Here is a 51,363-nt window from a genome sequence, read left to right on the forward strand (position 1 = left end):
ATCAATGATGAGTTAACAGATCAGGAATTAACTGATTATATCAAACAGGTGTTGAATTATCAAAAATTGTTAAAGATAAAAGAAAAAGAAGTGGAACTAAAAGAGGTTGAACGAGAAAAGGACTTTAGTAAGGCCGCAGTGATTGCTAATGAAATTAATCACTTGCGTAAATTGTTATAAATTTCATTTTATTGTCTTTGATTTTTGGAAGGAGGGGGACATATGGCTGCTGAAAAATCAGCCCGTTCAAAAGAGGTTGAAAATGAATTAACCCTTGAACAAGTAAAAGACCAGTTAACTGAACTGGGTAAAAAAATCGGTGTCCTTGCCTATGATGATATTGCTGAGAAAATGGCTAATTTTGATGTGGATTCCGAGCACATGGATGAATTTTATGAGTCCTTAACTGAGCAAGGAATTGAATTAGTAGGCGATAGTGATGAGGAAGATCCAGATATTAAAAAATTGGCAAAAGAAGATGATGAAGAATTCGATTTAAACGATCTTAGTGTTCCTCCTGGAGTTAAGATAAATGATCCTGTCCGGATGTATCTGAAAGAGATTGGCCGTGTTGACTTACTATCTGCCGAAGAAGAAATCAAGCTTGCAAACCGAATTGAGGAAGGTGACGAAGAAGCAAAACGTCGTCTTGCCGAAGCCAATTTACGGCTTGTGGTTAGTATCGCAAAACGGTATGTTGGCCGTGGCATGTTGTTTCTTGATTTGATCCAGGAAGGGAATATGGGTCTCATTAAAGCAGTTGAAAAATTTGATTATCGTAAAGGCTTTAAATTTAGTACCTATGCCACTTGGTGGATTCGTCAAGCCATAACACGTGCTATTGCTGACCAAGCAAGAACAATACGGATTCCCGTTCATATGGTTGAAACCATTAATAAACTAATTCGAGTTCAGCGTCAACTCTTGCAAGATCTTGGCCGCGAACCAACACCGGAAGAAATCGGTGAAGATATGGATTTAACTCCTGATAAGGTACGAGAAATCCTAAAAATCGCTCAAGAACCAGTATCACTTGAGACTCCAATTGGTGAAGAAGATGATTCACACTTAGGTGATTTTATTGAAGACCAGGACGCAACATCACCTTCAGAACATGCTGCCTATGAATTATTAAAAGAGCAATTAGAAGATGTTCTCGATACTCTAACTGACCGAGAAGAAAATGTTCTTAGATTGCGCTTTGGATTGGATGATGGCCGGACCCGTACCCTTGAAGAGGTAGGAAAGGTATTCGGTGTTACTCGTGAACGTATCCGTCAAATTGAAGCAAAGGCCTTGCGGAAATTGCGTCATCCAAGCCGCAGCAAACGTTTAAAAGATTTCTTAGAATAACGGAATGTATTGCTAATAATAGTCTGCTTCTTTATTGAAGTAGACTATTTTTTTTGTTCCAAACATAATAGGAGCTAACTAATGAAAGCACTTTCTGTATTGTTATTTTACTGAATTATCTCTCATTTTGCAAATAGGCATTTGGGCTTTTAGTAGCTTCTTCAGTCATTTTACTTTCTTGCAAAAAGAAAAATGTTCATATTGTGTTTTCAAACAGCAGTAAATTGGTAATTCTCTTCCCATCCATCCACGATAAAGAAAATCACTTATTTATATTTCGATAATATAATATATTTTAAAATTTAAAAATGTTATGAATTATTTACATTTCCTTATATAATAAAAAAGAAAGCGTATACAATGGTGGTTTGGGGGGATGGGAATGAATTTTGACTTAACATCTGAACAACAAATGATTAAACAAATGATCCGGCAATTTGTAGATGAAGAAGTGGCACCAGGAGCCATAGAGCGCGATCGAACAAAGCGATTTCCTGTAGAGATATTTAAAAAGCTAAGTGATTTGGGGATGATGGGTCTACCTTTTCCAGAAAAATATGGCGGCAGCGGAGCGGATACAATCAGCTTTGCGATCGTCGTTGAAGAGTTAAGCAGGGGATGCGGCTCGACGGGGATAACCTACTCTGCTCATATTTCTCTAGGCGGTGCACCGCTCAATTTGTTTGGAACTGAGGAGCAAAAGCTTAAATATTTAACCCCGATTTGTACAGGAGAATCATTGGGGGCATTTGGTCTAACAGAACCTAATGCCGGCTCAGACGCAGGGGGAACAAGGACATCGGCCAAAGAAGCAAATGGCGAATTTATTATAAATGGAAATAAGTGCTTTATTACCAATGCCAGTTATGCGCACCATTTAGCTTTAACAGCTGTAACTGGCGGGAAGAATGGACAAAAGGAGATTAGTGCCATTATAGTTCCTACAAACTCTGAGGGGTTTACCATCATTGATAATTATGAAAAGATGGGTTTGAATGCCTCTAATACAACAGAGCTGGTGCTAGAAAATGTAAAAGTACCTGTTGATCACCTTCTGGGGAAGCGTGGAGAGGGCTTTAGGCAATTTTTAATCACGTTGGATGGTGGACGTATCGGGATTGGTGCAATGGCTGTAGGTATCGCTCAAGGTGCCTATGAGAGAGCATTAGCCTATGCGAAGGAAAGAAAACAATTTGGCAAATCCATTTCCTCCTTTCAGGCTGTTCAATTTAAGCTTGCCGATATGGCAATGAAAATTGAACTAGCACGAAATCTGGTCTATAAGGCCGCTTGGTTAAAAGACCAAGGGAGGCCGTTTTCCAAGGAAGCTGCCATGTGTAAGTTATACGCATCCGAAATGTGTATGGAAGTCACAGACCAAGCCGTTCAAATCCATGGTGGTTACGGTTATATGAAGGAGTATCAGGTAGAAAGAATGATGCGTGACGCAAAGCTCCTAGAGATCGGTGAGGGGACATCGGAAGTACAAAGAATCGTTATATCCCGCCTTATCGGCTGCTAATAAATGAATAGAAAGAAGAGAGACTGAAGAAATAATTTATTATTTTCTCTGTCTCTTTTTTCATTATTATGAAGATTATAGTGATAAAATAAGTTTAGGGCTTTTCCTTCTGTTATTTTTCAAGTAAAATAGTAATTGTTTGTAAACTATTTATTTTTAACAAGCGTTCGTACATAAGGGAGGTAAGATCATGAAACGGAATCCGGTAATTCCTTACATTCTTGTCATGGTTTTTGGGATTGTATTAGTGTTTATCCTTTCTTTTAAAGGACTAGGAGACATGAAAGAAATGGCAAAGGATAAAGGGAAAGGCGGCGAGACAACAGAGGTTGCAGCTTCAAAGCCAGAAGATATTTATAAGCAAACCTGTATTGCTTGCCACGGGGATCAGTATCAAGGGGTAGTAGGTCCTACATTAAAAGGTGTTGGCAGTAAGTATTCTAAAGCAGAGATTGTTAACATTATTACAAAAGGTAAAGGTAACATGCCGTCAGGTCTTGTTCCTCAAGAACAAGCTGAAGCAATGGCAGAATGGGTATCTAAAATTAAATAATAAAAGAAGTCCTTTGCATAAGTGAAGGACTTTTTTTATACTAAAACGAAGAGCGGAAGCGCCTTGAAGAGGGAAAAAAGTAGTTCATTTTTTCCTAGGGGCTGCAGCTGGACAATTCTCTAAGTTCAATGAATAGATAATATAAATTTTAGTAAAAGTGGTGGAATTTTGAATACAGATAAGTTATCAGTTCGATTAACGACAGTCGCAAAGTATGTAATAGATGGGGCACGGATGGCGGATATTGGGTCCGATCATGCGTATTTACCATGTTACTTAGCTAAAAATTTAAAAATTTCGTTTGCTATCGCTGGGGAAGTTGCTCAAGGGCCATTTCAATCTACTGAGAAAAACGTCTTGGCAGAAGGACTAGTAGATACAATTGCCGTTCGTATGGGGGATGGGCTTGAGGTTATTGAGCCTGGTGAGGTTGATTGTATTACCATTGCTGGGATGGGTGGGGCACTTATCTCCAGTATCTTGGACAATGGGAAAGACAAGCTAGATTCAGTGCAGCGCCTCATATTACAGCCTAATATTAGCGCAATTTCGATTCGAACATGGCTTTTAGCAAACAACTGGGAATTAATTGCAGAAGAAATTATTGAGGAAGACTCGAAGATCTACGAGATCCTAGTAGCGGAAAGGGGAGACCCTCTTAAGCCGTACCAGATAAAGAGAGATGAGGGGCTTTTGTTAGGGCCGTTCCTACTAAAACAAAAGAATGAGATTTTTAAAAAGAAGTGGACAGCCGAAATGAATAACTGGCAGCGGATTTCAAAAGCATTGGAAGGAGCTTCGGAAACGGTCGAAACAATCGAAAAAAGACAAGAGTTGACCGATAAAATAAAACTTGTAGAGGGGGTCCTTAAATAATGAAAAATCCGAATGGTCATGAAATCATCCAACTTTTTGAGCAATTTTCTCCAAAAGGATTGGCAATGGAAGGCGATAAAATCGGCTTACAAATTGGGCGATTAAATAAAAAGGTTGAACGGGTAATGATTGCACTTGATGTTCTCGAGCAGGTTATTGACGAAGCAATTGAAAAAGATGTTCAGCTTATAATCGCACATCATCCTATCATCTATCGTCCACTTAAAAACCTGTTGACAGATACAACCCAGGGCAAAATGATCGAAAAGTTATTAAAACATGATATAGCTGTTTATGCAGCCCATACAAACTTGGATGTAGCTAAAGGCGGGGTTAATGACCTTTTGGCAGAAGCTTTAGAGCTTGAGGATGCAGAGGTCTTGGTTCCTACGGTTAATACAAAGCTTAAGAAATTAGTGGTCTTTGTTCCTTCTAGTCATGAAGAGGAAATTAGACAAGTGCTGGGAAATGCAGGGGCAGGTTTTATCGGAAACTACAGCCATTGTTCTTTTTCAGCAAATGGAACAGGGAGATTTTTACCAGGTGAACATACAGATCCCTTTCTGGGCAAACCAGGTCAGTTAGAAGAAGTGGATGAAGTGAGACTAGAAACGATTGTGCCTGAACCAATTTTAAAGAAAACGATCACCGCCATGATCAAGGCACATCCTTATGAAGAAGTAGCTTATGATGTATACCCAGTAGAGAATAGAGGGGAAGCACTCGGTCTCGGCAGAATCGGAAAAGTGAAAGAAATGACATTAGCTGAATTTGCCGAAAAGGTAAAATCGTCCTTAGGCGTTTCGACTGTACGGGTGGTTGGCGATTTATCAGCCAATGTAAAAAAAGTTGCCGTATTAGGCGGTGATGGCAATAAATATTTTATGAGTGCCAAGTATAAAGGGGCAGATGTGTATGTTACAGGGGATATCTATTATCATACCGCACATGATGCGATGATGCAGGGCTTAAATATGATTGACCCGGGACATAATGTTGAAAAAGTGATGAAAAAAGGGCTGACCAAAGTACTCCAAAAGATGTGCCAAGAGTCTGGTTACAACGTTGACATTTTCCCTTCAGAAGAAAATACAGATCCCTTTCAGTTTGTTTAATCACACATTAAAAGAACCGGTCTTATGGGACACGGTTCTTTTAAGTTGAAAATTGTCCAGCTCCAGCGCCTTGATCAGGAAAAAATGAACTACTTTTTTCCCTGTTCAAGGCGCTGGAGCTTTTCTTATTATTTTTCTGTACTTTTTACTCGAGGTAATATTTTGCTTAATTGAACTTGTTTACGGCGTTCCCAGGTTGCTTCATTAGTTGGATCAAATTGCTCAAGGAAAGAGATGACCTCTTTGGTAATTGGTGTTGGTGTTGAGGCACCGGATGTGACCGCCACTGTCTTAGCGCCCTTTATCCAATCAAGTTCTAATTCGGTTATATCGGCAATACGATATGCTTTTGTTCCAGCAATTTCCTCTGAAACCTGGGCCAGTCGATTCGAGTTATTACTTTTTGGGTCTCCAACCACGATTGTAACGTCTGCTTCTGTTGCTTGACCGGCTACCGCTTCCTGCCTGATTTGTGTAGCATGGCAAATTTCGTTATAGACTGCAACATGCGGATATTTTTCCTTTACTTTTTTCATCGTATCCGCAACATCCCACTGACTCATAGTTGTTTGGTTCGTCACAATCAGTTTGTCACTTTGAACGGTTAATGCTTCAACATCGTTAGGAGTTTCGACTAAATGAACCATACCTGGAGCAACCCCGACAGCACCTTCAGGCTCTGGATGCCCCTTTTTACCGATATAAATAACTTGATACCCTTGTTTGGTTTTCTCCTCAATCAAATCATGTGTTTTTGTTACATCAGGACATGTTGCATCAATTGTTACTAAGCCTTTCTTCTTCGCAAGCTCACGTACCTCTGGTGAAATGCCGTGGGCGGTAAAAATAACCGTTCCAGATTCCACTTTATCAAGAATATCAATACGATTTTTTCCATCAAGAGTAATGATTCCTTCTTCTGCAAAGGCATCTGTGACATGTTTATTATGAACAATCATCCCTAAAATGTAGATAGGACGAGGTAATGATTTATCTAAAGCGGCATTTCTCGCAATGACCATGGCATCGACAACTCCATAGCAATAACCGCGTGGTGATATTTTAATGATTTGCATATATAAAGTCCTCCTAAATGAACTTTTCGTTTAGTTAATTACCAAAAGATGTTTTCACTGGCTTTTAGGCTTTTCTGCTAGTCTATGTATTTATTATATAAAACTAATAGATATAATACAAAGATACATTTTTCCTGTGAAAATTATCTGAAAAATAAAAGAATGCTGGGTTTCAGCATTCAGAAATTTTATATATACATTTTCGGAATTGAACTTCCCTTTTGGTGCTGTTGAGAACGTGACTTTTGATTGGACTTCCGCTCGACAGACTTATTTGAATTTACAGATTTCGAACTTTCGCTGCTGGAAGATTCCTCTACAGTTGAATCTGACTTTGGATTCTTACTGGATGAGTCACTGCTCTTAGTAGCATTTTTAAAGCCTCGATAAAGCTTCCACATCGCAGGTATATTTTTTACCATTGGACCGTATTGTTGGATCATGGGTCCAATGGTTTGTGCTGTCTTTAACACTTGCTGGGTATTGTTTAAAATCCCATTTAATCCCCCAGGAGTGCTTAGGGATTGCATTAAGCCGCCACCGCTTCCTGCTGCTCTGCCCATTCCCATAAGTCCGCCTGGTGTACCTGTCTGAGTACCTTTACCGAGAAGTTTCGAGAGTATTCCTCCTCCCGCTCTACCCATCTGACCGGATCCGGGCCCCATTCTGGCTCCCATCATTGAGTTCCCTCCGCCAAAAGGTCCTGCTTGAGGCCTCATCATCGGATTTCTTCCGAAAGAAGGCTGGCCCCCCGGCCCCATCATCGGACCACCTCCACCGAACATTTGCTGCCCCATTCCACCGTTAAAGGGCATTCTTGGTCTTGGCTGCATTCTACGACCTCCTTTCTTACATGACTTCATACATTAAAGTATGCATAAAACCAATTTTGGTTTAGGTTTACACACAAGGAAAAAACTAATTTCGTTTTAAAATTTGCCTTATTAGTAAAAGCTGAGAATAAAATGATAAGTTAACTGGTTATTTAGGTGAAATTTTACTATAATAACATGATGGACATAGAGAAGGAAGCGTACCTTAAGGAAATACTACTCCATAATAGATTAATTAGACTAGGAGCTATTTTATGAAATCAAATCAATTTGAGCGATTTAAGTTTCAGCCTTTTATTATAGAAGCACTGAATCAATTTGGTTTTTATGAGCCAACAGAAATTCAGGAACGGATGATCCCATTAGTATTAAAAGGGGAGAGTGCCATTGGTCAGTCCCAAACGGGAACAGGTAAAACATTTGCTTATGTTTTGCCGATTTTAGAAGGGATTGATCCAGCGCGTCAAGAAGTTCAAGCAGTAATAACGGCGCCAACCAGAGAATTAGCCTCACAAATTTATCACCAGATTTTGAAGGTTACTGAACATTGCAGTCCTGATAAGCAAATTATGACTAGATGTTATATAGGGGGGACAGATAAGCTGCGGACCATTGAAAAACTTAAGGTTCAGCCGCAAATTGTTGTCGGCACCCCTGGTAGAATTAAAGATCTTATGGTGGAGCAGGCCCTATTTATCCATACATCCAACATCCTTGTGGTTGACGAGGCTGACATGATGTTAGATATGGGATTCATTGAAGATGTTGATCAAGTTGCAGCAAAAATGCCTGAGAAACTGCAAATGATGGTTTTTTCTGCTACCATTCCTGAAAAGTTAAAACCATTTTTAAAAAAATATATGGAGAATCCAAAGACCATTCAGATTGAATCAAAGAGAAAAGCGGCAGCGAATTTAGAGCATTATCTGTTGCCATCAAGGCATCGCAATAAAAAACAGCTTGTACATGATGCACTGCTTGCCTACAATCCATATCTTGCGATTGTTTTTACCAATACAAAAAAGATGGCGGAAGAAGTTGCCTATTTCTTAAATGAAAAGGGCCTAAAAGTGGGTCGGGTCCATGGTGACTTAAATCCTCGTGAACGAAAAAAGATGATGAAACAAATACAGGACTTGGAGTATCAGTATATTGTTGCGACCGATCTTGCTTCAAGAGGGATCGATATTGAAGGTGTCAGCCATGTCATTAATTATGAACTTCCGACAGATTTGGATTTTTATATTCACAGGGTAGGAAGAACGGCGCGGGCAGGTAATTCCGGTATTGCCCTAACGATATATGAGAGCTCTGATGAGGATGCTTTGAACAGGTTGGAAAAAATGGGCATCCAATTTAAACATGTTGACTTCAAAAATGAGGAAATCGTAGAAATTGACGAAAGAAATAAAAGGAAGACACGTGTAAGGAAAGAAGATGAAGCGGATCGAACCGCTAAATCGATGGTCAAAAAACCACAAAGGGTAAAACCAGGATACAAAAAGAAGATGCAGTGGGAAATGGATAAAATAAAAAAACGGCAGCGAAAGATAGAGAAAAGAAAGAAATAATCATATAAAGGGAGAGAACAGGGATGTTGAAAATCGGCTCACATGTTTCAATGAGTGGAAAAGATATGCTGCTTGCAGCCAGCGCTGAAGCTGTATCCTATGGTGCCAATACTTTTATGATTTATACGGGTGCACCGCAAAATACCAGAAGAAAGAAAATAGAAGATCTGAACATTGAAGCAGGAAGACGACATATGGAAATGAACGGGATCACTGAAATCATTGTTCATGCTCCATATATCATTAATATTGGAAACACAACAAATCCGGATACATTTGAATTAGGTGTAAGATTCTTGCGCAGTGAAATTGAAAGAACAGAGGCACTTGGAGCAAAGCAGATTGTTCTCCATCCGGGTGCCCATGTTGGTGCTGGAACAGAACTGGGTATCAAAAAAATCATTGAGGGTTTGAATGAAGTATTGACCGGTAAGGAACAGGTTCAAATTGCCTTAGAAACAATGGCCGGAAAAGGTTCTGAATGCGGGAAATCATTTGAGGAACTGGCGATGATTATCGATGGGGTCAACTTTAATGATAAATTGTCTGTTTGTTTTGATACTTGTCATACACATGATGCCGGCTATAACATTGTAGAAGACTTTGATGGTGTCTTAAATGAATTTGATAAAATTATCGGCATAGATAAGCTTAAAGTACTTCATATCAATGACAGTAAAAATTCAATTGGGATGAGAAAAGACCGCCACGAAAACATCGGATTTGGTCATATTGGATTTAAAGCACTAAATTATGTGGTTCATCATCCGCAATTACAGGACGTTCCTAAGATATTAGAGACTCCCTTCGTTGGTGAAGACAAAAATAATAAAAAACCGCCTTATAAATTTGAAATCAACATGCTCAGGGAGCAAGTGTTTAATGAGAAATTATTAGATGAAATTATGCAAGGATAAGAAAAAAGCTGTGCTCCGGCACAGCTTTTTATTGCTTTGTGAATTGAATTAACAAATTATTAACTTCTCGTGCCGTTTCAGGTCCAGCAGCCTTAGCAATTTGCTTTACCAATTGCGCACGCTGTGTATTATCAAAAATATTAATATTTTTCCCTCTTAAGTATTCGGCGATCTTGATGGCTTGCCCGCGGCTAACTGTTATATTAAATTGATTTGCATACTTTACAAGCTCTTCTGCTGTGATAGTGTTAATTTTATGATTAATGATGCTTTCAAATATTTTCACCCTCATCACTCCTCCATGCTAATGTATGAAGAACGGGATAGAGTGTGACAATGGATTATAAAGGGGTTTGTGTCAAGTTACTAACCCTTTACAATTGGAAAGTCCTATTGTATACTACTTGAAGTTAAATCGGAATGATTCTTATAATTAAAAGTGAGAGTGTGAACCATGCAAGCAATAATTGAAATAAAACATCTTTCATACCGTTATGAAAAAGAGAGTGTGCTTGAAGATATTAGTATTACAATCCCTGATGGATCTTTTTTGGCCATTGTCGGACCAAATGGTTCAGGTAAATCTACCTTGTTAAAATTAGTATTAGGTTTATTAAGGCTGCAAAGAGGGGACATATTTTTATTTGGCCAGGAAATAAGTAAATTTAAAGACTGGCAAAAAATTGGTTATGTTTCTCAAAAGGCAAATTCCTTTAATACAGGATTTCCGGCCACTGTTTTTGAAGTTGTTTCAAGCGGATTAACCAAAAAGTTAGGGCTGTTTACCTTTTTTAAAAAAGAACATAAGGAGAAGGTAATCGAAGCACTCGAGGCAGTAGGGATGGCGGAGTTTAGTCAGAGAAATATTGGCGAACTGTCCGGTGGCCAGCAGCAAAGAGTATTTATTGCCCGCGCACTTGTAAGCGAACCGAATCTTTTGATTTTGGATGAACCGACCGTTGGGGTGGATGCGGAAAATGTACATTCGTTCTACGAGATGCTAGGCGACTTAAATACCAGCAGGGGGATCACGCTGTTATTGGTTACCCATGATATCGGCACCATATCCGATAAGGTGACACATGTCGCTTGTTTAAATAAACATTTGCATTTTCATGGTGATACAGAAGAATTTGAACAAGTTAGCAACAAGGGATTGTCTAAGGTTTATGGTCATGATGTTCACGTGCTGGCCCATAACCATGAACATGGAGGCGTTAAAAATTGATTGAAGGTATTTTTCATTATGAGTTTTTACAAAATGCGTTCTTAACTGGGCTTTTGATTGGAATTCTAGCCCCATTGCTAGGTGTGTTTATCGTTGTCAGAAGGCTATCGTTAATCGCTGATGCATTAAGCCATGTTACCTTGGCTGGTATAGCTGCGAGTCTTTTAATTGAGAATAAACTTACCATGATGGCAGGATTGAACCCTCTTTATATGGGGATGGTTTTTTCTGTTGGCGGATCATTGTTTATTGAAAAGCTTAGAGGAGTTTATAAGCAGTATCAGGAGTTAGCGATTCCCATCATTATGTCAGGCGGAATTGGGCTTGGGGTTATTTTTATTTCGCTTGCCAATGGATTTAATACGGACTTATATAGTTATTTATTTGGCAGTGTCTCAGCTGTTAGCCGAATCGATTTATGGGTTATATTGGCTATAAGTTTGATTGTTATCTTAATCATTATTTTTTTATATAAAGAACTATTTTTACTTTCTTTTGATGAGGAACATGCCAAAGCCTCAGGAATACCTGCGAAAAGTATTCATTTTATCTTTATTGTCATGGTCGCACTTGTGATTGCTGCATCCATGAGAATTGTTGGGATTTTGTTGGTTTCCTCGCTAATGACACTACCAGTTGCGGCAAGTATTCGAATAGCAAAAGGGTTCAAGCAAACGATCTTCTTTTCTATTCTCTTTGGTGAACTCTCTGTATTAGGCGGGCTTTTTACTGCCTATTATCTTGATCTTGCTCCCGGGGGTACGATTGTTATGCTTGCCGTTCTAATTTTAATAATGGCAATCTTTTATAAAAAAATGACCAGTGGATTAGGAGGAGGAGCTAAGTGAATGTAAACGAAGCCATACAGCACCTAAAGGATAATGGATTTAAGCAAACAGGAAAAAGAGAAGATATGCTTCAATTATTCGCAGATCATGATAAATATTTAACCGCTAAAGATGTACTCGATTTATTAAAAGATGATTATCCAGGATTGAGTTTCGATACCATTTACCGTAATCTTTCTCTATTTGTCGAAATGGGCATATTAGAAATGACCGAGTTATCAGGGGAAAAACATTTTCGCTTTACCTGTTCCAGAAACCACCATCATCATCATTTTATCTGTTTAGACTGTGGAAAAACAAAAGAAATTGATACTTGTCCCATGGATGGTTTAAGTGAAAATCTTAAGGGATATGATATTTCAGGGCATAAATTTGAAATATATGGACGGTGTCCTGATTGCCTTTAAAAAACAGCTTGTGGATTACACAAGCTGTTTTTTACGTAATGGTTCCTGTTTCTTTAACCAAGTTTCGACCCACTCATGTGCCTCACGCCAATTCTTCACACGTATGACGCCTTCTGGCAGGGGATCCTGATTATAGGGGGTGTCAAAAAGAATGACTGGAATCTGGCACTCTTCATGAATCATCACGGCATTATCATGTTTATCCTCAAAGAAAATGTCGACTTTTTGCTTCTTGGCGGTTTCCACTTTATCGTGTGAACCAATTAACTCAATATGGTGAAATGTTAGCCCATGCTGGAAAAACCATTCCTCCGTCACATCCAGTAAATGAGGTCCACGTGCACTAATGAAAAATAATTCATGTTTATGTTTCCATTTATTTAACACATCAATGGCACCAACTGCAGGCGGTGACCCTTCGTAAATAATCGGTTCATTTTCCGTAAACCACTTAGCAAATTCCTTTTCGGGCACATTAACAAATGGGGTCAATTCGTACTGATTTACATCCTCATATAAAATATTTAGGTTAAAGGCTTTATTGATAAAAGGAAGCAGGGAGGTGGGAGAGGTTACGGTGCCATCTATATCTATACCAAATCTTTTCATTACATCTTCACCCTCGTCTAAAGTTCTCTTTCTATTTTACCAAAGACAGGCCAACAATAAAGGATTATTTTGAAAAGTACCATTTCCGGTATTTCAAATAAATAACTATTGGAGACAAACATTGACATACTAAAAACCGTCAAGTAGTTCACACTAATAAATGCTCCTATAACTGAAAGTGAGGGATTAGGATGGCAGATGAAAGAGACACGAAAGTGCAAGAAGCTCTTCGAGGACCAATAATTGGAGAAGATATTCCCAATTCTCCTTCTGCATATAGGGAAGAAACAGCTTCAGAAGTTGCTGTACCAATTAGGCCTTCTTATTCCCTGAAAAAGTCAGAGAATACTCCTGAGATTGGTGCATCAGTACCTATTCGTTCTTCTCAATACAAGGAAGAAACTGCAGCTGAAATTGCTGCACCAGTTCCTGTTACACTGCGGAAAAATCAAAATGATACACAGCAGCAACAACAGAAAGCTGGCGCTGGAGCCACAGCCGGCACTGGGATGGGTGTCCTTGCCTTAGCGTTATCGATTTTATCACTGTTTGTAATGCCTATACTATTTGGTGCCGCAGGTATTGTGTTAGGATTCGTAGCAAGGAGAAAAGGTGCCGAGGGCCTTGGGGCGTGGGCAATTGGTATTGGAGCGATATCAATTGTGGTCGGTATCTTTATTCTTCCGTTCTTTTAACAGTTCTGCAAAGGAGCAAATAAAGAAACCCGGTTTAAAATACCGGGTTTCTTCATGTTTTATGAGAGAAGAAAGTATAAAGTTTTTAACTTTGAGAATTGGCTAGCTCCAGCGCCTAGCCCCTNNGCTTGCGCTTTTCTTATTTTGTTTTTGACATTTCTTCTTCTTCTGCCTTTTTACGGAAATACTCTTCAGCGACTTGGTCAATTTCCTTTTTCAACTCTTCGACCATTTGTGCCTCTGGAACCTTGCGGACAATCTCACCTTTTCTAAACAATAATCCTTCTCCACGGGCACCGGCGATGCCGATATCTGCTTCACGGGCTTCCCCAGGACCGTTTACCGCGCAGCCTAATACTGAAACCTTAATGGGCGCTTTTATTGTTGAAATATATTCCTCTACTTCATTTGCGATGCTGATAAGGTCAATTTCAATTCTTCCACAGGTGGGGCATGAAATTAATGTTGCTGCATTGGAAGAGAGACCAAATACTTTTAAAAGCTCGCGGGCAACTTTTACTTCCTCAACAGGGTCGGCGCTTAAAGAAATACGTAGTGTATTTCCAATTCCTTTACTGATAATTGCACCTAAACCAGCCGCACTTTTCACTGTTCCGGAGAAAAGTGTCCCAGATTCAGTTATTCCTAAGTGCAGTGGATAATCGAAAGCACGGGCAGCTTTTTCATACGCCTCGATGGCTAAATTAACATCAGATGCCTTCATAGAAACAATAATATCATGGAAATCTAAGTCCTCGAGAATTTTAATATGGTGCAGGGCACTTTCTACCATCCCATCAGCTGTTGGGTAACCATATTTTTCAAGGATTTTCTTTTCAAGTGAACCTGCATTTACGCCGATTCGAATCGGGATTCCACGTTCCTTGGCTGCTTTTACTACCGCTTCAACCTTTTCACGTTTACCAATATTCCCTGGATTAATCCGAATCTTATCAGCACCGCCCTCAATAGCCTTAAGTGCTAATTTATAATCAAAATGAATATCGACTACAAGTGGGATATTAATTCTTTTCTTAATTTCTGAAATAGCATTTGCAGCGCGTTCATCTGGACATGCTACTCGGACTATTTGACAGCCCGCTTCTTCCAATCTTTTTATCTCTGCAACGGTCGCCTCTACATCGTGCGTTTTCGTTGTAGTCATACTTTGAATAATGATTTCATTGCTCCCGCCAATGGTTAAATTTCCTACTTTAATTGGCCGGGTTTTGGTGCGATGTATGATTTCACTCACGTGTAATTCGCTCTCCTTCAAATGTGGATTCGAATTTTAATAAATCCGATCTATTGCCGTGTTAACGGTCCGTACTTGAATGTACTCACAAACAATAATCATTGAATGTGATAACCTGATTCGAGGTTCATCTTATTTTATCAGCCATGTGCTATTTTTGACAAGATTAACGACATATCCTCTTTATTTTGAGTAATCTGGAAAATGATATGTGGAACCTATTTGAATTTTTTCAGGGGACTTACCTCCATTTAATGTTTGAAAGTCCTCGATTAAGTCAGCAATGGATACAGGTAGTGATTTATTAATTTTATGCTCCACAATGGAAATCACTGTATCGCCTGGTTTTACCTCGGCATCGAATGAAGGCGTGTCTGTTTCGGCAGGTGCGGGGGTTCTTTGCTCAACTTTTGCGTCTACAGGTTGAGTGGTCGAGGCTGGAAGAGTGCCAACGGTTAGGTCGTAATAAATAACATATATGACTAAAATAGAAAAGAGAATACCGAATATCTTTTTCATGGGACAAGCCTCCAGAAAGAATGTTTGTACATTCGTATGCTTGTCCACACTTAATTAGAACAAAAAAACGCCCATTGACGGGCGTTTAGTTTGAATTTTTAGGCTTCGGAACTTCCTTAATTGCAAGGTATAACACAATGATGACTACAAACCAATTAATTAGGAAGCTGTTAGGAACTACAGTTTGAATAGCAGTCATAATGGTGAAAAATAAGGTTGGCAATGTTTCACTGTATGCTGCCATTCTCCATAATTGCCGGTAATTAAGCTTACGATTTCCTTTTAAAGCAAGGCCGATAAAGGCTAGAACTGATATCTCAATGAAACTAGCTGCGCTTGAGAAAATATAAATGAACAGCGATACAACGGGAATAATAATCCCTTTCATTCCACCAATAGTATCAACAAAATTTAGCAGGTCGTTATTGGTAATATGTATATCATTCATCATGGAATATGGATAGGTCTCAACGTTGCCGCCGGAGGACAATGCAAACTCATCCTTCAATAATGCGAAAGCATTTCCTTCATCCGCTACGTCATCTCCAGATATTGCACCAGTAGGATCAATAATAATGGTAAAGTTGTCCTTATCGATCGTAACCGGCACATCTGTTTTGGCTGTAAGCTGTCCATTTTTAATGGAGAAAGAAGGAGCTTCGTCTTTTATAATCGTTTTTGCAGCGTCAATTCCCTCTATGAGCGCGGTACTAAAATAAATAATGGATGGCAGGATGGAGATAAATGTTAAGAAAAACACATATAAAATTGTTTTTCCTATACCCTGAAAACGAAATAGGGCAATATCCCTTGGGGAATAAATACTTTTATAAAATTGTTTGAAAATATTCATAAATAACCACCTTAAAAGAAACATGATAAAAAGACACACTTTCTATTGTAGCCTGTGTTATTAATATATACAAGAATGTAGAGGTATCGAAACTATTTTGATATTAATACGTATAGAAGGATAAGAAGAAAAAGAAGGATGAGAATAAATGGAAGTAGTTTATTGGATTATTATAAGTATTTTATTTGTTGTAGCCTTTGTTGGATTGGTTTACCCTATTATTCCGAGTGTGTTATTTTTGCTGGCGGGATTTCTTTTGTATGGTGTATTTTTTTCATTTGAACCTTTTAGTTGGTTGTTTTGGCTTATTCAGGGATTATTTGTCGTGTTATTGTTTGCAGCGGATTATGTAGCGAACCTAATTGGGATAAAAAAGTATGGGGGCTCGAAGGCCGGGGTTTGGGGAAGTACGATTGGTATTATAGCAGGGCCGTTTGTGATTCCTATATTCGGAATTTTAATTGGACCGTTTATTGGTGCCATTGCAGCAGAGTTAATCGTTAATAAAAGAAGCTTAAGCGAGAGTGTGAAAGTAGGAGTCGGATCGGTAATCGGGTTTATAAGCAGTGTTATCACAAAAACCATTATTCAAGTCATTATGGTTGGCTATTTTTTTATGGTAGTTCTATAAAGGAGGGAAGCCACTTGGTTACCCAGGTGGCTTGTCAAGTGCGCTTTAAGCTTTTAATTAATCCCGCAAATTTCAAACGGACAGTTTTGGCAATCAACTTCCGTTTTTAAATAAGCTAAGTTCTTTATCGTGAATTTTTGATTATCATATAGAATGATATCCTTTTCACGGAGTTCTTTTAAGGCACGTTGAATGACCTCTCTTGTGCCATAGGTTAAGTTGGCCAGTTCCTGATGAGTTAAAGGCAAATCAATTAATACACCGTTTTCAGTTTTAACCCCGTAAGAATTACAAAGCCGGATGAGGATGGAATATAAACCACCTTTTTTGCCATTCATAATTAAGTCCTGACATTTCATTTGAGCCTTTAAATATCCTGTGCTTAACCATGCAACTAAAGCATTCATAGCTTCAGGGTCTGTTAAAATAAATTCTTCAAATAGTTCTTTTTTAATAAATAGAACTTCACAGTCAGTTAGTGCCTTAGCAAAAAACTGATACTTAGGATTGTCTTTAAAAAGCTGGTACTCCACGATTATTTCCCTGCCATTTAAGACCTTTAAAATAAATTCCTTACCGCGTAAATGAACCCTTCCTAATGCAATACTGCCTTTAAGGATTAAGTATATATATTCTACCGGATCTTTTTCGTGAAAAAGGGCTGAACCAGCTTTTACCTTCTGGATTGGCTCGTTTTTTTGGAAAAATTGTACCATTAAACTATATATCGAAATGCTTGTGGTTTGCATATTTGTCACTCCTTTTACCTCTACAAGTTGATTAAAATCCATTATAAATAGCATGTCAATAAGGCTTTATTGATGATAAGGTAGTCCTTTTGTTCAGATATGACAAAAATCGTTGACAGGATGCCTTTTTGTTGAATCATGACAATTTTTCGAAAAATAGCTAGGTAATGGATTACCGCCCTTTTTTAATGGTATGGCTGTGTTAAATTTGAGTGTTGATTTCCGCTCCAGGCGCGAGCGGTTCGCGGGTGGTCCGGGGAGCCTCCTCGGCGCTATGCGCCTGTGGGGTCTCCCCAGCCCCGTACTCTCGCAGGAGTCTGCGCGCCTTCCGCTCCGATCAACATGTTAAAAATCACAATAATCTTACACAGCCATTGGTATAAAAATCTGTAAAAGGGAAATTGTATTTATGTTGGGTATAAGCATTTTATTTGAAAGGAAAAACCAATTTTGGTATCTTTTAAGTAACGCTTTAGAATTATTCTTATAAGTAATAGGTTATAATCGCCTAAAGCCCATAACAAATACTATGTACATAGGAGGAATTTATCATGGCATTTGAATTACCAAAATTACCTTATGCAGAGGATGCACTAGAACCACACATCGACAAAGAAACAATGAATATTCACCACACTAGACACCACAACACATATGTTACAAACTTAAATAATGCATTAGCAGGAAATGAAGAATTACTTTCTAAATCAGTTGAAGAAGTAATTTCGAATTTGGATGCGGTTCCAGAAGCTGCACGTACAGCTGTGCGCAATAATGGTGGTGGTCATGCTAACCACTCTTTATTCTGGCAAATCCTTTCTCCAAATGGCGGTGGTGCCCCAACTGGTGAATTGGCTGACGCAATCACTAGCAAATTTGGCAGCTTCGATAATTTCAAAGAAGAGTTTGCAAAAGCAGCAACTACACGGTTCGGCTCTGGCTGGGCTTGGTTATCTGTAAACAATGGTGAATTAGAAGTTTCTAGTACTCCAAATCAAGATTCTCCATTAATGGAAGGTAAAACTCCAATTCTTGGACTTGATGTTTGGGAGCATGCTTACTATCTAAAATATCAAAACAAACGTCCTGATTACATTTCTTCGTTCTGGAATGTTGTTAACTGGGATGAAGTTTCAAAGCGTTATAACGCAGCGAAGTAATGAATGAAAAAAAGGCAGCATTTAGCTGTCTTTTTTTCATTCATTTTAATTTGTATAAGAACCTAGTAGTTGATAAAGACTACCCTTATGACAAAGGGGAGTTTTTTTTATGGCAAAAAAATTTAAGCTTTTAGGCGACGTGGAATTAACAAAGGATTTATCACTTTTGCTGATCATTGGAGGTTTGTATTCATTGAGTGTTGCTTTATCCAACACATTTGTGAATATTTATCTTTGGAAGCAAACAGGACAGTATTCCGATATTGCCCTATATAACCTCTCAATAGTCGTATTGCAGCCGTTAACGTTTATTTTGGCGGGGCGGTGGGCGAAAAAAATCGATCGAGTGATTGTGCTGCGAATTGGTGTAATCGCTTTAGCGTTGTTTTATCTTGCTGTACTGATTACGGGCACAAATGCTTCTACTTATTTACTTTTATTAGGCGGCCTGCTTGGAATTGGTTATGGCTTCTATTGGTTAGCCTATAATGTGTTAACTTTTGAAATTACCGAACCAGAGACAAGAGATTTTTTTAATGGATTTTTAGGGATATTATCTTCTGCAGGCGGCATGATTGGACCAATCGCAGCAGGTATTATCATTACAAAATTTGAAGAATTTACCGGATATACGTTCGTTTTTGGTTTATCACTTGCATTATTCGGGTTAGCGGTGTTTATGAGTTTTTCATTAAAACCAAGGCCTGCTTCCGGAAAATACTGCTTTACACGAATTATTGAGGAAAGGAAACAAAACGAAAATTGGCGTTTTGTGACAAATGCTCATTTTGTTCAGGGGTTACGAGAGGGTACTTTTGCTTTTGTCATCTCTGTTTTTGTTTATATTTCGACAGGAAGTGAAATGTCTTTAGGTACGTTTGGCCTAATCAATTCTGGAATTTCCTTTGTTGCTTACTATTTTGCGTCAAGATTAATTAAGAAAAATCATCGAAAAAAAGCCATTTTAATTGGCGGGATTATCCTTTATGCTTCAGTCCTGTTGATTATTTGGGATTTGAACTTTGTAAAATTATTATTATATGGAGGGATGATTGCAATAGCGTACCCACTATTGTTAGTCCCTTATAGTTCAACTACATATGATGTAATTGGGTCTGGGTGGAAAGCTGCAGAAATGAGGATTGAGTATATTGTTGTTCGGGAAATCTACCTCAATCTCGGCAGGATTATATCTGTCCTAGCTTTCCTAGCGGCTGTTACATGGTTTAACGAAGAAGAAAGTATTCCGATTTTATTATTGTTTTTAGGTGCGGGTCATTTATTAATCTATTTGTTTATGAGAAGAGTTCAATTACCTGCAGCATAAAGCGGTGAGTTTAATCTCATCGTTTTTTTTTGTACAATCACCGAAAAGTGGCGTGGTACTAAAAAAGGAAACAATTTGGTCTAGGTTTTTTAACAAAATTGGTAAGGGTTATTCATAGAAAAATAGAACATTATCCTTTAAAATAAAGAAAGTTATGTAAGCCTTCGAGTAAAGGAAGTGTAGATTGACCTTGAATCTTAAAAAGAAAAAGAAAAAGACACATGTCCCGTTTCGTTTAAATATGGTGTTTTTTGTTGTATTTATCCTTTTCTCTGTTCTCATACTTCGTCTTGGAGAACTGCAAATTGTCTTTGGAGATGATTTTAAACGGGAAATTGAACGAACTGAGGATATTACCGTCAATACCCCTGTACCAAGGGGGAAAATGTATGATCGTAATGGTAAGACAATTGTTGATAATAGTCCGCTAAATGCGATTACTTATACAAAAAGTCAAAATGTTACGCAGAAGGAAATGTTGGACACAGCAGCTAAATTAGCTAAGCTTATCTCAATGGATACCTCAAAAATTCCAATCCGTGACAAAAAGGATTTTTGGATAACCAATCATCCGAAAGAAGCCAAAGCGAAAATTACCAAAAAAGAATGGGCAGCTTATAATCAGAAAAAAATAGACGATAAGAAAATTTATCAATTACAGCTGGACCGGGTTACTGATGAGGAAATAAATAGTTTTAAACCAGAAGAGCTTGAGACGCTTGCCATTTATAGGCAATTCAATAGTGGTTATTCCTTAACACCTCAAATTGTTAAAAATAAAAATGTTACCCCGGATGAATTTGCTATCGTAAGTGAAAATCTAGAAAATCTGCCAGGCGTCGATACAACTACAGATTGGAAACGAGAATATGCTTTTGGTGACACCCTAAAATCTATATTAGGGGATGTCACTTCCTCCGAAGCAGGTATCCCTAAGGAGCAGTTAGATAAATATCTTGCACAGGGTTACAGTAGAAATGACCGCGTAGGGAAAAGTTATCTAGAATTAAAATATGAAAATGTTCTTCATGGTCAAAAGGCAAAAGTGAAAACCGTAACTGACAAAGCCGGAAAAATCCTTTCTACTGAAGTTGTTTCAGAAGGGAAGCGCGGCGATGATTTAGTTTTAACCATTGATATGGACCTTCAAAAGCAGGTTGAAAAAATTGTAGAAGAAGAAATGTGGTCTGCTAAAAGTAAACCTAATACGGGTGTTATGGACCGTGCCTTTGTTGTTGTCATGAATCCTAATACAGGTGAGATATTGTCGATGGCCGGAAAACTAATTGGTAAGGACAGTAATGGAAAGACAGTAATGAAGGACTATGCTAGTGGTAATTTTACGAGCTCTTACAACGTGGGGTCGGCAGTAAAAGGGGCTACCATTTTAACTGGATATCAAACTGGTGCGATTAAACCGGGCTCATACCAACTAGATGAACCGTTAGTGATTAAAAATACTCCTATAAAGAAATCATGGAAAACCTTTGGTTCCATTAATGATCTACGAGCCTTACAAGTTTCTTCCAACGTTTATATGTGGAAGACCGTTATTGCAATGGCAGGTGGAAAATATGTTCCAAATGGTACATTAAATATGGAAACTGCAAAGACCTTTAACACCATGCGGCAGTCATTTAGCCAATTTGGTCTTGGGACACGGACAGGAATTGACCTGCCAAATGAAATGAGCGGTTTTCCAGGTACTGAGAATATTCCGGGTAAACTTCTTGACTTTGCCATTGGTCAGTATGATACCTATACTCCAATGCAGCTGGCACAGTATGTATCCACAATTGCCAATGGCGGTAATCGTGTTCAGCCGCATATTGTAAAGGAAATTCGTGAGCCGGTAATGGAAAATAATGAGTTAGGACCGATTGTTGAAGAAATTGAACCAAAAGTATTAAATCGTATTGATATGAAGGATGCTTGGATTAAACGTGTCCAAGAAGGGTTCCGAATGGTTATGCAGGTGGGCGATGGTACAGCAACTAGTTACTTTAGGAGTGCACCATACCACCCCGCTGGGAAAACCGGAACAGCACAGGCATTTTATGATGGATCAGATAAAACAAAACGTGGTACAGAGGTCTGGAACTTAAGTCTTGTCAGCTATGCACCATCTGATAATCCAGAAGTAGCTGTGGCTGTAGTTGTGCCATGGGCCTATTCAGGCAGCAGTGGTCCAAGTATAAACAACCTAATTGGCCGCAGAGTTTTGGATGCCTATTTTGACTTAAAGAAAACACGTCAAACAACAGAGGGTATTACAGGGACAGAACAGCAGGCAAACCAAACTTCAGTTGATACCGCTCAAAACAGCCAAACTGGTCAATAATTTAATACTCATTAAACCACCTGTTCAAATCGAACCAGGTGGTTTTTTTATTTTTTCCGAATTTACAATATCTATACATAGATTTACAAAACCTTTACATACGATTAAAACCCCGTTTACACTCAGGATTTATGCTTGTATATGTAAGTGAAAACAACGAAAATCTATAAACTGTTCGTTTAATTGAATAACTGGGTAAGTGCAGGTCTCGCATTTACCCTCTTATGACGTATCTAGGGGTGTTGCTGCAATGGAAAAGATCATACCTGCAAAGGAAAGATTGTTAAAGTCTGAGAAAAGTTGGATGAATGGAGAAGTTCGCGGAAAGTTTCTTGTAATTTTATGCGCTGTGATTATGATTTCTGCTACCATATCCATTACCATCTTTCTTGGTACAAAAGGTTTACAATCATTTACTCAGAATAGTGTTAGTTTTATAGAGTTCATAACCAGTATTCACTGGAATCCTACCAATAAAGCTAATCCAGAATATGGGGCATTACCGTTTATCTTTGGATCTTTTGCCGTTACTTTTTTATCGGCAATTGTTGCTGCACCATTAGGAATTGGCGGGGCAATATTCATGACAGAGATTGCACCTTCATGGGGAAGGAAAATATTACAACCGATCATTGAGCTTTTAGTTGGAATTCCATCCGTTGTGTATGGATTCATCGGCCTAACAGTATTAGTTCCTTTTGTCAGGGAACATGTTGGCGGACTAGGATTTAGTTTGCTTTCAGGGACAATTGTGTTATCGATTATGATTTTACCAACAATTACGACCATTGCGACAGATGCGATGAGTTCATTGCCAAAGAATTTAAGAGAAGGCTCTTATGCTCTAGGAGCAACCCGCTGGCAAACTATACGCAAGGTCCTCATTCCTGCAGCATTGCCAACTCTACTGACTGCTGTGGTTTTAGGTATGGCGCGGGCATTTGGAGAAGCATTAGCCGTTCAAATGGTAATCGGAAACGTTCGAGATTTACCAACAAGCCTTTTGGATGCTTCTGCAACTTTAACAACAATTATTACCTTGAACATGGGACATACCACTTACGGAAGTGTTGAAAATAACACACTTTGGTCCATGGGACTCATTTTATTAGTCATGTCGTTTGCGTTTATTCTCCTGATCCGTTATCTATCATCGAGGAGGAAGCTGTAATGAATAGTAAAACTGCTGACCGTTTAGCCACAGGAGTATTTGTGGCGATTGCTATTATTATCATTTCTATTTTGGTTGGACTATTTTCATATATTTTAGTGAATGGACTTAAACATGTATCACTCGAATTTTTAACCACGCCTTCAAGTAATGTACGAGCGGGCGGAGGGATTCGCGATCAATTATTTAATTCCTTTTACGTTCTATTTATAACAATGTTAATTACAGTTCCGCTTGGTATAGGCGGTGGAATATATATGGCTGAATATGCTAAGCCCGGAAAAGTAACGGATATAATCCGTTCTTGTATTGAAGTACTTGCTTCCCTCCCATCCATTGTCATCGGAATGTTTGGTTTATTAATGTTCGTTAATTTAACTGGCTGGGGTTATACGATTTTGGGTGGTGCCTTAGCATTAACGGTGTTTAATCTTCCAGTGCTGGTGCGGGTGAGTGAGGACGCCATTCGTGCAGTGCCTCGTGATTTAAAAGAGGCAAGTCTTGCGTTAGGGATTACACATTGGCACACAATTAAAACCGTTATTTTACCAAGCGCATTTCCATCGATTTTAACTGGTGCGATTCTAGCAGCAGGAAGGGTATTTGGTGAAGCGGCAGCATTGTTATTTACTGCCGGTCTATCAACACCAAGGCTAGATTATGCAAACTGGAATCCCTTTTCTGATCAATCGCCCCTAAATATTTTTCGTCCTGCAGAAACACTTGCTGTACACATATGGTCGGTCAATACACAGGGGCTAATCCCTGACGTTGAAGAAGTCTCAAATGGATCTGCAGCCGTACTGGTTATTTCAGTCTTACTATTTAACCTTTTAGCTAGATGGATAGGAAGCATAATTCATAAAAAAATCACTGCAACAAAATAAAGGGCAGGTGAAAACGGATGGTTACTACTTTATTGGAAAAAGAAACGATAGAACAAACATTTCAATCAACCGTCCCATTTCAAATGGAGAATATTTTAAAAGTAAATAATTTAGAAATATTTTATGGGGAAAAACGTGCCGTAAATGGTATCTCAATGGATATAGAGAAAAATGCTGTAACTGCATTAATTGGTCCGTCTGGTTGTGGTAAGTCAACGTTTTTACGCAGTATCAATCGGATGAATGATTTAATTCCTGGGGCAAGGGCTGAGGGAGAAATTCTTTATGAAGATCTAAATATCTTATCGGGGCAAATAAATGTGGTCGCATTGAGAAAGGAAATTGGTATGGTATTTCAAAAGCCAAATCCATTTCCAAAATCAATCTATGAAAATATTACTCATGCTTTGAAGTTTAGTGGCATTAAGAAGAAAAGCCTGCTTGATGATCTCGTACAGGAAAGTCTTGAAAAAGCAGCACTGTGGGACGAAGTAAAGGACCGACTCTATAAATCTGCACTTTCACTATCAGGCGGACAGCAACAGCGTCTTTGCATAGCTAGGACTATTGCGATGAAGCCGGCGGTTATGCTCCTAGATGAGCCATCGTCAGCATTAGACCCCATATCCAATGCAAAGGTGGAAGAATTAATCGTTGATTTGAAAAAGGATTATTCCATCATTATTGTTACCCATAATATGCAGCAGGCTTCCCGTATTTCTGATAAGACAGCCTTCTTTTTAAATGGAGATTTAATTGAATATGATTCTACTGGAAAAATCTTTACCAATCCTTCCGTAAAAAAGACCGAAGAATATATTTCAGGAAGATTCGGATAAGGGGGCGACGTCATGGCAATTTCAACATTAACAAGACAAATATTTGATATAAAAGATTTAAATTTATGGTATGGAGACCATCATGCCTTAAAAGATATAAATTTTCCCATTAATAAAAAAGAAGTGACAGCGATTATAGGGCCATCAGGATGTGGTAAGTCAACCTTTATTAAAACACTTAACTTAATGATTAATATGATTCCAAATGTCAAAATGACAGGCGAAATTAATCTAAATGGTAAAAACATACTCGATGAGAAAGTGGACCTTGTTGACCTTCGCAAACATGTGGGGATGGTCTTCCAAAAGGGAAACCCTTTTCCACAGTCTATTTATGATAATATAGCCTACGGACCAAGAATTCATGGGATTAAAAAGAAGGTACATCTTGATGAAATTGTCACAAAATCATTAATGGACGTAGCATTATGGGATGAAGTGAAGGACCGATTACATGCACCTGCTTTAGGGTTATCTGGTGGGCAGCAGCAAAGATTATGTATCGCCAGGGCTTTAGCGACCAAACCTGAGGTATTACTGATGGATGAACCAACCTCTGCATTAGATCCAATCTCCACTTTGAAGATAGAAGAATTGATCTTAGAGCTAAAAGAGAAATATACAATCGTTATTGTTACTCACAACATGCAGCAGGCATCACGGGTGTCAGATAAAACAGCCTTCTTCTTAATGGGAGAGCTTATTGAATTAGATGCTACTGCTGCCATATTTTCAAACCCTGCGGACTCACGTACGGAAGGGTATATTACCGGAAGATTCGGATGATGGGGTGGACAGAATGAGTACAAGGTCTAATTTTGATCATAATTTAATGCAATTAAATGAAATGTTATTATCCATGGCTAAAAAAGCGGAAATGGCGATTAAAGATGCTATGCTCTCTTTAGTCAATCAAGACCTCGATAAGGCAAAGGCTGTTCTAATCGGGGATAATGAAATTAATAAATTGGAACAAGAAATAAATGATAAAGCGTTATTATTAATTGCAAGAGAATCACCTGTAGCTACAGACCTTAGAAAAATAAGTGCTGCATTAAAGGTATCATCAGAAATTGAAAGATTGGCTGATATTGCCGTAAATATCGCCAAATCCACCATACACATAGGTAATGAAAAGCATATTAAGGAGATTATTGATATACCAAATATGATGGGAATCGCTTTGGAGATGGTTTCTGAGTCGATTGAAGCTTTTACCACTGAGGATGTTTCTCTGGCACAAGAATGTGCAAAAAAAGATGACCAGGTGGATCAAATGTTTGGCCAGTTAATCCAAGAATTAATGGGATATATTCCGCAAAATCTAAATTCAACCAACCAAATTATTCAGTTAGCATTTGTTTGTAGAAATGTTGAAAGAATCGCCGACCATTCAACGAATATTGCCGAGAATGTTATTTATCTTGTTACAGGAAAACGAATAAACTTAAATGCTTAAAAAAAGAGGAGGCTGCCTAATTGTGCAGCCTTCTCTTTTACTTTATAGATAATACTGTCGAAAAGATAATCATATCCAGTTTAGAAATTTGTTGATACATGTAAAAAACAATGTTTAATTAGTACCTAAAAAAATTTAATTATCGTAAACAAAGCTTGCTATATAGGATAACCAAAATACGACAAAATGCGTTTATTGTATGCTTTCTAATCTGGTGATACCATTAAATTATAAATTATTAAGAATTATTTTGTGATGATTGCATATATTGATTGTTTACAGAATGGAGGAAAAAAATGATTGAGGAAATTATCAAACTAAGAGGAGATGGATTATCATTTCGTAAAATCGCCTCAGAATTGAATACGACAGTTGGTAAAGTTCAGTACCGCTGGAATAAATGGATTGAAGAAAGTAATAATGAAATAACGAATGAACTTAATAGGCAATCTACTAAGGATTCAAATTCCTCAGATGACTCTATTTCACCAGAATTAATTCCACTAAAGGGAGAGCTAAAGGCAAGGCTTATTACACCTCGCAAAATAATTCTTTTCTGGGACATTTCCGAATTACCGAAAAAAATCATTGAACGGTTTTTTAATCGAAAGTTTGAAGAACTTGTCACTGTTACTAGAATTTATGACGTAACGAATATTTTGTTTAATGGTAAAAATGCTCTCCATTATAATGAAATAACCGTCCCTTACCAAAGTGGACACTGGTTTATTAAAGGATTGTCAGAAAATCGGAGCTATGTTGCTGAATTAGGTGTACACCTCTCTGACAATCAATTTTTTCCGCTTTATCGTTCGAATTGTATTCAAATGCCTTCACCTGAAATACTAAGCGGTAATACTTTTCAGCAGGAATTATTGCAATTCCACCGATATGAAGAAGAATCTCCTAAATGGGTTGAGCAAGTGAGTACTTACAGTTATTATGTGAAATCGAACAACTTGGGGGAGCACAATGGATAAACGACAGCCAGGACCAGTTGACTTAGATGTAAAAAGCCAAGCTCCTTGGAAGTTAAAAATATTAATTCTTTCCTGGGAATTCCCGCCTAATATTGTTGGAGGACTATCAAGACATGTAGTTGGATTATCAACTCATTTGGCGGAAAATGGACATGAAGTTCATGTCCTAACAGCAGGGAAAACTAGTCTTCCAACATTTGAAATGGTGCATGGAATAAATGTCCACCGTGTAAGGCCAATTAATGCGAATGACGATCATTTTCTGTCGTGGATTGCCGGCTTAAATTTAGCAATGGCCTTTAAGGCAGAACAACTAGCAGAAGAAGTAGACTTCGATATTATTCATGCTCATGATTGGCTTGTCGGAGCAGCAGCGATTTCCCTAAAGGAATCATTAGGAATTCCACTATTAACCACAATCCATGCGACAGAGCATGGAAGAAATAATGGAATCTATACCGAGATCCAGCAGTTCATCCATGAAAAAGAACAGCAATTAATTTTAGAGTCTGACCAAATTATTGTCTGCAGCGAATATATGAAGGAAGAACTAAAAAAGGTTTTTACCCTGCATGTTGAGAGGATGGCTGTCATTCCAAATGGAATTGAACCATTGACAGTAAATCGGCAAATTGCAGAGGTAATGCCAGTACTAAAGGATAAAAAATATATCTTTTCAATTGGAAGGATAGTTGAAGAAAAAGGATTTGAAACGATAATCGAGGCAGCAGCGATTGCAAAAGAAAAAAAGAAACAAGACTTCGTTTTTGTCATTGCCGGAAAAGGGCCGATGCAGAAGGAGTATCAAAAACAGGTTTCAGAGCTTGGTTTGGAGGACCATGTGACCTTTATTGGCTTCGTAACGGACGAACAAAGAAATGCCTTAATTCAAGGCTGTGAGCTAGCTGTGATACCAAGCCTTTACGAACCATTCGGAATTGTTGTATTAGAAACAATGGTTCTCGGAAAACCAACCATAGTCTCTAATATTGGTGGAATGAAAGGAATTATTAAGCATCTCCAAACGGGGATGTTGATGGTCCCAGGAAATCCACAAAGTCTTATCGAACAAATTGAGTTTTTATTCAATCAACCAGAGAAAGCGAAAGAGATTGGCAGCAGGGGTAAGCAAATTGTTCAACGTCTATATGGCTGGAAACGAATCGCTGCAGAAACAGTTAGAATTATGGTAGATACGTTATTAAGCCAACGAGTAAATGAGACGGAGCAACAGTCAGTGCCAAAAAATGAAAAATAAGGTGTGCATGATGATGAATTTAACTACTGAACTGCAAAAAGGGAAAATTGCCCCTAATCTTGAATTAGCGATGGACTCACTTCATTTAATTCCGGGAATTTGGGTTAATGGGAAATACTTTTGGCTCCAAGACACCATGGAAAAAGTGATTTACGATGAAGAGTTAGTGATCAAAGTAAAGCAAGAACAAATACATTCTAAAATTTGTCTATCAAATGTTTCTGTAAACAATCACAGTCATAAAACGAAACAGATTCATTTTTTAGCAATGCACCATTTTTTAAATGTTGGACAAGACAACTTAACATTCCTGTCACCAGTTGAAAATCATATTATTCATCATGCGAAAACACAGGTTTACCTTGTGAATGGACACTGTAATCATGCAAGTATGAAAGAATACACAGCTGTGCCTCTGCGGAACGCCTATACGGACCGGATTTGGAGTTCCATTGAAAAAGGAACCTTAAAATATCAACCAATGGCAAAAGGACCTGCAGCTAGTATATTTAAGATGACAACGTCTATTGGACCACATCAAACTAGAAAAATGGACACTTGGACGATAAGTGGTACAAGCAAAAACGAACTGATTTTATTAGAAAAAGCACTTCTTAAAAAACACACTAGCATTTCCTAATGAAAAATGATATTATAGAAAAGTCGTATGAACGAACAGCTTAATCGTTTGGAGGGAAATTGACATGCGTGTAAATATTACGCTAGCTTGCACTGAGTGTGGAGATCGTAACTATATTTCAACAAAAAATAAACGTAACAACCCAGATCGTCTTGAGCTTAAGAAATATTGCCCAAGAGAAAAGCGTACAACAGCACATCGTGAAACAAAATAAGCAGTGGGGCTTCCTGCTGCTTTTTTTGTTGCCATCAAATAGTAAGGAGAGCCAATTTTATGACTGATAAGAATAAGATACGTAAACAGGTTAAAGAAACCCTTTCAACGCTGTCAAGACCCCTTTATGAGGATTATTCCTATAAGATCGCCAGAACTTTATTTGCTGATGATGATTGGAAGAAGGCAAAGATCATCGGAATTTATGTTTCAAGACAGCCTGAAGTAGATACATATCAAATCATTCGAAAAGCTTGGGAACAAGGGAAACAAGTAGTTATACCAAGATGCAGTCCAACTGACAAAAGGTTATCATTTAGGACACTTACGGAATTTTCCCAGCTTGAATCGGTCTATTATGGGTTATTAGAACCAATAGAAGAACTGACTGCCGAAATTAATGCCGAAATGATTGATTTAATAATTGTACCGGGCCTCGGATATACTAGGTCAGGCTATCGGTTAGGATTTGGCGGCGGATACTATGATCGTTTCTTAGCTAATTATTCCGGTAAAACTCTATCGCTAGCCTTTAATCAACAAATCATTTCTCATCTTCCAATTGAAAATCATGATATTCCTGTTTCTAAAATTATTACAAATGGTGAGGTCATCATAACGAAATGCTAGAAGACTTGTTTATAAATCTTGTGATAATAATTGGGGCAATGGCTGGATATTTTCAAAAATCCCTTACATTAACCGGTGCTTTTGCAGCTATGCTGGTTGGAATTTCTGTTTATGCCGGTATGGGTTTAAATGGACTTGCATTGCTTGGTGCTTTTTTTGTATCTTCCAACTTTTGGTCAAAACATAAAAGAAATGTAAAAAAGACTATGGAAGAAAAATTGGCAAAAGGAGCAACAAGAGATTGGCTTCAGGTCCTAGCGAACGGAGGGGCTGCGGCTCTTTTTAGTCTCCTTTATTTATTTCAGCCTGAACGGGCTTGGTTGATCGGGTTTATGGTTTGTTTAGCGAGCGCCAATTCTGATACATGGGCATCGGAAATTGGCAGTTTAAGCAAGAAGAACCCTATATACATACGAACATTTAAACGAATTGAAAGAGGAACTTCAGGTGCAATCAGTGGTTTAGGCAGTGCAGCGGCTGCCGCCGGCTCTTTCTTCATCTCCATTCTAGGTTATTTTCTTTTCCAATTAGATATCTATTTAATGTTGATTGTATTTTTATTTGGCTTTATCGGAAATGTCATTGATACGTTATTTGGGGCATTTTACCAACAAGTTTATCTATGTGGACATTGTGGAATTACTACTGAAAAGAAGAGCCATTGTCAAATGCCCACAACTCGAATAAAAGGACTCACCTTAGTGGATAATGATATGGTAAATTTTCTTTCGGGTTTTATAGCTTCATTGTTATCAATCGTAATTTTAAGACTTTTTTGATAAAATTCTAAATTGTATTCATATAATATTTACACTGTATCAATGGATAAAACAAAATGGGAGGAATGTAGATGTTAAGACGTGTTAATCGGGTTGTACTTATTGGAACAGGTTTCGTTGGGTCAAGCTATGCGTTTGCCCTTTTAAATCAAGGCATTACGGAAGAGTTAGTATTAGTTGATTTAAATAAAGAGAAGGCGGAAGGGGACGCCATGGACTTAAATCATGGAATGCCTTTTGCCCCATCTAGGACGAAAATTTGGTATGGGGATTACAAGGATTGCGGTGTAGCGGATCTAGTCGTTATTACGGCTGGGGCGAATCAAAAACCAGGAGAGACTAGACTCGACCTAGTCGAAAAAAATACCAAAATTTTTAAAGGTATAGTTGATCAAATTATGGACAGCGGCTTTAATGGAATATTTTTAGTTGCCACTAATCCAGTGGATATTTTAACATATGCTGTCTGGAAATTCTCTGGTCTCCCAAGAGGGCGCGTTATTGGCTCAGGAACGATTTTAGATACGGCCCGTTTCCGTTATTTACTGGGTGAACATTTTGACGTTGATACTAGGAATGTACATGCGTATATTATTGGAGAACATGGGGATACCGAACTTCCTGTTTGGAGCCATGCTGATATCGCTGGAACAACCATTTCTGAATGGACTAAAAATAAAGCCGACTTTAATCCGGATGATTTAAATCAAATTTTCTTAAATGTACGCGATGCCGCCTATCACATCATTGAACGCAAAGGTGCTACATATTACGGAATTGCCATGGGGTTAGTCCGCTTAACAAAAGCCATTTTACGAAATGAAAACTCCGTACTAACAGTTTCCGCCTACTTGGACGGGGAATATGGTCACAATGATATCTATATCGGTGTTCCTGCTGTTGTTAATCGAAATGGAGTCAGGGAAATTGTTGAACTTGATCTTAATGAGGAAGAAAAAGCAAAGTTTACAAATTCTGTTCAAGTATTAAAAAAGACAATGGAACCTGTGTTTAAGAATTTTTAAATGTTAATTATAAAAGAGACGAATTTCTTATTCGTTTCTTTTCTTTATGAATAATGGATAAATCTTTTGCATCTATCACAGAATAGTAAGTAGGAGGGATGATGATGTCTCGTCTATTAACATCGATTTTTATGATAGGTTCAATTGGTTATGTTGTGTTCCGCTACAGGTATAGAATTATCAATGCCCTGATCGGGACAGGCTGGATGCGAAGGCTTGCTGTAGGCTCTATCATGAGCTTCCCTGGGGTAAGACAAAAATTAATGTCATCCGTTTTTGGAGGACCATCTGCTAGGTGAAAACCACAGATGGTTTTCTGTTTTTTGTCCAATTTTTAAAATTTATTTTGTCAGTGGTTTAGAGCCATTGTTGATCGTTCTTTTCGTTTATAATGAAAGGAACGGAGGGAAATGAATACAGATTAATACTTAGACCATGTTTAGCTTTAGGTGTAAATTTGTACTGGCAATGGCCATAACTATCCATATACTTTTAGCTTAAATAGAAAGTAGGGGAGAAATGAATAATAAAGAAGGTTACATCTTTTGGAGGGTGGCATATTCTTTCATTTCTGATCAGGGTTATCGGGTTATTCAATTATTTGAAAATCAAAAAGAACTGTGGCTTGAAAAGTTAGAAAATAAAAAAGCTCCTATTATTCGCATGCTGCTCCATGATTTAAATTGGAGTAATGCCATGCAGAGAGATATTGAATTTACAGCTTCAAACGGGGAAAGAGTGCGTAAACAAATCAGTAAGAGAGAACTTAATGTACTGAATATTTATGTCAGTCAGTTTCCGCCGGTGGATGAGTATGAATATCGTCTTGCAAAACCTTTTGTATTTCCACAAGAAAATAAAACGACCGTTACTTCTATTATTTTGGCAAACGGGAAACATGAATCAGGATTTAGAAACATTTCCGAAAATCTTGGTTCAAATATTCATTTTGAATTCCAGGATGATTATTCAGAACAAGAGGTAGAGGAATTAAAGAAGTCGGCATTAAATCTTAACGTTAAAAAGGTTAGAGCCGAACAAGAGATTCTTTTTAATGGAAAGCCTTTGCTTACATATGTTTTTATCGTCAGTCAACTTGCTGTTTTCCTTTGGATGGAAATTCACGGGGGAAGCACTAATACATCCACATTAATAAAGTATGGTGCCAAAGTAAACGCCCTGATCTATCAAGGTGAGTGGTGGAGATTGATTACACCCATTTTTCTGCATAGTGGCTTTTTACATTTAGTAATGAATACACTAGCATTATATTTTTTAGGTTTAACAGTTGAACGAATATTTGGCAATATTCGGTTCCTTTTTATTTATCTATTTGCTGGTGTTACTGGTTTTATTTCAAGTTTTCTTTTTAGTCCAATCGTATCAGTTGGGGCAAGTGGGGCTATTTATGGCTGTTTTGGTGCATTATTATATTTTGGTACGATTTATCCCAAATTATTCTCTCGGACAATAGGATTAAATTTAATTGTTGTACTCGGAATAAACCTTGTATTTAGCTTTACGTCTTCAGGAATCGATAACTATGGTCATCTAGGTGGATTAGCAGGAGGATTTTTAGCTGCAGGAATGATGCACTTTCCAAAAAATAAAAAATGGGTATTACAACTTTTATTCTTCTTCTTGTCAGTAACAATTGTTGGCGGATCATTGTTTTATGGATACCATTCAACTTCAAGTACAGTCTATGAGGATTCGGTTGTAATGTTGGCACAAGAGTATGTGAATAAAGGAAATTATAAAGATGCATATAAGTTATTAAAAGATTTTGAACAGAAAACCAGTAATCCGACAGAAAAAACATATTTAATTTTAGGCTTTGTTGAATACAAACAAAACCAATTATCAGATGCAAAAACACATCTGCATAAAGCTATTGAATATGATTCCAAATTATCGACAGCATACTATTATTTAGCTATCATAAATTTCAATGAGAATAATTTTAAACAAGCCAAACAGAATGCAGAAAAAGCTGTGAAGCTGAATCCAAGTGACCGGGACTTTTCAAAGTTGCTTAATTACATTAATCAAACACAATCCACAGGAAAAGAAGGATAGCTTCGAGAGCGTTCGTGAGGTATACTTTTATTTAGTATAAGAATATACTCTCCATTCAAAATGAAGGAGGCAGGGGTCTCTAGATGAAGACAATCTATGATATTCAGCAATTTTTGAAACAATTTGGAACCATTATTTATGTTGGTGATCGAATTGGTGACCTTGAGCTAATGGAAGCAGAGTTAAAAGACTTATATCATGCACAATTAATTGAACCAAGAGAATATCAGTCTGCTTTGTTATTATTAAGACATGAAATCCAGATTCAAAAAGAAAAAAGTAACCAAAGGTAGGGGAATTTACGTTGACAGATAAATGGATAGCAGGTATCGACCTCGGCGGCACAACTACTAAAATAGCCTTTATTACAAACTCCGGTGATATTGTACATAAGTGGGAAATCATAACAGATAATTCGAATGAAGGTCAAAATATTACTTCCAATATTGCTAAGGCAATTGATGAGAAGTTGTCTCAGATTGGTGAAACCAAAGAAAAGTTAATGGGGATTGGTATGGGGGCACCTGGACCTGTTGACTATGAGTCAGGGATTATCTTAAATGTCGTAAATTTAGGCTGGAAGGATAACTACCCACTCAAGGATAGCCTGGAAGAAGCAACTTCACTTCCTGCAGCTGTTGAAAACGATGCAAACTGTGCGGCCTTAGGGGAAATGTGGAGCGGTGCCGGGAATGGGGCAAAAGATCTCGTCTGTGTTACACTAGGGACTGGTGTCGGCGGCGGGGTTATTGCAAATGGAAATATTATCCAGGGTATTAACGGTGCAGCTGGTGAGATTGGCCATATCACAGTCATTCCATCTGGCGGAGCGCCTTGTAATTGCGGAAAAACAGGATGTCTTGAAACCGTTGCCTCTGCTACTGGGATTGTTCGGTTAGCTGAGGAGGCCGTTAAAAACAGCAGCTCATCAAGTAAATTAGGAGAACTGTTTAGGATCACTGCTAAGGATGTTTTTGATGCAGCCCGCGATAACGATCAATTGGCACAAAAGGTATTAAATGAAGTATCCTTCCATTTAGGATTAGCTTTAGCAAATATCGGCAACACACTAAATCCTGATAAAATTGTTTTAGGTGGAGGCGTATCGAAAGCAGGGAATATTTTACTAGATTCAGTAAAAGAGAACTTCGAGAAATTTGCCTTCCCTGCAGTTAGAAATTCTACTGAAATAGATATTGCCACATTAGGAAATGATGCAGGTGTTTTAGGTGCCGCCTGGTTAATAAAAAATAAATTAAATCAATAATCATTTAAAAACCCGTAGAATTACGGGTTTTTATCATTTTTTGATGAAGATTTACATATATTCTTTATGATGGGAGGAGAGTATATGGAGATAAGTGTACGACCTGAGGATACTCTATCATATTTAAGCAAGTTATTTAAAATCCCACTCCAGCTAATATTGGATTCCAACTCACACGTAAATCCAATGGATATGAAACCAGCAGATAAAATTCATTTACCTGGATATGTTTCAGTTCCCTATACTATAAAAGAGGGAGATACGTTTGAAAAAATTTCTGTATTAAGAGGAATAGAGCTGGAATCCCTCTTTCTACTAAATCAAACCATAGATCCAATCCAACTGGTTATTGGTGAGCAGGTTTTTGTCCCCGAAAAAATAGTCGTTCCCCTTGTACAAGAAAAAACCCCGTTAGATTATAATAGACTGGCAAAATTAATGAAAAATCTTAAGAGGGTTTATCCCTTTATGGAAGTAACAAACATTGGTACGAGTGTTTTAGGTAACCCTATTCATGAAATCAGGATTGGAAAGGGAGATAAGAAAATACATATGAATGCTTCCTTCCATGCCAATGAATGGATTACTACAATGGTCCTCATGAGTTTACTAAACCAGTATTTGGTATCAATCACAAATAATCAACCCGTTAGAGGGAGGAAGGCATTAGCTCTTTATGAGAACGTTGAGTTATCCCTTGTACCAATGGTTAATCCTGATGGAGTAGATTTGGTGTTAAACGGGCCGCCTGCTCATTTACGAGAAGATCTTATAAAAATTAATGAAGGCAGTGATGACTTTATCCATTGGAAAGCAAATATAAGAGGCATCGATTTAAATAACCAATTTCCAGCTAACTGGGAGCTATGCAGGAAAAATAAGAAGCCACAGGCACCTGCCTCGCGAGACTTTCCAGGAGACGATCCATTAACAGAACCTGAGGCAGCCGCTATGGCGGATTTAGCCCATAAAAATGACTTTGACCTCATTCTTGCCTTTCATACCCAAGGAGAGGAATTTTATTGGGGGTATGAAGGACTTGAACCTGCTGAGTCTGAATTACTTGCGAAAGAATTTGAAAAAGTGAGTGGGTACCGTGCGATCCGCTATGTAAACAGTCATGCAGGATATAAGGATTGGTTTATTCAGGAATTTCATAGGCCTGGGTTTACTCTAGAGCTGGGGAAGGGAATTAATCCGTTACCGCTTTCTCAATTTCCAGAAATACTTAAACATGCTGAAGGAATATTTTTTGCTGCATTAGCTTATTAAATTTTCCGGGTTTCTTACTTGTAATATCACCCTACTGTTATTAAAATAGAGTGGAACTAGCATGAGAAAATTTAGATAATGATGGGGCCTTAAAGACCGTCCACTGACAACCATCGATTAAAAAAGCCGGGCAATCTACGGCTTTTTTTCCTATTTAAGTTAGGTGGATCATGTTTGAAAATATTTTTGTTAATCAACCGTCGTAACCATGATAGGGATAGGAGGAGACGACTTGATTCATTTGAACAAATTAAACCAAGCGAACAGTACACTTATTTTGCTAATCTTTATTTTGTCGTCTCTCTTCTTAGGTGCGTGTGCCGTTAAGGATCAGTCTAAACAAAAAATTCCTCATAATAATGAAAAGACAAAGGTACCTGCTGCATCACTCAGTGCCGAATGGAAACTGCCAATAACGATTCCTGCAGGTCAGGGTGAATTTTATAAAGTAGCAGGCTGGTATACTAACCAACAAATTTTCTATGTAACCAACTTAAACCAAACCTCCAATCTATTTCTTTATAATCTGTTAACAGGAAAAAGTAAGTTGATTTATAAAACTGAGAATCCGATTGTCAATGTCCAAATAAGCCCATCAAAGAAATATCTATTAGTTCATACCTCACCGTCCTCCTATGAGGGAGTGGTTACGATCATTGATGCTAAAGGGACTGAACTTTTAAAAAAGACATTTCCGTCCTATGATCTAGGGTTTGAGTGGAATCCTTATAATGAGTCAAAGGTTCTGGTTACAAAATTCGCAGAAGACTGGAGCTTTCAATTACTTATCCTAGATTCGAGGGATGATAGTACAACTGAACTCAATCTTCCGCAGCCATTTATTAAATGGATCAGGAAGGATGAAATTGCCTACCTGAACTGGAATCAAACTAGTCCCTCATTAGTTGCCCCGCTAATATTTAAACAATTAGGAAGTGAAGGGGACAAGACTGTTTTTTCTAATTTAATTCAATTTGCAGCCTATCGTAATCTGCTCATGACAGTTACTGTAAATAAAGGGGACTCATCTATTGCCGACTATTCATTCTATGACAAAGAGAAGAAAAGGCTGTTTAGCTTTTCTATACCACATTTAACCAAGTTTTCAGATTGGCTGGTTCCTTTTTATGATTATAGCGAACAGAAGAAACAATTTCTCACCTTCAGACCGCTAGAGAGTGGTGAAATGGATACATATACAGATGGATTCCAACTTATTAGCTATGACCTAAAGAAGGGCAGCAGTAAACTGATTCTAGGAGGCTTGGACAATGTCCCTATTTCGATTTCACCATCAGGGGACACAGCTCTGATAGGGAATAACTATGAAAAGATGATTGATTTAAACAAAAAGAAAAGCTATGAATTAATGAAGGAATGATAATCAAAAGGTCATTCTTTTTTCCTTTGTTGATTGATATGGTAAAATCACAAAGGAATATTAAAAATGTGAAAGTGATGGTGATACTCTAATGGCAATTGTAGATGTAACAGTTATACCGATTGGGACTGAAACGCCAAGTGTAAGTAAATGTGTAGCTAGTGTTCAAAAGGTATTAAGAAGCTATGAAGCGGAAGGGAAAATTAATTTCCAATTAACACCGATGAATACGATTATTGAAGGAGAATTGCCAGTTCTTTTTGAAGTCATCCAGGCCATGCATGAGGTTCCTTTCTCTGAAGGCATTAAGCGGGTTGCGACTACAATTCGAATTGATGATCGCAGAGATGTGAAGCGAAGCATGGATTATAAGGTTGAACGGGTTAATAGCCTGTTGAAAGAAAATGAGGATAAATAAGAAATGCAAAAAAGACTGTCAGAGGACAGTCTTTTGCTTTAATTATTCAGATTAGTGTGTTCCAGTTGGAAAACCGGATTCAATTATAGTCATCACTGTGAACCAGCCGAAAACTAGGAATGAAGCAACACCCCAAAAAGCGGCCAGGAAGTTCTTATTTTTTAGTGAGCTATAACCGGCATAGGCTGCAAGGATTGTTACAAGAGCAAAAATAATCACTAAACCCATTTTTAGTTCCCCCTTTTTCGTAAAAGCCATTTCCAAAAATTATGTAACTATATTATATACATTCGTTTCCTATTTTATATTTTTTTCACCAATTTGTCGAGGGCAAATATACAGCACTAATAATAGCACGCTTTCTCTCCTATGTTCTTTAGTGTAAAATAAACCTGATGTATTTATGTATGGGAGGTACAAATTTATGAAATGGCAACAAATCCCTTTAGGGCCCCTGCAAACGAATTGCTACATTGTTGAAAATCCTGATAAAACATGTTTAATTATTGACCCGGGCGAGGAAGGGAAAAAATTAATTCACTTATTGAGTCAAAGAAAATTAAAGCCAATTGCTATTCTTTTAACTCACGCTCATTTTGATCATATTGGGGCAATAGATGTTGTCAGGGAAACTTATAAAATTCCTGTTTATATTCACAAAAAGGAAGAAAAATGGCTTGAAGATCCTAGGTTAAATGGTTCGCAATTATTTATGCAAATTGAACCGATCGTGGTGAATCCAGCCGATCATATTATACATAATGAGGGGAACATGAAGATAGGCGAATTTTCGTTCCATGTTTTCCATACTCCTGGTCATTCACCTGGCAGTGTTTCTTATTACTTTGAAGAAAATGATGTTGTTATTTCCGGTGATGCTTTATTTCAGGGGGGAATCGGCCGTACTGATTTACCTGGGGGGAATTCCGGGCAGCTATTGAAAAGTATCCATGACAAGTTGCTTAGTTTGCCGGAAGAAACCTATGTCCTGTCAGGCCATGGACCTGTGACAACCATTGGCGAGGAAATGGATAGTAACCCATTTTTAAATGGATTTTAGAAAACTAAAGAAAGACCCAACTAAAAGGGAGTTATTATGATTACCTACTTAAAGCACATAATCTCTAATTCACCTAAAGGGCTTATCTCTTATGCCGATTATATTTCAGCCGTCCTTTATCATCCGGAATTAGGCTATTATATGAAGGATAAACCTAAAATTGGAAAGCATGGGGATTTTATTACTACCAGTAATATTTCGGATGTATACGGCAGACTTATGGCTAAGTGGTTTTCTACTATTTGTGAAAAAACTAAATTGCCGCCAGTTTTTTGTGAGATAGGAGCTGGAACAGGGCGTTTTGCGAATGCCTTTTTACAAGAGTGGTATGATTCGATTGGAACGCCACTTAACTATATTATAGTGGAAAGCAGTCCCTACCATCGAAAGCGGCAGCGTGAATTACTTCAGCCCTTTTCAATTGTTCAAATGGAGACTCTTGGGCAGGTTGAACCCTTTTCTGGCATGGTATTTTCAAATGAACTTTTTGACGCTCTTCCGGTTCATGTTATTGAAAAAATAAACGGCGAGTTTGTGGAAGTGATGGTGGGGATGACAGATGACGGGCAACTTTTTGAACAAAGGGAAGCATTAACCAACCAAGCTATCCTTTCATTTCTTGCAGAAAGTAAACTGGTCGTAAAAGAAAAACAACGGATTGAGATTCCTATCGCGATGGAGAAAATGATAGAGGATATTTCAAAGGTCTTAATTAAAGGAATAGTTGTGACTGCTGATTATGGCTACACCAATGAAGAGTGGACACATCCTCAGCATAAAATGGGGAGTTTAAGAGGGTACTACCAACATATGATGATAGACGATGTTTTGCAGCATCCAGGTGAGATGGACATAACCACCCATATCCACTTTGATCAACTCGTTCAAAAAGGATTGAATCATCAGCTGGAGTTGCTAACCAAACTTAGGCAGGATGAATTTCTGTTAAAGGCAGGAATTTTGAAGGAGTTAGAGGAGCATTATGATCCTAATCCTTTTTCCGAGGTAAGCAAAAGAAACCGTGCCATTCGCAGTTTAATTTTGCCGTCAGGGATGAGCACTTATTTTCATGTCGTGATTCAGCAAAAAGGTCTTCAATTAAAGGGAAGATGATGTGTTTGTAGAATAAAAAAAACACCGGTGCACCGGCGTTTTTTTTTGTTCTGCAGCGTCAGGATACATTCTTGGCGCTTCGCTCTTATTACTCTCCTGCGCCAAGCGGCATCATGAACGTTGTCCAATATGTAAAGCCGACGAAGAAGATAGTTAAATATGCTCCGAAAACATACAAATACATACGTTCGGAAAGCTTTAGGTAGCTAAGCAGAACGAAAAATCCTGTTTGAGCCAAGAATAGCATTGCTGTTCTATCCAAATCACCCAGATAGAGCATTACGGTAAAAATACCAGTCCAAAAACCACAAACTCTGAACATGCGATCCATATGTATACCCCCTTTTATCCTACGGTACCATCAATATAATATTATAAAGTAAAAGGAGGCATAATGTAAACATCGGACTCGAATTAGTTTGTCACAAGTACTTGATAAGAACACGTTTCACAGCCTGAAATCATGTTTTCTTTTTCAATTAATTCAACTGATTCAAATAGAGCACCGAACATGCCTTTTAAAAATTCATGGTGCATATTACAAACTGTTTCAGTATGTTCCTCTGCAACTTCTTTAAAAGGACAATTGAAGATTTGGAAGTGAATTTTAGATTGGTCACCGTTAGCTTCAAACTCTGGATAAAATCCAGCAAGGGTTGCAGCACTTTTTAAAATCGTCAGCTTTTGATCAAATGTCAGTGCCTCGCCAAGTGCCCTCTTTGCCATTTCTTGTTCAATAATTTCAGTCCCAAATCGTTTACCGGTGATAAATAGTGCTTCTTTACCAGCTTCACCAAGCGAAATCATCGTCTGCATGGCCACTTTTGATAATAGCATGTAGTCTCGGTATGGGAAATGCAGTTGGATAACATCCTCAGACAAGCGGTATAGTCGGCTTGGTCTACCGCCTTTTCCCGTTTTCTTTGTTTCAGATGCCAACATATTCACATCTTCTAACTTAGAAAGATGTAGTCTTGCCACATTTGGATGGATATTAAAATTTTCAGCTACCTCTTGAACTGTAACTTCTTGATGACGTTTGGTGATGTATTGATAAATGTAGTACCGTGTTGGATCTGACAAAACGTTTGTTATTTTTAATGTTTGTTCCATCACTGTTCACCTCGAACCCCCATAATTTACTCCATTATAATACAGGCGAAATAACAAAGGAATGAAGTTAACAATGTTAACACTAAACCGTCAATAAATAGCCATATTTATCAAGGTTTGCAAGGTCTATACAGTACCAAGTTAACTGTATAGGAGGTCTACGGATCAAAAAAAGGGTAACCAAGGCAACTCTATTTCTTTTATTGAATGTGATTGTGAATAATTGTACTTAAATGTAGTTTAGTGCTTTATTAATTATATAAGTCATATTGAAATTATTTTCATATATTGTCGGACCCTATACTGGAAGTAAGTACAGCCAATTTGTCACTTTACTTGGAGCCTCTGCGGGCAAGATTATAAGCCATGAATCCAGACTTATCAAATATCCTGGCCCAGCCAAAACATGCTATCATGCCCGCCTCTCCAAATAAAGTGCACGTCTCTAAAAGGATACATTATTAGACTGTTAGTTAAAATCTTAAGCCGAAGGCTATCCCATTGAAATCAGTTTCTTACTCTACTCCACTAACTGGCAGAATAGTTAAATAACGAAGGAGTTATAATAAGTTGAATGATTTTTTTGGAGTAAAGAGGTATTAATATGTCAATAAAAAATCAGTGGTTACTTAATATTGCAATGATAATACTCTCATGGCTAACAATACCTTTGTTAGGAAGGCGCACAATAAAGAGATTTTTACCAGCCTCTATCCTTGCTGTTCTAATTTGTAGTTTGGATGTTCCAATTGGAAAAAAACGCAGATGGTGGTCTTTTTATAATAAACCACAGTCCTTTATTCAAAATGAATTTCCTTTTCTCATAGGTCCAATGTTGACGATGTCTTTATGGGTATTAAACTGGTCATACGGAAATTTTAAAAAGTTTATTATGTTAAATGCTATTGGCCAAGCACTTTTTGTATCTCCAATAACAAGATTATTTACAAAATTAAAACTCTATAAATTAGTTCAATTTAACGAATTTCAATTCTTTCTATATTTCTTTTACAAGGCTTTTTTCTTATATGGATTTCAATACCTTTTTGAAAAATACAAAAAAACTAATGCTTATTAAAGTAACTGGGTGCAAGAGTTGAAGAACAGGGCTGTCGTAGCGGCAGCTTTCTTCTTTCGCTAAACCAGCTAATAGTTTGTCAATATTTTTCATTAAAAACTTTAAATATCTAATGCTATACTAAAAATGTACATGCCAAATAACCCTCCGTTAGTCTAATTTTGGAAGATTTTGTATTATTTGGTTAGATTTAGGTTCTAAGCTATATCTTGGAAAGTGGTTTTGTTCTTTAAAAGGGCAAATATCCAATGTAAGAGCTTATTTACACATGCTATTACAGCTTTACGACAATCACGAATGGCACAAAGAACCGCCATATACAAGGCATGTCTAAGTCTATTAGATCCTATTTTTTAGTGATTCGATTTTTAGTGGCAGAAAATTTACCAGATTCAAAAACACTCGGATCGACTCCGGCGAATACTACAAGCTTTTTTGGATCATTAAATCGATCTATTTCCCCAATATCAGAAATTATCGTTGCAGCGATTTTTTCTCCGATGCCAGGAATAGATTTGATGATATTATATTCTTCAATTTCCTTAGCGAGGGCATCTATCTCCGACTCTAACTTTGATAGATGCTCTTTATACTGAAGAATCATACTTATATACATACCAAGGCTTAATATAGGACTCTGATAAACGGTCTTTTCGAAAGGGTTACGGGACGCCGCAGCTTTAAGTTCAATCGCTTTTTCTTTTGCCCACCTGATTGATTGACTTTTACATACTTCAAATATTTTTTCTGAAATTGTTTCTTCACTCTTAAAAATGTCATCTGAAGAGGGAAACTCTAAAAGAGTTAAGAGCGACACCACAGAATATAAATCTCCAAAGACCCCAATATACTCAGGGAAAACTTGCTCAAGCACTGCCTGAAATTGAAGTTTTGTTTGTATCATCACGCCAGTTATATTTTCATGTTGTCTTGTAAGATTATGTTAAGGGACATTCCTCATATGGCGGCATTACAGAAAGCAGCACCTTAACTTTCTTTTGATCGAGATTAATTAGTAGGTTAATTGTTATAAATATTTGAAGCACGGATTAGTCAGTAAAACAACTAAAGTACGGGCAAGGGACCCTGTCGGGCAGCATGAATGGAAAGGTTGGACGAAGGAATTTTGGAGCAAAGACTCTGTGAGAAATGGGAGAGTTGACCTCCATGAGAAATGTGGAGATCCACCAGTGCGACCATACTTTACCTATATATCCACCTTTTGGATAAGGTTGGTTTGGTAGCTATTACTTGTTTTATCTCTTTTCACCCAAAATTATCCTTTAGTACACAACTCTTCCAATATTCAAATGAATTTTAAAACAGACTACTGCGTAATTCGGAGAAAACAAGAGAAATCGAGAGATTTTCCTTTCTATATAGAGGGAGTTTAGTTCAAGCAAGGTTCTTGGTTGTATAAACCAGTTAAAACTGTAATGGATTTATTGCCTTTATTTGATAATAAAGAGAACTTAAAAGTCATTGATTTGGGTTGTGGTGTTGGCAGAAATAGTACCTTCGAAATGATAAACCCGTGCAATTAAAGACCAATGCTATCACCTATGTAGTAAGAAAAAATATGGGGTAGATATTTAACTTACGGAGGCTTGAGTTAAACACCTTGACGATACAAAAGCGAATAGCAGTATTAATACCTTTATCCAGACGATAGTCCAAAATCAACATTGAATAACACCAATCTATTCTTATTGCTTTAATTTCAATTTAAGACGTTGGGTGAGCCATTGCCCACTTTTCATAAGGTGTTAAGGAAATGCCCCCTCTTATCCCCTATCTATCTAAAAAAACATTTGGTCCACTCAATTAATACACTGGGTTAACAATCAGATGCATTGTTCGGTTCCTGAATATACTGTCAATGTTGCATAACCTAACATGTATGAATTTAACAATGCCAATTATCTAAAAATTTTGTTGAAAATTAAGAGGTTGTGTAATACGATATCTTTATTAACAAGTAAATGTTATAAAACCTGACATAAAGATTTTACTAAGGAGATGAAAAACATGCAGATGGCGGATACAGTATTTATGTTTTTATCAACGATTCTCGTTTGGATTATGACACCCGGAATTGCTCTTTTTTATGGAGGAATGGTAAAAAGTAAAAACGTGTTAAGCACTGCGATGTACAGCTTTGGCTCAATTGCAATTGTTTCTATTATTTGGATTCTATTTGGTTATTCACTTGCTTTTTCAACGCATGGAAATCCATTTATTGGTGGTCTCGATTGGGTGGGATTAAAAGGTGTAACCTTTAAACCTAATAATGATTACAGTGCAACAATTCCTCATAATCTGTTTATGATGTACCAGCTAACCTTTGCCGTTTTAACGGCAGCGCTTATTTCAGGTGCCTTTGCAGAGCGTATGCGTTTCTCTGCATTTGCTATCTTCACAGTCCTATGGTCTATATTGGTATACTCTCCTGTAGCACACTGGGTTTGGGGAGTAGGAGGATGGATTCGTAATCTCGGAGCACTCGATTTTGCCGGAGGAAACGTCGTGCATATTACATCCGGTGTTACCGGACTGGTGCTTGCGATCGTTCTTGGAAAAAGAAAAGATGCTGTCACCACGACTCCTCACAACCTGCCACTTACAATTTTGGGAGGAGCCTTAGTCTGGTTTGGATGGTTTGGCTTTAATGTTGGGAGTGCTTTAACCCTTAATGATGTGGCGATGTACGCATTTATCAATACGAATACGGCAGCTGCTGCTGGAATCATTGGCTGGTTAGTAATAGAATGGCTGATAAATAAAAAACCTACGATGCTTGGAGCTATCTCAGGTGCAGTGGCAGGACTTGTTGCGATCACCCCTGCTGCAGGATTTGTTACTCCGGCTTCTGCTATTCTTATTGGATTCCTTGGAGGTTCGATTTGTTATTGGGGAGTCTTCTGGGTAAAAGAAAAATTCGGATATGATGATGCTCTAGATGCGTTTGGATTGCATGGAATCGGCGGAACATGGGGTGGAATTGCGACTGGTTTGTTTGCCACAAAATCCGTGAATGCAGCCGGAGCAGATGGATTATTTTATGGAGATCCAAGCTTAGTATTAAAGCAGTTAATTGCAATTGTTGCAACATATCTATTTGTTGGGATAGTATCATATATAATTATTAAAGTTGTAAAAGTCTTCGTCCCTGTCCGGGCAAATGAACATGAAGAATCTCTCGGATTAGATATTACACTGCATGGAGAAAAAGCCTATCACGAAGCATAATTTTCCTAAAAGGGTGATCGTATGATAAGTTCTAACAAAAATTGAAATTATTACACGTTCCACCAAATTTGAAGAATTGAAACAAGCCCTGGCTCAAATCGAAGTGAGTGGAATTACAGTAACCCATGCTCTTGGTGCAGGTTTTCAAAAAGGTATACCGAAACATACCGGGGCAAGAAATTCGATGTTAATATGTACGAACGGATAAAGGTTGAAATCGTCGTTTGCAAGGTTCCTGTACAGTTAGTAATTGATACGGCACGAAATGTGTTAAATACAGGACAGCCAGGTGACGGGGAAATTTTTGTATATGAAATCGCCAATGTTATTAAAATACGTACTGGTGAAGAAGGCTATGATGCACTACAAAACACTAAATAGTAATTTCTACTTACCGAAAGCCGCCATATGAGGCGGCTATATTTATTGTATTAAAGGTGTAGTCTAGTTTGATCAATAATTTCTTTTGGATAATTGGTAAGTAAATAAAAATGACGGTCTAATAACTATATCCCTTATAAAAAAATGGAAATTATGTGGAAGAGGCTCAATAGAAGAATTTGGGATTTATTAACAAAAAAGTAGCGATACATAAATACCGCTACTTAAATCTTCGTTTTTTCTTTATTTCAGAATAAAGTATATAGGGGAGGATACCAAACCAACGGTACCAAAAATCGGCTTTCGTTTGCTTCTTCTCAATCCGGTTTCGTTTCCGTTCTTCCTTTGGCTGATCAACATATTTTACAATTGTTTGGGTCATATATTTAACATAATCATTTGTTTTCATGGACACACCTGCCTTTTACACCTACATTATGTCCATTTTTTATAAATTCATACGGTTTATTTGGCTTCTTCCCATTTAATCATAGTTTTTGAACGCGTATCAAAGTACCCATAACCCGTTATAGGTTCACGAGAATGAAGAACGAGTGTGAAATCCACAATTTGTATATAGGCAGTAGGAGTCTCTGCCCGGTAATCCATTATTCCATTTACATACACAATTGTCCCTTTAGCAGGCATGATACCACGGGATTGGTATAGCGATTCCACTTTTTTGGCAGAAGACAAGAAATAATATTCCTGCTTAAGAATTTCCGTAGTTTCACCTGCCATTTTCCGTTCTGATAGTAATTGTTCAATATTCATCGAGAAAAAGGTCAGGAATAGGAGTAAGGTGCATAAGGTTAGAGGATAGGTAAAACCATTTTCATGCTTTTTCATGTACTTGTATTCCATTTTAGAAAGGAGAAGGCAATAACTGAATATTCATTTCCCCATAAATCCACAACGGTAATTTTCACGGCATTGTTCACGATTGTAAATGAGTATTGTGAGACATTTTGGAGAATGATTTCATGTCCGGTGGAATTTACTCTTCGTCTAAGGTTCGAATCATACTTTTCATATTGAATGGTTTCTGAACCTTTTGTTAAAATCAAACGTCCTGAAAGAACCTCGGCATGAGAGACTGTAGCAATTTCTTTTGTTACTTGACTGCAAAAAACTTCCCATTCCATTCCCTGCAAATCCATTTGCGTACTTTTTTGGTTAAGGAGGATTTGAAAAATAGGTGCCATAAAGAATACAATCGTGGAAAAGATCGAAAAAGCAATCAATACCTCAATTAAGGTAAAAGCTCTTTCATTCGAGAACACCACAAATATTTGCTTCCGGATGAAATGAATTCTTTTCAACCTTTACACACACCTCCTTTTGACCAGCCGGATTTGTATTCGCCCAAATAATTTTATATTCAATATTATTTTGAATAAGGGTGTAATTGGAAAAAGTCCGGCTATCAATTATTTTTGCTTTCAGTTCTTGAAACATAAATCTTTGTGCCGTTCGCTCTATTTCTAATTTACTGGTTTGGTCTCTCAACTCCATTAATAAGGGGAGTAAGAATAGACAGATCATTAACATGGTAGAAAGTGACAGCAGTAATTCCAGAAGGAAATAACCCTTATTGCTCCGTAACATAAAACCTTCCCTCCCCAATTAAAAGGGTCACCCGATATTTTTTTTTCTTAGTTTGGATAAAAAAGGAGCCAAATTTATTGACTTTACCATCAGGCAGGAATTTGAAATAGAGGGGGATCGATCCTTCGGTAATAGTAATATTGGTGGAGTAATTTCGCTCTACAATAGGCGGGCGATTTGCCTTTCCGATTACATAGTATTTGTATTGATCGGGCTTTACCACTATGGATACTTCATACTGGTGAGAAATAGCATATTGTTGTGTGTAGAGGAGATCCGACCTTAATTGTGAAATGAAGGCTTCATCTTCCAATACAAAATGTTGCGGTTGTAGAGTAAACACTGTGATGGAGGAAATAATCATGAACATGGATAGAACGAGTAATGACTCAACCAATGTAAAGCCGTTTTGATATCTGTTCATTTTTGGTGATTATTCTGTTATTGCTGCAGCAGTAACATTACCTTCCGAATCGATGACTACTTCTTGACCATTCGGACAGCCCTTGACGTCCCTTAAATAGCCTGCTGTTTGTAATTCCGCGAGTGTTGGAATTTTATTTTTTTCCATTTGGTAGGATTGAACTTGAGCTTGGACCATCTTCACGTAGGCTTCACACCCTTTATTGTTGATATTTGAATTGTGTTTGGCTACGTTCGGAATAGTAATCATCAGCAAAACAGAAATAATTAACATAACAATCATCATTTCGATCAATGTAAATCCTTTTTCATTTTTCATCATTTTAAGTAACCTCCATTTTTTAGATTCCATCAAGTAGATGGAACATTGGTAACAGAATCGCTAAATACATAGAAACCACTAAACAACCTATAAATATGTACAGAATAGGCTGGATAGTTTTTAAACTCTTTTCAATCTTTTCCTCCATACTGCTGACACAATGCTTACTGAAAAAAAGTAATTCTTGCTCTAATCTTCCATTTTCTTGGCCATGTTTGATAATCATGGGGAATTCTTTCTCGAAGAATGAAAAGGAGGCAATAATCGTTTCTAATTTTTCTCCGGTTACAAGTTTGGCTTTAATGTCCGCGGCTACTCGACTGTAAAATAGCTGTTTTTGATTATTTTCAAAAAGTGAAAGGGCTTCAGAAACGGATATGCCACCGGATAGCAGGAAACTTAATTGAATGGAAAAGTAGTGTGTAAACAATAATTTGAGGATGCTGCCGGCAATGGGGATGCGAACAAGCTGGGCCCTTTGCTTGAGGATCGAGAGTTTACGAAATCCAAAAAAATAATAGACAGCCGTCAAGAAGAGGATGATAAGAACAGCCCCAATAGCTGTCGGAAAATAATGGTCAAACGCATATAGGACTTTAGTAAAGAAATTTTCCTTAAGTCCGAGCGAGGCAAACAGCGTTGTAAATCTAGGCAATAAGGTATTTTCAATAAAAATAAATAGAAACCCAGTAATAAACATTAATAATAATGGATATTGCAGAAGTTTTAAAAGCTTTTGAAAATCTTTATCTTTTAATAGAGCTAGTTCACTTCCCTCCAGGAGTGCTTCAGCAAAACTGCCATGCTGTTCTGCAAAATAGACATAACCGATCAAATCTTTCTGAAAACCCAGGTTGCTCAATACGACATGAAAGGGTGAGCCTTGCTTTAACTCTACTAAACAACCATATAATTCCTCCTTTCGATTGGATGGCAATTGCAATGCTATGGACTCAATTGCTTCCGCAATTGGGTAACCCCGTAAAAGTAAGTCCCCTGTTCTTTTTAAAAAATTGGCTTGTTCATTTACACGCCATTTATGACGGCTCATCTTCATACACCAGCCGTTCGTATTCGGATTCTTGAATGTAACCTAGAGCAATGCCCTTGTTAATCACTTCTTTTAATGTCCGGTAATGGGTTTTTAACATTTCACCTTTGGCTGCTTTCATAACATTGTTTAAGTTTCGGCCGGATAGGAGTTCAAAAACACTTGCTCTCTTCCAACGGCTATAGGAATGGCATAACGGTGAACATTCTCCTTCACAATAGGGACAGGTTAGTTCTACTAATCTTTGAGCTGTAACAGCAATCAAGGTTTGCTCGACTTCTAGCCAGTTCACACCAAATTCACGGAGACGGTAAACGGCCCCTTTTGCGTCACGTGTATGCATTGTGGATAAAACTAAATGCCCGGTAAGCGCTGCTCTCACAGCAATTTTAGCCGTTTCAGCATCCCTGATTTCACCAACCATGATGATATCGGGGTCATGCCGGAGTATCGCTTTTAGACCGGCTGCATAGGTCACGCCAGCTTTTTCGTTTACTTGAACTTGCAGTACAGAATCATAGTTTTTTTCGATAGGATCTTCAAGTGTGATAACATTGCGATGAAAGAGATGGGCTGTTTCATTTAGCAGGGAATAAAGCGTTGTGGTCTTACCTGATCCGGTAGGACCTGTAAAAATGATTAATCCGTGTGCGTGTTTGAGCAGGGCTAATAACTTTCTTGTCATAGAAGGGAATAATGAGATCTGATGGAAGGGGATTTGCTCCTGTTGCGGCAAAAGCCGGATGACAAGGCTCTCTCTATTGTTTGAAGGGAGTGTGGAAAGCCTAAGGCCCATTAATTGTCCGTCTACTTCACAAAAAACGGCTCCGCTTTGAGGTCGTCTTCTTTCCCCAATGTCCATATTCGCGGTGAATTTAAAATGTGAGATTAATTTGTCGCATTCATCTTTTGGGAGGGACAATCTGGGAATGAGTTTGTTTGTTAAACGGATTTGAACAAGTGTGTCGTTCTTTCGAGGAATAATGTGAATATCTGTTGCTTGATTTCGGACGGCATCTTTAATGATTCGATTAGCTAGTATTTCAATTGAACTGACAATTGGTACCACCACCTTTTTACTTTTTCATAATCATAATTCGACAGGGTTCATGCTTATCCTTCTTTATTTTTAATAAATATATAAATTTTTTTTTAATTTAATAGTGACAGGCACCATGTGAAATATTTACATGGTGCCTGTCACTGTTAAATGCCTAAACAAAGTAATA

General features: G+C 37.8%; 58 protein-coding genes and 3 pseudogenes (1 of these 61 only partly in view). 41 read left to right on the forward strand and 20 right to left on the reverse strand.

Annotated elements, in window-relative coordinates; translation table 11 throughout:
- From dnaG to COD92_RS04955, 6 genes are all read left to right on the forward strand, one after another.
- A protein-coding gene (gene dnaG, locus COD92_RS04930) for a DNA primase (protein WP_098529961.1) crosses the window boundary here: on the forward strand, nucleotides 1-180 show its final stretch. Its footprint begins 1,629 nt before the window's first position; only the last 180 of its 1,809 coding nucleotides appear in the window; its start codon lies beyond the left edge, outside the window; the stop codon is at nucleotides 178-180.
- A gap of 42 nt (nucleotides 181-222) precedes the next feature.
- Nucleotides 223-1,353, forward strand: coding sequence for an RNA polymerase sigma factor RpoD (gene rpoD / locus COD92_RS04935; RefSeq protein ID WP_098529962.1), 1,131 nt, complete (start codon nucleotides 223-225; stop codon nucleotides 1,351-1,353).
- A 382-nt stretch (nucleotides 1,354-1,735) separates the two neighbouring features.
- Nucleotides 1,736-2,875: an acyl-CoA dehydrogenase family protein gene (locus tag COD92_RS04940; RefSeq protein ID WP_098529963.1), complete on the forward strand. Its 1,140-nt coding sequence runs from the start codon at nucleotides 1,736-1,738 to the stop codon at nucleotides 2,873-2,875.
- 190 nt (nucleotides 2,876-3,065) lie between these two features.
- The gene (cccA, locus tag COD92_RS04945) at nucleotides 3,066-3,428 is read left to right on the forward strand and encodes a cytochrome c550 (RefSeq protein WP_098529964.1); all 363 of its coding nucleotides are present in this window, start codon (nucleotides 3,066-3,068) and stop codon (nucleotides 3,426-3,428) included.
- A 168-nt stretch (nucleotides 3,429-3,596) separates the two neighbouring features.
- Nucleotides 3,597-4,304, forward strand: a complete 708-nt coding sequence (locus tag COD92_RS04950; RefSeq protein ID WP_098529965.1) for a tRNA (adenine(22)-N(1))-methyltransferase — start codon at nucleotides 3,597-3,599, stop codon at nucleotides 4,302-4,304.
- A complete protein-coding gene (locus tag COD92_RS04955; RefSeq protein ID WP_098529966.1) occupies nucleotides 4,304-5,419 on the forward strand; it encodes a Nif3-like dinuclear metal center hexameric protein in 1,116 nt (371 codons plus the stop codon). Before COD92_RS04950 ends, COD92_RS04955 begins: the two co-directional genes overlap by 1 nt.
- Nucleotides 5,420-5,547: 128 nt before the next feature.
- Here the strand turns inward: COD92_RS04955 and COD92_RS04960 are convergent, their stop codons facing one another.
- Both COD92_RS04960 and vrrA read right to left on the reverse strand, forming a co-directional pair.
- On the reverse strand, nucleotides 5,548-6,495 hold the full coding sequence (locus COD92_RS04960) for a 4-hydroxy-3-methylbut-2-enyl diphosphate reductase (RefSeq protein WP_098529967.1): 948 nt from the start codon (nucleotides 6,493-6,495) through the stop codon (nucleotides 5,548-5,550).
- Between the two features lie 188 nt (nucleotides 6,496-6,683).
- Nucleotides 6,684-7,328 carry a VrrA/YqfQ family protein gene (vrrA, locus tag COD92_RS04965; RefSeq protein WP_176541176.1) on the reverse strand — a complete coding sequence of 215 codons (645 nt, stop codon included), beginning with the start codon at nucleotides 7,326-7,328 and terminating at the stop codon, nucleotides 6,684-6,686.
- Between the two features lie 254 nt (nucleotides 7,329-7,582).
- On the opposite strand from vrrA, the gene COD92_RS04970 reads away from it, so the two are divergent.
- Together COD92_RS04970 and COD92_RS04975 are read left to right on the forward strand one after the other, a co-directional pair.
- Entirely contained in the window at nucleotides 7,583-8,899 is a 1,317-nt protein-coding gene (locus COD92_RS04970; RefSeq protein ID WP_098529969.1) for a DEAD/DEAH box helicase, read from the forward strand.
- A 23-nt stretch (nucleotides 8,900-8,922) separates the two neighbouring features.
- The gene (locus tag COD92_RS04975; RefSeq protein WP_098529970.1) at nucleotides 8,923-9,816 is read left to right on the forward strand and encodes a deoxyribonuclease IV; all 894 of its coding nucleotides are present in this window, start codon (nucleotides 8,923-8,925) and stop codon (nucleotides 9,814-9,816) included.
- Between the two features lie 28 nt (nucleotides 9,817-9,844).
- On the opposite strand, the gene COD92_RS04980 is transcribed toward COD92_RS04975, so the two are convergent.
- A complete protein-coding gene (locus COD92_RS04980) occupies nucleotides 9,845-10,102 on the reverse strand; it encodes a DUF2624 domain-containing protein (protein ID WP_098529971.1) in 258 nt (85 codons plus the stop codon).
- A 168-nt stretch (nucleotides 10,103-10,270) separates the two neighbouring features.
- On the opposite strand from COD92_RS04980, the gene COD92_RS04985 reads away from it, so the two are divergent.
- The 3 genes from COD92_RS04985 to zur are packed head-to-tail and all read left to right on the forward strand — an operon-like array spanning nucleotide 10,271 to nucleotide 12,299.
- The gene (locus COD92_RS04985) at nucleotides 10,271-11,044 is read left to right on the forward strand and encodes a metal ABC transporter ATP-binding protein (RefSeq protein WP_098529972.1); all 774 of its coding nucleotides are present in this window, start codon (nucleotides 10,271-10,273) and stop codon (nucleotides 11,042-11,044) included.
- Entirely contained in the window at nucleotides 11,041-11,892 is an 852-nt protein-coding gene (locus COD92_RS04990) for a metal ABC transporter permease (RefSeq protein WP_098529973.1), read from the forward strand. The genes COD92_RS04985 and COD92_RS04990 overlap by 4 nt, the downstream gene beginning before the upstream one ends.
- Nucleotides 11,889-12,299, forward strand: a complete 411-nt coding sequence (gene zur / locus COD92_RS04995) for a zinc uptake transcriptional repressor Zur (protein WP_098529974.1) — start codon at nucleotides 11,889-11,891, stop codon at nucleotides 12,297-12,299. Before COD92_RS04990 ends, zur begins: the two co-directional genes overlap by 4 nt.
- Nucleotides 12,300-12,314: 15 nt before the next feature.
- Here the strand turns inward: zur and COD92_RS05000 are convergent, their stop codons facing one another.
- Nucleotides 12,315-12,908 carry a hypothetical protein gene (locus COD92_RS05000; RefSeq protein WP_098529975.1) on the reverse strand — a complete coding sequence of 198 codons (594 nt, stop codon included), beginning with the start codon at nucleotides 12,906-12,908 and terminating at the stop codon, nucleotides 12,315-12,317.
- Between the two features lie 191 nt (nucleotides 12,909-13,099).
- On the opposite strand from COD92_RS05000, the gene COD92_RS31805 reads away from it, so the two are divergent.
- Entirely contained in the window at nucleotides 13,100-13,603 is a 504-nt protein-coding gene (locus COD92_RS31805) for a DUF308 domain-containing protein (RefSeq protein ID WP_176541177.1), read from the forward strand.
- Between the two features lie 139 nt (nucleotides 13,604-13,742).
- Here COD92_RS31805 and ispG read toward each other — a convergent pair whose 3' ends face one another.
- The 3 genes from ispG to COD92_RS05020 all read right to left on the reverse strand — a co-directional run bounded on the left by ispG (nucleotide 13,743) and on the right by COD92_RS05020 (nucleotide 16,230).
- A complete protein-coding gene (gene ispG, locus COD92_RS05010; protein ID WP_255286629.1) occupies nucleotides 13,743-14,879 on the reverse strand; it encodes a flavodoxin-dependent (E)-4-hydroxy-3-methylbut-2-enyl-diphosphate synthase in 1,137 nt (378 codons plus the stop codon).
- Nucleotides 14,880-15,041: 162 nt separating this feature from the next.
- Entirely contained in the window at nucleotides 15,042-15,377 is a 336-nt protein-coding gene (locus COD92_RS05015) for a hypothetical protein (protein WP_098529977.1), read from the reverse strand.
- A gap of 85 nt (nucleotides 15,378-15,462) precedes the next feature.
- A complete protein-coding gene (locus COD92_RS05020; protein ID WP_098529978.1) occupies nucleotides 15,463-16,230 on the reverse strand; it encodes a DUF1189 domain-containing protein in 768 nt (255 codons plus the stop codon).
- Nucleotides 16,231-16,378: 148 nt separating this feature from the next.
- Here COD92_RS05020 and COD92_RS05025 point away from each other — a divergent pair, with 148 nt between their 5' ends.
- The gene (locus COD92_RS05025) at nucleotides 16,379-16,861 is read left to right on the forward strand and encodes a DUF456 domain-containing protein (RefSeq protein WP_098529979.1); all 483 of its coding nucleotides are present in this window, start codon (nucleotides 16,379-16,381) and stop codon (nucleotides 16,859-16,861) included.
- Nucleotides 16,862-16,914: 53 nt separating this feature from the next.
- On the opposite strand, the gene COD92_RS05030 is transcribed toward COD92_RS05025, so the two are convergent.
- Complete coding sequence (locus tag COD92_RS05030; protein ID WP_098529980.1) at nucleotides 16,915-17,610, reverse strand: Crp/Fnr family transcriptional regulator; 696 nt, start codon at nucleotides 17,608-17,610, stop codon at nucleotides 16,915-16,917.
- 551 nt (nucleotides 17,611-18,161) lie between these two features.
- On the opposite strand from COD92_RS05030, the gene COD92_RS05035 reads away from it, so the two are divergent.
- The 22 genes from COD92_RS05035 (at nucleotide 18,162) to COD92_RS05140 (ending at nucleotide 38,736) form a co-directional block, all read left to right on the forward strand.
- The gene (locus COD92_RS05035) at nucleotides 18,162-18,770 is read left to right on the forward strand and encodes a superoxide dismutase (protein ID WP_098529981.1); all 609 of its coding nucleotides are present in this window, start codon (nucleotides 18,162-18,164) and stop codon (nucleotides 18,768-18,770) included.
- 109 nt (nucleotides 18,771-18,879) lie between these two features.
- A complete protein-coding gene (locus COD92_RS05040; RefSeq protein ID WP_098529982.1) occupies nucleotides 18,880-20,097 on the forward strand; it encodes an MFS transporter in 1,218 nt (405 codons plus the stop codon).
- 241 nt (nucleotides 20,098-20,338) lie between these two features.
- Nucleotides 20,339-22,438, forward strand: coding sequence for a peptidoglycan D,D-transpeptidase FtsI family protein (locus COD92_RS05045; RefSeq protein ID WP_098530116.1), 2,100 nt, complete (start codon nucleotides 20,339-20,341; stop codon nucleotides 22,436-22,438).
- 250 nt (nucleotides 22,439-22,688) lie between these two features.
- Nucleotides 22,689-23,609, forward strand: a complete 921-nt coding sequence (gene pstC, locus COD92_RS05050) for a phosphate ABC transporter permease subunit PstC (RefSeq protein ID WP_098529983.1) — start codon at nucleotides 22,689-22,691, stop codon at nucleotides 23,607-23,609.
- A complete protein-coding gene (gene pstA / locus COD92_RS05055) occupies nucleotides 23,609-24,496 on the forward strand; it encodes a phosphate ABC transporter permease PstA (protein ID WP_098529984.1) in 888 nt (295 codons plus the stop codon). The genes pstC and pstA overlap by 1 nt, the downstream gene beginning before the upstream one ends.
- Before the next feature lie 83 nt (nucleotides 24,497-24,579).
- On the forward strand, nucleotides 24,580-25,335 hold the full coding sequence (pstB, locus tag COD92_RS05060; RefSeq protein ID WP_218011273.1) for a phosphate ABC transporter ATP-binding protein PstB: 756 nt from the start codon (nucleotides 24,580-24,582) through the stop codon (nucleotides 25,333-25,335).
- Nucleotides 25,336-25,347: 12 nt separating this feature from the next.
- Nucleotides 25,348-26,121 (forward strand): phosphate ABC transporter ATP-binding protein PstB, encoded by a 774-nt coding sequence (gene pstB, locus COD92_RS05065; protein WP_098529986.1) that lies wholly within the window; start codon nucleotides 25,348-25,350, stop codon nucleotides 26,119-26,121.
- Nucleotides 26,122-26,134: 13 nt separating this feature from the next.
- Nucleotides 26,135-26,794, forward strand: a complete 660-nt coding sequence (gene phoU, locus COD92_RS05070) for a phosphate signaling complex protein PhoU (RefSeq protein ID WP_098529987.1) — start codon at nucleotides 26,135-26,137, stop codon at nucleotides 26,792-26,794.
- A gap of 296 nt (nucleotides 26,795-27,090) precedes the next feature.
- Nucleotides 27,091-27,774 (forward strand): DUF4912 domain-containing protein, encoded by a 684-nt coding sequence (locus COD92_RS05075; protein WP_098529988.1) that lies wholly within the window; start codon nucleotides 27,091-27,093, stop codon nucleotides 27,772-27,774.
- The gene (locus COD92_RS05080) at nucleotides 27,767-29,032 is read left to right on the forward strand and encodes a glycosyltransferase family 4 protein (protein WP_098529989.1); all 1,266 of its coding nucleotides are present in this window, start codon (nucleotides 27,767-27,769) and stop codon (nucleotides 29,030-29,032) included. Before COD92_RS05075 ends, COD92_RS05080 begins: the two co-directional genes overlap by 8 nt.
- 13 nt (nucleotides 29,033-29,045) lie before the next feature.
- Nucleotides 29,046-29,672, forward strand: coding sequence for a hypothetical protein (locus COD92_RS05085; protein ID WP_098529990.1), 627 nt, complete (start codon nucleotides 29,046-29,048; stop codon nucleotides 29,670-29,672).
- Between the two features lie 64 nt (nucleotides 29,673-29,736).
- Nucleotides 29,737-29,886 (forward strand): 50S ribosomal protein L33, encoded by a 150-nt coding sequence (rpmG, locus tag COD92_RS05090; protein ID WP_015594975.1) that lies wholly within the window; start codon nucleotides 29,737-29,739, stop codon nucleotides 29,884-29,886.
- A gap of 59 nt (nucleotides 29,887-29,945) precedes the next feature.
- A complete protein-coding gene (locus tag COD92_RS05095) occupies nucleotides 29,946-30,515 on the forward strand; it encodes a 5-formyltetrahydrofolate cyclo-ligase (RefSeq protein WP_098529991.1) in 570 nt (189 codons plus the stop codon).
- Nucleotides 30,509-31,294 (forward strand): DUF92 domain-containing protein, encoded by a 786-nt coding sequence (locus COD92_RS05100; RefSeq protein ID WP_098529992.1) that lies wholly within the window; start codon nucleotides 30,509-30,511, stop codon nucleotides 31,292-31,294. The genes COD92_RS05095 and COD92_RS05100 overlap by 7 nt, the downstream gene beginning before the upstream one ends.
- 71 nt (nucleotides 31,295-31,365) lie before the next feature.
- Entirely contained in the window at nucleotides 31,366-32,319 is a 954-nt protein-coding gene (locus COD92_RS05105) for an L-lactate dehydrogenase (protein ID WP_098529993.1), read from the forward strand.
- A 104-nt stretch (nucleotides 32,320-32,423) separates the two neighbouring features.
- Nucleotides 32,424-32,618, forward strand: a complete 195-nt coding sequence (locus tag COD92_RS05110; RefSeq protein WP_098529994.1) for a hypothetical protein — start codon at nucleotides 32,424-32,426, stop codon at nucleotides 32,616-32,618.
- 220 nt (nucleotides 32,619-32,838) lie between these two features.
- Nucleotides 32,839-34,398: a rhomboid family intramembrane serine protease gene (locus COD92_RS05115; protein ID WP_098529995.1), complete on the forward strand. Its 1,560-nt coding sequence runs from the start codon at nucleotides 32,839-32,841 to the stop codon at nucleotides 34,396-34,398.
- A gap of 83 nt (nucleotides 34,399-34,481) precedes the next feature.
- Nucleotides 34,482-34,691: a YqgQ family protein gene (locus COD92_RS05120; protein ID WP_098529996.1), complete on the forward strand. Its 210-nt coding sequence runs from the start codon at nucleotides 34,482-34,484 to the stop codon at nucleotides 34,689-34,691.
- 11 nt (nucleotides 34,692-34,702) lie between these two features.
- On the forward strand, nucleotides 34,703-35,665 hold the full coding sequence (locus COD92_RS05125; protein ID WP_098529997.1) for an ROK family glucokinase: 963 nt from the start codon (nucleotides 34,703-34,705) through the stop codon (nucleotides 35,663-35,665).
- 84 nt (nucleotides 35,666-35,749) lie between these two features.
- Nucleotides 35,750-36,937 (forward strand): M14 family metallopeptidase, encoded by a 1,188-nt coding sequence (locus tag COD92_RS05130; RefSeq protein ID WP_098529998.1) that lies wholly within the window; start codon nucleotides 35,750-35,752, stop codon nucleotides 36,935-36,937.
- 232 nt (nucleotides 36,938-37,169) lie between these two features.
- The gene (locus COD92_RS05135) at nucleotides 37,170-38,318 is read left to right on the forward strand and encodes a YqgU-like beta propeller domain-containing protein (protein ID WP_098529999.1); all 1,149 of its coding nucleotides are present in this window, start codon (nucleotides 37,170-37,172) and stop codon (nucleotides 38,316-38,318) included.
- A gap of 91 nt (nucleotides 38,319-38,409) precedes the next feature.
- Nucleotides 38,410-38,736, forward strand: coding sequence for an MTH1187 family thiamine-binding protein (locus COD92_RS05140; RefSeq protein ID WP_098530000.1), 327 nt, complete (start codon nucleotides 38,410-38,412; stop codon nucleotides 38,734-38,736).
- 51 nt (nucleotides 38,737-38,787) lie between these two features.
- Here the strand turns inward: COD92_RS05140 and COD92_RS05145 are convergent, their stop codons facing one another.
- Entirely contained in the window at nucleotides 38,788-38,964 is a 177-nt protein-coding gene (locus COD92_RS05145) for a DUF2759 domain-containing protein (protein WP_098530001.1), read from the reverse strand.
- 196 nt (nucleotides 38,965-39,160) lie between these two features.
- Between COD92_RS05145 and COD92_RS05150 the strand changes: the two genes are divergently transcribed.
- Nucleotides 39,161-39,796 carry an MBL fold metallo-hydrolase gene (locus tag COD92_RS05150; RefSeq protein WP_098530002.1) on the forward strand — a complete coding sequence of 212 codons (636 nt, stop codon included), beginning with the start codon at nucleotides 39,161-39,163 and terminating at the stop codon, nucleotides 39,794-39,796.
- A gap of 36 nt (nucleotides 39,797-39,832) precedes the next feature.
- Entirely contained in the window at nucleotides 39,833-40,909 is a 1,077-nt protein-coding gene (locus tag COD92_RS05155) for a class I SAM-dependent methyltransferase (protein ID WP_098530003.1), read from the forward strand.
- An 88-nt stretch (nucleotides 40,910-40,997) separates the two neighbouring features.
- On the opposite strand, the gene COD92_RS05160 is transcribed toward COD92_RS05155, so the two are convergent.
- Both COD92_RS05160 and COD92_RS05165 read right to left on the reverse strand, forming a co-directional pair.
- Nucleotides 40,998-41,240 carry a DUF2626 domain-containing protein gene (locus COD92_RS05160; protein ID WP_098530004.1) on the reverse strand — a complete coding sequence of 81 codons (243 nt, stop codon included), beginning with the start codon at nucleotides 41,238-41,240 and terminating at the stop codon, nucleotides 40,998-41,000.
- A gap of 83 nt (nucleotides 41,241-41,323) precedes the next feature.
- A complete protein-coding gene (locus COD92_RS05165; RefSeq protein WP_098530005.1) occupies nucleotides 41,324-42,022 on the reverse strand; it encodes a helix-turn-helix transcriptional regulator in 699 nt (232 codons plus the stop codon).
- A gap of 604 nt (nucleotides 42,023-42,626) precedes the next feature.
- On the opposite strand from COD92_RS05165, the gene COD92_RS05170 reads away from it, so the two are divergent.
- A complete protein-coding gene (locus COD92_RS05170; RefSeq protein WP_098530006.1) occupies nucleotides 42,627-43,100 on the forward strand; it encodes a hypothetical protein in 474 nt (157 codons plus the stop codon).
- 197 nt (nucleotides 43,101-43,297) lie between these two features.
- Here COD92_RS05170 and COD92_RS05175 read toward each other — a convergent pair.
- Nucleotides 43,298-44,040, reverse strand: a pseudogene (locus tag COD92_RS05175) (transposase); the annotation flags it as partial.
- A 454-nt stretch (nucleotides 44,041-44,494) separates the two neighbouring features.
- Here COD92_RS05175 and COD92_RS33580 point away from each other — a divergent pair.
- The 3 genes and pseudogenes from COD92_RS33580 to COD92_RS05190 all read left to right on the forward strand — a co-directional run.
- Nucleotides 44,495-44,614: pseudogene (locus COD92_RS33580) on the forward strand (class I SAM-dependent methyltransferase); the annotation flags it as partial.
- Between the two features lie 514 nt (nucleotides 44,615-45,128).
- Nucleotides 45,129-46,349 (forward strand): ammonium transporter, encoded by a 1,221-nt coding sequence (locus tag COD92_RS05185; protein ID WP_098530007.1) that lies wholly within the window; start codon nucleotides 45,129-45,131, stop codon nucleotides 46,347-46,349.
- 40 nt (nucleotides 46,350-46,389) lie between these two features.
- Nucleotides 46,390-46,730 (forward strand): annotated as a pseudogene (locus tag COD92_RS05190) (P-II family nitrogen regulator).
- 220 nt (nucleotides 46,731-46,950) lie between these two features.
- Here the strand turns inward: COD92_RS05190 and COD92_RS05195 are convergent.
- Genes COD92_RS05195 through comGA form a run of 8 tightly spaced genes read right to left on the reverse strand, consistent with a single transcriptional unit; the run spans nucleotide 46,951 to nucleotide 51,206 of the window.
- A complete protein-coding gene (locus COD92_RS05195) occupies nucleotides 46,951-47,139 on the reverse strand; it encodes a YqzE family protein (protein WP_098530008.1) in 189 nt (62 codons plus the stop codon).
- 56 nt (nucleotides 47,140-47,195) lie between these two features.
- The gene (gene comGG, locus COD92_RS05200) at nucleotides 47,196-47,579 is read right to left on the reverse strand and encodes a competence type IV pilus minor pilin ComGG (RefSeq protein ID WP_176541178.1); all 384 of its coding nucleotides are present in this window, start codon (nucleotides 47,577-47,579) and stop codon (nucleotides 47,196-47,198) included.
- Nucleotides 47,576-48,052 (reverse strand): competence type IV pilus minor pilin ComGF, encoded by a 477-nt coding sequence (gene comGF / locus COD92_RS05205; RefSeq protein WP_255286630.1) that lies wholly within the window; start codon nucleotides 48,050-48,052, stop codon nucleotides 47,576-47,578. The genes comGG and comGF overlap by 4 nt, the downstream gene beginning before the upstream one ends.
- Complete coding sequence (gene comGE / locus COD92_RS05210; RefSeq protein WP_098530010.1) at nucleotides 48,000-48,338, reverse strand: competence type IV pilus minor pilin ComGE; 339 nt, start codon at nucleotides 48,336-48,338, stop codon at nucleotides 48,000-48,002. Before comGE ends, comGF begins: the two co-directional genes overlap by 53 nt.
- Nucleotides 48,322-48,762: a competence type IV pilus minor pilin ComGD gene (comGD, locus tag COD92_RS05215; protein WP_098530011.1), complete on the reverse strand. Its 441-nt coding sequence runs from the start codon at nucleotides 48,760-48,762 to the stop codon at nucleotides 48,322-48,324. Before comGD ends, comGE begins: the two co-directional genes overlap by 17 nt.
- Nucleotides 48,763-48,771: 9 nt before the next feature.
- Nucleotides 48,772-49,080, reverse strand: coding sequence for a competence type IV pilus major pilin ComGC (comGC, locus tag COD92_RS05220; protein ID WP_141561077.1), 309 nt, complete (start codon nucleotides 49,078-49,080; stop codon nucleotides 48,772-48,774).
- A gap of 22 nt (nucleotides 49,081-49,102) precedes the next feature.
- Nucleotides 49,103-50,134 (reverse strand): competence type IV pilus assembly protein ComGB, encoded by a 1,032-nt coding sequence (gene comGB, locus COD92_RS05225; RefSeq protein WP_098530013.1) that lies wholly within the window; start codon nucleotides 50,132-50,134, stop codon nucleotides 49,103-49,105.
- The gene (comGA, locus tag COD92_RS05230) at nucleotides 50,121-51,206 is read right to left on the reverse strand and encodes a competence type IV pilus ATPase ComGA (protein ID WP_098995908.1); all 1,086 of its coding nucleotides are present in this window, start codon (nucleotides 51,204-51,206) and stop codon (nucleotides 50,121-50,123) included. Before comGA ends, comGB begins: the two co-directional genes overlap by 14 nt.
- Nucleotides 51,207-51,363: the final 157 nt, after the last annotated feature.

The sequence above is a fragment of the Bacillus sp. AFS037270 genome, assembly GCF_002585305.1.

What these genes read in the sequence shown, in the direction of transcription:
- rpoD (WP_098529962.1), top strand. Translation starts at nt 223, where the DNA reads ATGGCTGCTGAAAAATCAGCCCGTTCAAAAGAGGTTGAAAATGAATTA.
- COD92_RS04940 (WP_098529963.1), top strand. Translation starts at nt 1,736, where the DNA reads ATGAATTTTGACTTAACATCTGAACAACAAATGATTAAACAAATGATC.
- cccA (WP_098529964.1), top strand. Translation starts at nt 3,066, where the DNA reads ATGAAACGGAATCCGGTAATTCCTTACATTCTTGTCATGGTTTTTGGG.
- COD92_RS04955 (WP_098529966.1), top strand. Translation starts at nt 4,304, where the DNA reads ATGAAAAATCCGAATGGTCATGAAATCATCCAACTTTTTGAGCAATTT.
- COD92_RS04960 (WP_098529967.1), bottom strand. Translation starts at nt 6,495, where the DNA reads ATGCAAATCATTAAAATATCACCACGCGGTTATTGCTATGGAGTTGTC.
- vrrA (WP_176541176.1), bottom strand. Translation starts at nt 7,328, where the DNA reads ATGCAGCCAAGACCAAGAATGCCCTTTAACGGTGGAATGGGGCAGCAA.
- COD92_RS04970 (WP_098529969.1), top strand. Translation starts at nt 7,583, where the DNA reads ATGAAATCAAATCAATTTGAGCGATTTAAGTTTCAGCCTTTTATTATA.
- COD92_RS04975 (WP_098529970.1), top strand. Translation starts at nt 8,923, where the DNA reads ATGTTGAAAATCGGCTCACATGTTTCAATGAGTGGAAAAGATATGCTG.
- COD92_RS04985 (WP_098529972.1), top strand. Translation starts at nt 10,271, where the DNA reads ATGCAAGCAATAATTGAAATAAAACATCTTTCATACCGTTATGAAAAA.
- COD92_RS05000 (WP_098529975.1), bottom strand. Translation starts at nt 12,908, where the DNA reads ATGAAAAGATTTGGTATAGATATAGATGGCACCGTAACCTCTCCCACC.
- COD92_RS31805 (WP_176541177.1), top strand. Translation starts at nt 13,100, where the DNA reads ATGGCAGATGAAAGAGACACGAAAGTGCAAGAAGCTCTTCGAGGACCA.
- COD92_RS05015 (WP_098529977.1), bottom strand. Translation starts at nt 15,377, where the DNA reads ATGAAAAAGATATTCGGTATTCTCTTTTCTATTTTAGTCATATATGTT.
- COD92_RS05020 (WP_098529978.1), bottom strand. Translation starts at nt 16,230, where the DNA reads ATGAATATTTTCAAACAATTTTATAAAAGTATTTATTCCCCAAGGGAT.
- COD92_RS05025 (WP_098529979.1), top strand. Translation starts at nt 16,379, where the DNA reads ATGGAAGTAGTTTATTGGATTATTATAAGTATTTTATTTGTTGTAGCC.
- COD92_RS05030 (WP_098529980.1), bottom strand. Translation starts at nt 17,610, where the DNA reads ATGCAAACCACAAGCATTTCGATATATAGTTTAATGGTACAATTTTTC.
- COD92_RS05035 (WP_098529981.1), top strand. Translation starts at nt 18,162, where the DNA reads ATGGCATTTGAATTACCAAAATTACCTTATGCAGAGGATGCACTAGAA.
- COD92_RS05040 (WP_098529982.1), top strand. Translation starts at nt 18,880, where the DNA reads ATGGCAAAAAAATTTAAGCTTTTAGGCGACGTGGAATTAACAAAGGAT.
- COD92_RS05045 (WP_098530116.1), top strand. Translation starts at nt 20,339, where the DNA reads ATGGTGTTTTTTGTTGTATTTATCCTTTTCTCTGTTCTCATACTTCGT.
- pstC (WP_098529983.1), top strand. Translation starts at nt 22,689, where the DNA reads ATGGAAAAGATCATACCTGCAAAGGAAAGATTGTTAAAGTCTGAGAAA.
- pstA (WP_098529984.1), top strand. Translation starts at nt 23,609, where the DNA reads ATGAATAGTAAAACTGCTGACCGTTTAGCCACAGGAGTATTTGTGGCG.
- pstB (WP_218011273.1), top strand. Translation starts at nt 24,580, where the DNA reads ATGGAGAATATTTTAAAAGTAAATAATTTAGAAATATTTTATGGGGAA.
- pstB (WP_098529986.1), top strand. Translation starts at nt 25,348, where the DNA reads ATGGCAATTTCAACATTAACAAGACAAATATTTGATATAAAAGATTTA.
- phoU (WP_098529987.1), top strand. Translation starts at nt 26,135, where the DNA reads ATGAGTACAAGGTCTAATTTTGATCATAATTTAATGCAATTAAATGAA.
- COD92_RS05075 (WP_098529988.1), top strand. Translation starts at nt 27,091, where the DNA reads ATGATTGAGGAAATTATCAAACTAAGAGGAGATGGATTATCATTTCGT.
- COD92_RS05080 (WP_098529989.1), top strand. Translation starts at nt 27,767, where the DNA reads ATGGATAAACGACAGCCAGGACCAGTTGACTTAGATGTAAAAAGCCAA.
- COD92_RS05085 (WP_098529990.1), top strand. Translation starts at nt 29,046, where the DNA reads ATGAATTTAACTACTGAACTGCAAAAAGGGAAAATTGCCCCTAATCTT.
- rpmG (WP_015594975.1), top strand. Translation starts at nt 29,737, where the DNA reads ATGCGTGTAAATATTACGCTAGCTTGCACTGAGTGTGGAGATCGTAAC.
- COD92_RS05095 (WP_098529991.1), top strand. Translation starts at nt 29,946, where the DNA reads ATGACTGATAAGAATAAGATACGTAAACAGGTTAAAGAAACCCTTTCA.
- COD92_RS05100 (WP_098529992.1), top strand. Translation starts at nt 30,509, where the DNA reads ATGCTAGAAGACTTGTTTATAAATCTTGTGATAATAATTGGGGCAATG.
- COD92_RS05105 (WP_098529993.1), top strand. Translation starts at nt 31,366, where the DNA reads ATGTTAAGACGTGTTAATCGGGTTGTACTTATTGGAACAGGTTTCGTT.
- COD92_RS05110 (WP_098529994.1), top strand. Translation starts at nt 32,424, where the DNA reads ATGTCTCGTCTATTAACATCGATTTTTATGATAGGTTCAATTGGTTAT.
- COD92_RS05115 (WP_098529995.1), top strand. Translation starts at nt 32,839, where the DNA reads ATGAATAATAAAGAAGGTTACATCTTTTGGAGGGTGGCATATTCTTTC.
- COD92_RS05120 (WP_098529996.1), top strand. Translation starts at nt 34,482, where the DNA reads ATGAAGACAATCTATGATATTCAGCAATTTTTGAAACAATTTGGAACC.
- COD92_RS05130 (WP_098529998.1), top strand. Translation starts at nt 35,750, where the DNA reads ATGGAGATAAGTGTACGACCTGAGGATACTCTATCATATTTAAGCAAG.
- COD92_RS05140 (WP_098530000.1), top strand. Translation starts at nt 38,410, where the DNA reads ATGGCAATTGTAGATGTAACAGTTATACCGATTGGGACTGAAACGCCA.
- COD92_RS05145 (WP_098530001.1), bottom strand. Translation starts at nt 38,964, where the DNA reads ATGGGTTTAGTGATTATTTTTGCTCTTGTAACAATCCTTGCAGCCTAT.
- COD92_RS05150 (WP_098530002.1), top strand. Translation starts at nt 39,161, where the DNA reads ATGAAATGGCAACAAATCCCTTTAGGGCCCCTGCAAACGAATTGCTAC.
- COD92_RS05155 (WP_098530003.1), top strand. Translation starts at nt 39,833, where the DNA reads ATGATTACCTACTTAAAGCACATAATCTCTAATTCACCTAAAGGGCTT.
- COD92_RS05160 (WP_098530004.1), bottom strand. Translation starts at nt 41,240, where the DNA reads ATGGATCGCATGTTCAGAGTTTGTGGTTTTTGGACTGGTATTTTTACC.
- COD92_RS05165 (WP_098530005.1), bottom strand. Translation starts at nt 42,022, where the DNA reads ATGGAACAAACATTAAAAATAACAAACGTTTTGTCAGATCCAACACGG.
- COD92_RS05170 (WP_098530006.1), top strand. Translation starts at nt 42,627, where the DNA reads ATGTCAATAAAAAATCAGTGGTTACTTAATATTGCAATGATAATACTC.
- COD92_RS05185 (WP_098530007.1), top strand. Translation starts at nt 45,129, where the DNA reads ATGCAGATGGCGGATACAGTATTTATGTTTTTATCAACGATTCTCGTT.
- COD92_RS05195 (WP_098530008.1), bottom strand. Translation starts at nt 47,139, where the DNA reads ATGAAAACAAATGATTATGTTAAATATATGACCCAAACAATTGTAAAA.
- comGG (WP_176541178.1), bottom strand. Translation starts at nt 47,579, where the DNA reads ATGAAAAAGCATGAAAATGGTTTTACCTATCCTCTAACCTTATGCACC.
- comGE (WP_098530010.1), bottom strand. Translation starts at nt 48,338, where the DNA reads ATGTTACGGAGCAATAAGGGTTATTTCCTTCTGGAATTACTGCTGTCA.
- comGD (WP_098530011.1), bottom strand. Translation starts at nt 48,762, where the DNA reads ATGAACAGATATCAAAACGGCTTTACATTGGTTGAGTCATTACTCGTT.
- comGC (WP_141561077.1), bottom strand. Translation starts at nt 49,080, where the DNA reads ATGAAAAATGAAAAAGGATTTACATTGATCGAAATGATGATTGTTATG.
- comGB (WP_098530013.1), bottom strand. Translation starts at nt 50,134, where the DNA reads ATGAGCCGTCATAAATGGCGTGTAAATGAACAAGCCAATTTTTTAAAA.